The sequence below is a fragment of the Mycobacterium sp. IDUB_9 genome (assembly GCF_055419505.1).
This window is the reverse complement of record NZ_JBVAXU010000011.1, coordinates 1-54980: the sequence shown is the minus strand read 5'-3', so window position 1 is coordinate 54980 and position 54980 is coordinate 1. Positions and strand designations below refer to the sequence as shown.

Sequence of the window (54980 nt, the reverse complement as noted above, 5' to 3'; positions counted from 1 at the left end):
GATGTCGGCGCCATGAGCGCCGATCTTTTTGTGCCGCAGGAACTCCGCTTCGGCCGTCGCTTGCAGGGTGGCGGCATAGCGCAGGGTCATCGCCGGCGAGGCGTGCCCGAGGTAGCGCTGCACCACATGGATGGGCACCCCGTCGTTGAGCAGCTCGGTGGCCCGGGTGTGGCGCAACCGGTGGGTCTGGGAGAACCGCAGCGGGTGGCCGGCGGTGTCGGTGAGGCCGTGGATCGTGTCGAGCCGATTGAGGATCCGGCTGTAGGAGTCATAGCTGCGTGGTCGCTGGCCCTGGTGCTGGTAGCGCACCCCGAGGAACAGGTACTTCGGCTCCAGCTGTGGGTAGCGCGCCCGGATCCAGTCTTGCTGCTCGCTGATCACGTTGACCACGGCCTGCTCGACCAGGATGGTGGGCACCACACCGTCGACTTTGGTCTGCTGGTAGCGCAGTTTGGCCACGAACCCATCGGGATCGTCGGCGGCTCCCACGGGGCGGTCATGACCCGGGATCGGCTGCAGCGGGTCGAAATCGAGCATCAGAATCTCTGAGGCCCGCCGCCCGGTCAACGCTTGCAGCAACCAGATACGGGCCGCTTGCGGATCGCCGAGACCGGACACGACCGAGATCGTGGAATCGAGATGGGTGATGACCACCGGTTTGCCCACATCGGCGGCCAGCACGTCGAGATAGCACAACATCCGCTGCAGCTCGGCGGTCGAAAACCAGGTCAGCTCCCGGCCGCCGCTGCGGCGTCGGCTGCGAAACGCCGCACCCCACAACCGGGTATGGGTGTCGGTCAACCGGCTCCAGCGAGGATCCCCGGTCGCGGCCGCGGCTTCCTCGGCATGATCGACCATGAACGTGTAGAACATCTGAACCTTGGACTGGACGACCGAGATCGCCGCCGCCGACAGCGGACGCTCCGGTTTGGCCCGCGCGGCAGGTGATTTCAGGTACTCGGTGAACTCGGTGAACAACAGCCGCAGCGCCGCCCGGTCGGTGCTGATCACCGGATCATCGATCCCGCGTTCAGCCAGGAACGGGCCCAAGTGGCGGGTGAAGCCGCGGGCGCGCGCGATCACCGACGACCAGCGCAGCAGTTCAGCCGTCAAGCAGGTGCGCAGCCAGAACCGCACCCCTTCCCGCAGCCAGGCCGGTTCGATCCCGCCGAGTCGGGCAACCTGGTCGTGGCAGGGTTCGTGCTCACGCTGCGGGATTCTGGGATCAGCGTCAAGATCCCAGATGTCATGAGCCCACCATGGCCGGTCGGTGCAGCGCACCGACACATACAGGTGCAGGTGCTCGATGAAACTGGCCACGTTGCGCCGAAACCCGGCCGAGGGCAGCCGACCGGTGCGGCGCTCGAACTCGCGCACACCGTGCCGCACGATGGCCTCGGCGTTCAGATCAGCGATACTGACCGGGTGACGCCGGTGCCGCTGGTGGTAGTCGGCGGCGGCGATACTCAGTGCACCGCTGGTCCATTTCAGCAGCGACGGCTCGATCTTGCGACGTTGTTCGTGCCCGCACAGCCACACCCACCACGCGATCTCCTCGCAAAACCGTTGCGGCACACCGTGTGGGGTGAAGTCGTGACCGTCCGGGGTGGGCCGGTAGCGCGGGTTGCGCTGAAAGACCGTGTCGGCGGGGGCGGTATCCAGGTAATAGACCAGCCTGCGCCACTGCGCGGGTACCTGCTGCCACTGCTGTGCCCACCTACCCCCGGCGGCACCGCAGGTCGGTGCGGTGTGCGCCGGTGCAGGACTGTCATTGCCCGTCACGGTTCACCTTCCACCCGGCGACATAGTTCTTCCATTCGGCCAGCGTGCGCATCTGCGCGTCGGCGGTCACCCAGCCGTAGGTCGACAACGTGGTCTGCACGTCGGCGTGCCCGAGACGGCGCATCACCACATGCGCATCCACCCCGGCCAGCAGCAGCGCGGTGGCGTGGGTGTGGCGCAGCCAGTGCGGCGTCCACTGCTCGGGCAACGCATCGGCGCGGCGGGCGGTGATCAGATCGACCTTGTCGTAGACGGTTTCCGGTCGCAGCGGGGCGTAGCGCACGCCGCGCACCAGGTTGACGAACACGAAACACGACGCCAGGTCGCCGACCGTGACATCCGCGCCGGCGGCCACCAACTGCCACACATACTCGCTGTAGAGGGCGACCAGATCGTCGCCGATGTAGATCCGGCGCGGACCCGATTTCGCGCGCACCCCGTGCGGATGATCATCACGGCCCGCCACCAGTATCGACGGGGTGCCGCCACCGGCGATATGAAAATCGCTGTGGCGCAGCGATAGTGCTTCACCGATGCGCATGCCGGTTTCGGCCAGCACGGCGAAGAACAAGCGGTCACGCAGCCCCGCCCCGCCGCCCGACCACTCACCGGAGACTGTCTGGACACTGCAGGCATCCAAGATGGCGTTGACCTGCATGGGCAGCAGCACCGGTGTTTCGGCGCGTTGCAGGCTGCGGATCCGGTGGATCGGCCCGTCCTGTTCGCGTTTCGGGCCGACCCCGGCCAGAAACGGTGCATAGCGGCCCCGCCGGGATGTCCGTGCGTGGCTGGCGTACAACCGCCGGTAGGGGCGTACCAGGTCATGGGCATCGGCGAAATACCGGTACATCGACAACACCGCCGCACTGCGCGGCAACAGCGACGACTCGACCAATCTCTGCTCAGGTTCACCGATACGGGCCACCCCGGGCAGATCCCCGGTGCGCAGATAGGCCAGGAACTGACCGAACAGACTGGTGGGGAAGTCATCCCACGCCGTACCGGTACCTTCCAGCACCGTCCACCACGCCGCCAGCCCATAGGCATAGGCGCGCAGCGTGTTCGGTGAGCCCCCTTGGTCGCGCAGAAACGTCAGGTACTCGCGCGTCGGCGCCACGGGCAACTTGTCGGCGCCGACCACCGTGTAGGTGGGTGGTCGGTCCTCAAAGCGCACCCGCTGCACCTGTGCCACCGTCAGCCGCACCCCACCACATTCACGACGGCCTGCCCTTCCGGAAATCGTCCAACCGGATCACCTGGGAGCCGCCGTCGGCCGGTGGGGCCGCGGTGCGGCCATGGCCGACACTGGCCGCGACCGGGTTATGCTCGGTCGCCGGTGCCGGTCGCTGCGTGGCCAAAAACCAGTCCAGCACATCAGCGGGATAGATCATCGCTTCCCGGGCGCTCAGCATCCGCACCGACGCGCCGCCGTAGCAGCGCTCCACCCACTTACGCAGCAGTCGCGGCCGCTCCGGGACGCGGTCGGCCCACCCAGGTTCCGTCATACCCCACGTGTGCCCTGTGTCCGGGTTGATCCGCGAATGCAGCTGAGTGGTCAACATTTTCGCCCGGTCCGGCGCGATCAGCCCCGAATCCCGCAGATGCATGATCAACGACCCCAACGACAGGCCCCACTTGGCTTTGAGCGGACGCAGATTCAATAGCGACATCACCCGCGGCAACTCACCTGCGATGACCCCTGCCGGGGCCAGCAACTCGGTCGCGAACCGGTTAGCCTCCAACTCGTCGGCGGCACTGACCGAGCAATAGGCGTGGCTGTGCAACACCAAATGACCGAGCTCGTGGGCGACCGTGAACCGGGTCCGCTCCCACGAGTCGCTATCCCTCAACACCAACAGCGGCCGGTCCCGCAACCGGCCCACCCAACTCGAATACCCTAAATGCCGCTCATCACGCGAGCGCCCACCGGTAGCGGCGAATTCGCTTTCCCATTCACCGGCGACCCGGCGCCGGACAATCACCGGGGCGCCCAGACGCTCGGCCTCATACATCAAATCGTCAAGCGGCTCATCGGGTTCCAGCCCCATCGCCTCACGCAGACGCGCCGCGGCTACCGTGATCGAACTGTGTGCCAGCTCATCAGGACTGACCGTCGGAACCTTCACCGGTGGCAGCTTCGATCGGCCGTCGAGCTCACCGAGGAAATCGCCTGCCAACGACGCAAACGTCGCCAAAAACTCCTGCTCACCCACCGTCATCGACTTCGGCGCCCGAAACAGCAGCTCGTTCGCGGTGATCCGCGTCTGCGGAGCCGAGCTGAAAAACGCTGCAGGAAACCGGAACAACCCCGCCAACACCGCAACATCGCCGTCGTCGAGCCGCACCGTCAGCGACTTCTCAATCTGGGACTGCCGCGACGTACTCCAGCCTGTGGCTTCCACCACCGACCGTGCCGTCATCCGCCTCAACAACCGGGCCTGCCGGACCCGAGCACCAAAAACCTCAATCATCGTGCGCTCAATTCAACGTCACCGGGTTGGGAAACCCACATGCACCCAACACTGTGCACGACGGCTACGACGATTTCGGCGGACCGCCCTCCTCGTCCTGCTCGCTCGCAGCGTCCTCGTCGACGTCGACGAAGTCGTCGTCGCGGCGCCGAGTCCCCAACGACCCATCCCGACCGACCTCGCCGAGACCAACATTGAACGAGCGGTCCTCCATGATCGGCGGCGGCAACGGCGTCCGGCCGTACAAAACCTCCACATTGTCGAGCAGCAGACCCGCCGCCAGCACCGCACCACCGAAAAACCCGCGACCGTCCGGCCACCACAACAGATACTCCCGATACGCCTGAGGCTCGGCGATACCCTCCTGCCCGCCGATCGGGTGACCCAGCACCTCCTCGATGCTGTACTGCTCCCCACCCGGCACAAACGGCACAGTGTCGATCAGCTGACCAGTCCGCCGGTTTCGCGGATGCTTTCGTACATAAATCCGTGAGCCCTTCTCGTCGACAAGAAGAACCCCCATCCCGTTGCCCGCCTTGACTTTTAGAGTCGAGTTGGGAGTCTGCCGCCGCAACCGCGACATCAGAAACGTTTCCAAAACCGAGCACGACACCGTGATCGGTCGGACATGGCTGCCCTGATCGATAAAGCGATCCGGGACTTCCGGATGTCGCGCGGCCAGATCGCCGTGCGCCTCGCCCAAAACCTGGGCGTGCTGGCGAACGAGTTCCTCCACGAGCCGCTGCGGATCGTCGTGTAGTTCCATGGGGTAAACATTTACCCCGGCATCCCACAATCCACGTCGCGCCACGCCGCTGACTTTCGCCGAAAATCTGGCCGCCCATGACCTAACAGGTTACATGTGAGTGCAGGTAAAAACGCAGTTCAACACACCTCTATGACGCTATTTGAGAATTTAACCCCTGATAAGAGCAGACACCGGCGCGTACTTCGGTGCTGCCCGCTCGCTGGCGGTCTCGGCTCCGCAGGGATTGATCACGGTTTCCTATGTTCGTGCGACCCTGGGCTCATGGGATCAAAGGGATTACTAGACACGAAGGTTCAGTCGGGGGCGCCGGCTCTTTTCGAGGTGCTACAGGGAATCAACGTCGATGAGTTGAGTAACGCTGAGCGCATCGCGTATGCGCAGGCGCAGGCGCTATCTGTGCTGGCCGCGACAGTGAATGGCGGGTCGATGTTGCCGTAGCAGGTCTCACGAATCGCGTCGTCGCATCGTCGGTTTGCGGAGCGTCATCGATGTGCACGCGATGCTGACTACCGGGCTTCCATGCGAAAACGGGTCGTGACGCAGCAAGTGAGAGCAGCGTTCACGCGGTGTTGATTGGTGGTGTTCCGAGGTCGGTGAGGGCGTCGCCGAGTGCGGCGAATCGGCCGAAGTTTCCGCCGGCGATGGTGGTGCGTCCGCCGAGCCAGATGCCGATGATGTGGACAGTTCCGTCGCCGGCGTCGGTGGTCCATACGGGGCCACCGGAGTCGCCTCCGATGGTGGGGGTCATTCCGACGGTGAGGTATTGGTGGTCGCCGAAGCTGCGGGTGACTTCTCCGCATACGGTGCCGGTGGTGATGCCGGCCCGGCATACTTTCTGTCCGGGCCTGGGCTCGGGGTGGCTGTTGGCGGTGACGGGTTGGTCGTCGACGAACGGCACGGGCAGGGTGCGTAGCCCGAAGTCGATGAGTCCGTAGTCGGCTCCGCCGATGCCGGGTGGGTCGACCAGGGTGTGAATGAATGTTCCTGTGGCGCCGCTATATTGGTCGCGGATGGTTTCGCCGGGGCGGGTGGCGCAGTGCCCGGCTGTGATGGCGTAGGTGTGTTTGTCGGCGCCGATGTAGACCCAGCCGAGGGTGCATGCGTTGCTGGCGGTTTCGAGGCGGTCGCCGGGCTCGACCAGCTGCAGCGCGGCTGCGGCGGGAGCTGCCGGAACGGTGGCCAGGGCCGCGGCCGCGGTGGCGATCGCCGCGATGAGGCCGGGGAGGAGTTTCATGCGGTCCTCCGGCGGCGGCGTAGGTGACGTTCGGCGTGCCGTTGGGCGCGGACACTGAACGTTTCGATCCAGGTGCCGGCGGTCGAGGCGGCCGCGCGGTGGCGGTGGTTGACGGCGACGGCGGCCGCGGTGTTGCGCAGGATCGCAGCGTCGGGCAGCGGGGCGGTCATGGGGTGTCCCATCCGGGTTTGGCGGCGGCTTCGGCGCGGCGCCGCAGGTCGACAAGGTCGTTGCGGGTGTCGATGAACAGCTGGGTGAGCAGCTCGCGTTCGACGTCGCATTCGGCGAGCTCTTGCATCCGGATCGCATGGTCGCGGAAGGCGTTTCGGTAGGCCGCATCCAGAACGTCGCGAGCGTATTGGCCGGCGTTTTCCCGTGGCGCGATGGCGTCCTGGTAGGCGTCGAACAGGTAGATGGCCAGGCCTTTGAGTTGATGCGCGGTCGGCGGCCGATCGGGGCACAGTGCGAATGTGCTGGGCTGGGTTCGTGCCAGGTCGAGCACGGCGACCGGGTCGGGATCGTGGCCGGCATCGATGAGTGCGTGGATGAGCTGGTATGCCCAGCGGGCGCGGGGCCGCCAGATCGCGGTGTCGGGGACCAACTCGAGGATGGCGCGGGCGCGGGTTACGGGCAGCCAGAGCAGTGCGCCGATCAGCTGGTGTTGGGGTTCGGTCTGGTGGACGAAGGCTTCGGCCCGCCAGTCGTCGGTGGGGCGTTCCTCGAGGTTGGTGTCGCTGGGGCACAGCCAGGAGTCATCGCCAGACACTGCGGTCCTCGGTTCGAGGGTCTGCACGGCGCTCGGGCTCATCGCGGGATCTCCTTGTCGATGATGGTGTGCACCACGGCGTAGGCGGCACGGCCGATCCGGATGCCGTCGTCGAGGAACTGCGCGACGTCACGGCCGTCACGGCCTTCGACGAAGTCAGGGTCTTCGACGGGGCCGCGCAGCTGGGCCAGCTGTTGGCAGGCGAGCTGAAACGAAGAGATGCCGGCAGCGATCTCGGTGAGCAGTTTGGCGCGGGTGCGGCCGACCAGTTCGGCGTGCTCGTCGTAGTCGGCCAGGGTGGTCAGTGGGTGAATTGTCATGTCGTTACGGTCCTTTCGCGGGATTGGCCATGTGGAGGCGGGCCGTCAGGCCACTGCCATGGCGAGGGCCTTGATGCGGTCGGGTCGAAATCCGGCCCAGTGCTGGTCGCCGGCGACGACCACGGGGGCCTGGAGGTAACCCAGCGCCATGACGTAGTCGCGGGCTTCGCTGTCGAGGGTGATGTCAACCGTCTCGTAGGCGATGCCCTGCTTGTCGAGGGCTTTGTAGGTCGCGTTGCATTGGACGCACGCGGGCTTGGTGTAGACGGTAATTTGAGACATTTCGGGCCTCCGTTAAATTGGTCGGACGGGGTTTATATTCACTTATTCTACTGGTCAATATAGGGTTATGCCACACCTATGCAAAACAACTTTATTGCTTTTTTCTATCGTTTATCAGCCTCCATTCTGACTTACATGACGTTCGGTCGCCCACTGTCGCCCCGGGTGTCTGCTGCCGTTCTTTTTCCGTTTCTGACAGGCTCTTTATCGCTGGTTGCGGCGTGTAGTGCAAGGTTTCGGGCGGAAAGTTTTCAGTGAGCGCAGCGAGCGTCTTAGGAAAAGTTTTCGCGCCGGAGGCCGCAGCGGATGCGGAGCCGATGGCCTTGCATAGAGTCGCCGAAACCAGCGCATAATCCGGACTGCAGAAAAGGGAAGCTGTTGTTTGTGGAGGTGCGCCGCCGAATTAGTGTTGTTTCGCACGAATCGGTGTGAACTCGTGGTGTAAAGGTCGGTAGCGCCGAAGGCGTTTCCGCCCGGTAGTCAGTCGAGAGTGGCGGGCCCGCCGGCTGCCTGCTCGGCGGGCCCGGCTCTCTTCTGGTCAGAGGGTTTGCAGCATCGCGAAGGCGTTGGACTTGAGCGTTTGGGCGCTGCTACCGATTGTCACCGCACGCAGGGCCCGGACCGCTTCGGGATTGCCGCGGCCGCGAACTTTGGCGTGGTGGTCGACGTACTCGGTAACCGCGTTGTAGGCGCCCCAGCGGGTTCCGGCGACCGGTGCGACAGTGGGGGAGGACACCCACAGTTTGACGATGCCATTGGCCTGGTCACGGCGAGCGTTCTTGGCTGCCAGGCTGGTTGCGCCGTCGACGTCGACCAGGCGGTTGGCGAAGGCGCGGACCTCGTCGGTGTCCATCGGTGCCGCGTACAGTGTGGCGGCCTCGGCCTGGAACACGTCGAGGTAGCGCCAAGCCAGCCTCAGCGCCTCGCGGGCTTGCTGAATCGCGATGCGGGCGCTGCCGGTGTGGCGAATCGCGAAACTGGCCTTGGCTTCTCGAATCGCTGCGGTCTGGGTGTTGGCGCACACCACGCGGATTGGGGTGACGATGCCTCGGAACGCCGCGCTGCCGTCATGTGAATTCAGCGCCGCGATATACAGGTCGGTGCGGTCCTTGGAGCCGTCATTGCCGTCGAACACCATGGTTTCGGGCAGTTTCAGGGTCACGAACGTCTGACGGCCACCATTGAGGGAACCAGCGGTTTCGAACACTGCGCCGCTCTCGTCAATGAGCGCGGTCAGGAAGTCGCACGAGGCCTCGTTCTGCAGGGGCTGGTACTTGCTGCCGACGACACCAAGCACGTCGATCTGCCCGGGGATGATGGGGTTATCGCGCACAGTGGCGTAGTGATCGGGCACAACGAGCGGGTCCGGGGTGATGACACTGCCATCTGCGGTCTCGATGGGATCCTGGGCAACCTGCAGCGGCACCTTACGCACGTTCCATCGCGCAAGGTGCGCGGCCTCCAAAACCTCCTGAGAGGTCATGAGGTGGCCGACCTGCTGGCCGAGCTGGTGCCACGCGTCAGTCTGCGAGTCGGCGAAGCTGACGCGGCCACGGGTGGAATCGAGTTGGTGAGCCATGGTGAGAACCGTTCGAGAGGGGGCGACTCGGGCCGCCCGTTCTGTTTGCCTGTCCGGCAAGGAGATCGAGAACCGGCATCAGGTCCGGGTAAGCAGCAAGGGCCCGGCGGTGCCGGTTTCACCGGCGAGCGCAGCGAGCCGCGAAACCGGTGCCGAGCCGAAGGCCGAAGCGGTGCCCTTGTGCGGCCGGACCGCCGGTTACGATCGAAGGCCGGAAGGCAAACCCACATCGTGGGCCTACGCCGAAAGGCGTAGACGAATCCCGCAGCGCCGCAGGCGCTTCCATTGAGCCCGGGCGGGCTGCAGAGGCTCGCGGCCTCCACAACCCGCTCGGTCACCTAGTCGGCGTCCTCGCCGGATTCGCCGTCCTGATCCTCGGCTTCGGCCTCATCGGCCTGCAGGCTGTCGTCGTACACCTCGTCTGCGGTCCGATCGCCGACGATGACCTGTTCGACCGGGGTCAGCTCGTAGGAATTGGCAACCAGGAAACGCAGGTAGTCGACCGGCTTGACGACGTCGTACCCGCCGTAGCGCCACGAGTCCTTGGGTGTGCGTGCTTCCAGCGCACCCAGTACCAGCCCGAGAGTGACGACCTGTGCGCGACCATCAGCGGTCGGTGCAAGCTCGCTGACCAGCTTCCTGACAGCTGCGGTCGAGTCCACCCCGAGCATCTTGGCCGCCTGCGTCGCGCCGTGGAACTCCTTGATCAGACCGGGGTCACGGACCAGGCAGTCTGCGACGAAGATCGCCGCACCCTTCGGCGGCGTCTTGCGGACGAGCAGCTTGGTGACGAACTCCTGGCGCACGTGCGCGGCGGCCTCGGCCATCCGGTTGAGGGCGATGACTTTGCGGCGTTCACGCCGCAACTCGGCTGCCCGCTGGGCCTCGGAGGCAGCCGCTTCCTCGCGGGCCTGCTGCGCGTCGGCGTCGGTCACATCAGCCTCGTCCTGGACAGTGGTGTCCTGCACCCCACGTCCCGAGACCTGGTGACCGAGCTGCAGGCCAGCGGCTTGGTAGTCCAGGCAGTACCAGTCGGGCGAGTAGACCGTCGCCTGAACCACGCTGTTGAAGTGCCGCAGGCCCTCTTCCGGGGTGGCCTCGTCGTCGTCCCGGGTGGTCCAGTCGATCGAGTCCTCGTCCACGATCTCGCCAGTTTCGGCGTCGGCGTAGCCGTCCTCTTCGTAGAGCATGACTGCCCAGTGAGCGGGATCGGTGACGGCAGCGGTGGTGGCCCGTTCTCCATCTGCGGTGAGCAGGTATTCGATTGCCAAGCAGGTCGTGTCGTCCCACCTGGGTGCGTCGTCGTGCTCGATCACGCGGTAGCCGCGTTCGGTGTAGTCCTGCACGGCGGCGGCATATGCTCGGTCGCGCTCGCGGGCCTGGCGCAGCTCTTCGACGCGCAAGGCGAACCGGGTGGTCCCGGCAACGGCGATGAGCTTTTCGATTGCGTCGTCGTCGCCGTCGAACTCGCTGAGTGCGGCGGCTTCTTCCAGGCTCAGCTGGCCGGTGTCGAGTGCGTTCATGGCGGCGTTCGACTTGGCCGCTGCGGCAGCCGCTTTGACTGTGTCGCGTTTCACCGAGAGCTTTTTGGCCACCTTGGTTTGCGAGACTCCGGCGTTGAGCATCTGCTGGATGCCGCGTGCGCGCTGCGCCTCGGTGATTGCGTGGAATCTATCGTTGGTGACGAGCTGGTGCACGATGCGCTCGATGGTTTCTTCGCTGGCGTCGGCCGCGCTCGACGGCAGCACGTACACCGGCACGCTGGCCAGGCCGAGTTCGCGGGCCGCAAGGGTGCGCATCTGGCCGTTGCGGACCCGGATCACGTCGGGGTTGTCGGCGCTGCGGACGGCGGTGATCGGCGTTAGGACGCCGTTCTCGGCGATGCTGGCCAGGAACGACTTGTCGAGGATCGCCTCGTCACGGACGTTCTCACCGATTTCCAGCGTTGCGGGATCGAGGTGTTCGAGCGTCCCGAACTGCGCGGTCTCCACAACGTCCTGCTGGGTGGTGTCGGTCATCTCAGTACCTTTCAGGTGGGAGCGACCCGGAGGCCGCCCGTTCTTTTTGCCTTTTGGCACTGGAGATTTGGGCGGGTGTGGGGGAGCCGGAGTGCAAGACCCGGGCGCAAAGTCTTTCCCAGCGAAGCCATCGGGAGCGTCAGCGACCGCGGCGAGCGTCAGGAAAGAGTTTGCGAGCCCGCAGGGCCCGGAGCGTCGCGTAGCAGCGGAGGCCGGCGTCTTAGCGCGTAGGCGAGCCACCCGCCACAATCGGAAAGTGCAAAAGGCACAAAAACGTCACGTCACCTGCACGACGCAACCACCACCCGGGCCTGGCCTTGTATTACGACCACCGCATAACCGACGGCCGGCGCTTTGCCTACTCGGGAACAGAGTCAGTCGCGCCAAAGCAGGGCGGCCCCCACAAACCGACACGCAAGTCCTTTGCCTCGTTCTCCGCCGCGGACAGAGCAGCGAACCGCTGGACCGGGCGCTTGCCGTAGGTGACCACCTGGGACATGCCGGCCCGGACCGACTCGACCGAGAAATCGCGCCCATCCGGAAGGTCCAGGTAGGAAAGCGTGCGACCATATCGGTCCGTGCTGCCCTGGGTCGGGTCGGTGACCATCGAAACACGCTGTCCCACTGGGAGAAATGCACTTGCCCATGAGGCGGCTTCTGGGCCGTAGCAGCCGACCGTCCAACCTCGCTTATGGGTCTCGGGAGCGTTGATGCCGAGGATCCGGACCCGGAGCCGCCCACGGTCATCGTGGCGGATGTCGACGGTATCGCCGTCGACCACCCGAACCACCGCGGCGTTACTCCCACCGGTGGGGTCGGCTTTGCCGACAAGGGGCGCGCAGGAGGGCACCGGGAGGCAGCAACCCAGAGCGAACAGGAGGACCGCAGCGCGGCGAATCAGGACCATGTGATCATTGTTTGCGCTGTACCAGGGGTTATTCCACATCGAAACCTCGCCATTCTGGGGGTGTCGACGCACCGCGCGAAAGCTGGGATACTCGAAACTGTGTTCGATAGCGTGTTTGATGACTGGTCGGGTGAGATTTGCGGGTACCGGACCCTGCAGCTGGTGGACCGGCCAGTTCGCATCGACACGGCCAAGGCCTTCCCCGCTCTGGTCGCGGCGCCGCGGCGCGACGAACTTCCGATGTGGGTGAAGGCCGGCGGGTACTCGATCACCGGGCCGTGGATGCCTGGCCACCAAATCGCATGGATCCGGCGCGCCAACGACGGAGCCTGGATTGCCGTTTGCCTACTTCCGATCAAGAGCGGCAATGGGCACTCGCGCACGACGATGCAACTCTGGCTCGAAGCCGACACCATCGCGCCGCTCGAATGAAGACCCAGCGCCGGACAGAGGGTGAGTGGCGACATCTCACGATGCCTCATATGGTCCGCTCATGTCTATTCAGGTTCGACGCACAGGTCCAAGTTCCAACAGCTCCACCCACTCCGACGCGGTGGCACGTTTTCGCAACGATCTCTCGAAACTCGAACGACGTCTCAGCAGAGAGGATTACGACCGATTGAAGGAAGCCGTCGATCAGGCCGAGCGCGCGGGGCGGCGAAGCGTTGAGATGACGAGTCACAGCTACGCCACCGCAGGGCTGTCTCAGTTGCGTGATGAGGTGGCGAAGGTGATTGACCGGCGCGCAGAGAGCGCGCGGCCGGACCCCGTATGAGTTCTGCGGATCGGTCCAGTCGCGAATTAGTGGCTTCCCAAACGTGTCATGGGACCGATCGGGCGGCACTGGTTTCTACGGTCGATCCATGGTTGAAACTTACGGAATCGAGCTCACTCATCGAGCCTCGGTCACAATCCTTGCTGACATCGAATATGCTCCGGCGATCACCTGGCCCGGATTTGTGTGGCTGCTGGTCTTTCCGCTTAGCGTCATCCTCGCCAGCCTGGTGATCTTCACCTTCACCATTGCGGTTGTTGCCACTTTCGGCGATGTTGTTGACCACCGGAAGAGGAAGAGTCCCTTGGAAATCGTTGGGGTGATCGCCATAGGGATAGTCCTAGCGTGGTTGTTCAATTGCGCGCTGCGGGAGATTCTGGGGCACACCGAATCCGGATGGGGCGCACTAGGGTTGGCATTGCTCGTTACTCTGATCGCCAGTTTTCTGGTGATCGGATACGCATGGCTGGCCAACTCGAACTACTATTTCACGGTCCTCGGGATTGTGGTTGTAGCTGCGATCAGTTGGACTGGGTTCCAGCATGATCGGGATATCAGGCCTGCGATGGACGAGCCGCACCGAGCGGAAATCGTGCGCACAAGTCGGTAACAGTTCCGTGATTCCATTGTCACGCAACACTATTCGTCACGGTGACGATTTGTTGCGGTGTGCCTGGATAGGTTAGGTGGGGCGGTAGATGTGCGCCCGATGCTCAACACGACCAATGAGGAGCGCGTGGTCGTCGTCGAGGATCCGGAACGTGACGCGATAGTCGCCTCGCCGTGCCACCCGCCACCCGGCCAGCTCGTGACGCAGCGGCTTGGACATCCGGTATGGATCCGTGGGCAGCGTTGCGGTGACGAACTCGGCGATCGCGGCCGCGACTTTGTGCGGCAGTCGATCGAGCGCCCGGACAGCACTGGGCGCCAGCCGTACCGACCATGGCTGGTCGCCACTCACGACAGGCCGTAGCGTTTGCGCAGATCCTCACCGGTGACGGTGTTGCCGGCGGCGTAGTCGGCGTCGGCCTGATTGAGCTCGTCGACAATTCCCGGGGTCCGTAACGCGTGCAGGGTCTCGTTGAGCGAGTCGAGGTCGTCTGCGGACATCAAGACCGCGGCGGCCCGACCGTGCCGAGTAATACGGATGATCTCGTGCGTGGTGTCTGCCTCGTCGACCAGCGCGGAGAGCTTGTCCTTGGCTTCACTGAGCGGTACGGTTTTCATGGCTCGATACTAGCCTAATGTCTAGCCCATAACTAGCCCAATAATTAGCCGATAATAAGTAATTATGTCAGGTTGAAGGCTGTATGCCGCTATCCAATAGCGGTTTTTCAAGTAGCGGACTACTCGTGTCCGCGGCATGGCCCGATGCGACAGTCAAACCATTCTCGTCATGCCAAAGAAGCGGAGCCTAGGATGCCTGGTCACATTAGAATCGGCGCATCTGTCCTCAAGCGATCCGCCGCCGCTGTCGCAGCCACCTCACTGTGCGGTGGGGCGTCGGCGATGCTCGTCGCTCCCACTGCGAGCACAGATCCGATTCCGCTAGTTCCGCTGAGCAATGGGCTCGTAATCGGGTGCATGCCATGGGACCACGGCACGCGCGTGCACTGCGTGGCGTTTCCTTGGGGCTGCCCTCGGGTGCACGGCGATTACGTCGTCGACGCCCTGCACACGATGATCAGGGGGCACCAAGACGAATACCCCTTCCACTGCGTTAACGATGGTCAGGCTGCCACCTGGAACATCAACACTGACCCGAAGTCGACGTTCACGTTCGGGGTCCAGGCCTGCCGCAAGAAGGACTTCGAAGGCGACTGGTGCACGCGGTATGCGGACGTCACTTACACGCCATCACAGCCGATCACGTGCCCGGCCGGCTCACCCACTCCAACCGTTCCGGACGGTGAAACCTGCGCCCCGAAACCTCCCACGACCCTGACGCCGATCGAGGGCCCGACGCTCGATCTGCCACCGCGTTGACGTACGCACCCACGACGCTTATGTACCGGTTCAGACGCCGGAAAGCGGTTCCGGCGCAGAATAATCCGGCTCTTGAGTGACGTTGTCGTGCACGACAATCCGGCCGTCGGCAGTGCGCCGGGGGCCCGGGCTCGCGCGCGGCCGGCATTTCTCAAATACAGGGCCCGAAGCCGCCGCTGAACAGGATGTGCAGGCCCAGCAGCGGCAGAACCTCGCTGATCTGTCGGGACCTGCGCGCTCATGTGGGCAGGATCGCCGAGGAGAACCGCTGCCGCTCACCGGTTTCCGGATCAACACGATGGTCGTTGATCCACGGCGCCCAACCACCCGTGTCGTCGATAACGAAACGCAACCGAGCTACTAGCTAGCGCGGTACCGCGCTCCGCACCAACGCCAGCCCATGCGGGTGCGTACTACCCCAACGCACACCCACGCGTGCCAGCGAGGAGCCCGCCTACCTCGGGGGCCGGGCCGGTTTCAGATCTCCTTGACCGTCGCCGAAATACCGAGGTCGGTCAGTAGCGGCTGCAGCTGATCGACGACCGATGCGTCGAGGACCAGCTGCAGTGTGCCCTGGAGGTAGCTGATCTGACGCTCGTCGAGCGCCATGTAGAACGCGCGGAACACCGCCGCGAATCCGTCGGAGGCATCGGCGCCGGCCAGCAGGTTGCTTGTGAAGGAGAACGCGATCTGACGCTCGACCGTCGCCGCCGCGGGCCCGGACTGGGCGTCGCTGCCTGCGGGGGCCGCGGTAGAGCCAGACCCCGTTGTGGCCGCTGTCGACCCGCCATACAACCCGCCGATGGCGGCACCGGCCTGTGGGCCCCCCGTGGCGCCGGTTGCGGAGCCCGGTCCGCTGCTGCCGGGGCCATCGGGTTCGTCGCTGGCCGGCGTCGCGGGGGCGGCGATCCGCAATGCGGTGCTGGTGAGGTTCACCTGCCCAGGCGTGGTGACCTCGACGGCGGTCCCGGACGCGTCGATGATGCGTAACGACCCCTCCCCCACGGCATCGTAGATGGCCTGCTGGAGGTCGCGATCACTTTCGTAAAGCAGAGGCAGCCGCGGCGCACTGTAGAACGAGGCGCGGACGTCTGCCAGCGTCTTGCCGTAGTCCTGCTCGCGCAGGTTGTGCATCAACGCCTGCGCGCCGAACTGGCCGGCGTCGAACACCTTGTCCCGGTCCGCAAGCCCCTTCCATACGATAGTGCCGTTGAGCGCGGTGAGCGTGTCGTCGTCGAACGTGAGCTGGTCGAGATAGCGCTCCCCGTCGGGGTCGGGCTGCGCGACGTACGCGACGTGCTGGTACGCCCGCTTCAACGCCTTCTCGAGTTGTTCTTTGGCGCTGGCGAGTTCTTTTGTGCCCGTGGCCTTCAGCTCGTCATCGGCTTGCACCTCGGGGGCGGCCAACGCTTTGCTTCGAGCCAAGTATTCCGCGGCCACGCTACGCGCCAGGCTGCGCCGCTGTGTGTTCACGACGGAGAACACGGCGCTGCTGGCCCACTGCACCGGCAGTTGATCGGGGCCCTGACCCAAGCCCATCGCCGCCTGCAACGCCTCCAAGGTGGCCGCTTCGGCTCCGTTGCGCAGACTGAACTGGGCAGGATCGAGCACGATGAGCCGGGTGGTAAATGCGGTGTCCAGCCCTGCTGTGGACAGCACCTGCGTCGGTGTGCGGGTGGCGTCGGCGGCGACGAACCGCAGCTCACGGAAAGGCCCGGTGCTGGCGAGCCGTTGAGCGAACTCGACGAGCACGGCGTCACGCTCGGCTTCGGTGATCGTGCGCCGAATGTTGTTGACCAACATCCGATGCGTCAGCCGTGTCGACAGGAAGTAGCGCGCGGGCTTGTTGTTGCCCTGCCCCGGAATGATGTCCAGCGCGCTGAGTCCGTGGTCGACGTCGACGAGGTCGGCGACCACAGTGTCGGCGTCGGTGATCGTGTACGCGGTATCGGGAATGCTGTTGGCGGCCTTCACTTCCGGTGCACTGGCGCCGCGACCGCGACCGGGACGCAGCGTCCCGACGATGCTGGCCATGAAGATGAAGGTTGCAGCCCGCTCCGCGGCCCGCGGGTTGGCCTGGCTCCACAGAAGGGGCTCGCGAGTGAGGTCCTGCCGGCGTGCGGTGCCACTGCTGCCGTCGTTGTTGACGACCTCGATCTCGGCGAGGCTGCGGTAGTTGGCAATCGTGCGTTCATCTTCGACCAGACCACTTCCCAGGATCGCTTCACGCACGGCCGAATCCGACAGGGGGAAGTCTCCGGGCCCGATGAGCGTCGGTACCCATTCGCCGGCCTTTCCCCGCTCCTGTTGCGCGTAAACCGTCGCGGCGAAGATTCGGATCGTCGAGCGGACTCGCTGAAATCCGGTGACTTTGCTCCACTCGTCCTTGGCCAGCGCCATCAGCATCGGATGGAAGGGGTAGCAGGCGGCGACCTCATCGGCCCAGCGGTCGCGCCAGGTCGCGCCGATGGCGTCCCAGACGTTCTTGGTCCACCCCTTGTCGGCGAACACCGCAGTGTATTGCGCGGCGGTGGCGCTGAGGACCTCGGCGGCGGGTTCGGCGTCGAACAGACGTCGACGCAGGATGTCGGCGAAGTCGGCGACCTCGGTGACCACAGCGGGAAAGCCGTTGCGTTCGAGGAGACGGTTGAGATCATCGCGGCGTTCCTGGGCGGCCTTCGACAGTGCGGTCTGGTCGGCGTCGGAGGCGATCATGACCATGAGCATCGAGACGTTGGGGACGTCGTTGACGACGTCGAGCAACGCCCGCAGGAACGCCATGTCCTGTGCTGCGAGGTCAGGCTTATTGGCCCCGTCGAGCCCGTTGCCGATGTAGTCGAGCACTTCGTCGACGATGATCAGAACGGGCCGGTTCACGGCCCGAATCGCCTCGGCGATCTTGTGTTTGTCACTCCAAAACGGTTGGTAGCGCTCGAACAGCGCGTAATCCTTGGAGAACAGCCGCCACAGAAAACGCTCGTAGAGGTTGACCGCCGGGCCGTCGTACTCCTGGACCGAGGCGCCCGGTGTCATGTTGTCGCACGGCAACACCACGACGTGGGGACTACGCAGATCCGCCGCCAGGGGCTGACCGATCTTGGCCTTGGCGCGCGCCGCCACCTGCTTGCCCAGCTCGGTGCTGAACAGCGCTTCGGGATTGGCGGCCAGATGGAACGCACCGATGCACGCGTGGGACTTACCGCCGCCCATCCCCTGGTCGAGACGCGTGACTGCTCGCGCCTTCACATAGTCGTCGGCACCGCCGATACGGATGGCGATCTCGGTGAGCAGGTCTACGAGCCGCTCAGTCGGGTGGGTGATGTCGCCGTAGTAGGCGGCGTCGGCGTATAGCGGTCGCGCTACCCCGGCACCGTGCACCGCAGCGAACAGTGACATCTGCACGTCGTCGATCTGCCCGGACGCCGACAAGATCTCCTGCCGGATCTTGAGTGCCTTCCACCATGGCGTCACGGAAGTCGTCATGGCAGGTCCTCCTGGTTCGGTGTTGGCACTTCGATGCGGTGTCCGCCCGCCGGCGACCCCATCACATCAACTTCAGCTGGGCGTCGTCATGACGTTGCTGCGTAGCGGCTTCGACCTTTCCTGCCGCGGCCGTGCTAGCGGCGGCGCCGATGGCGTTCCTGGTGCGCAGCACTCGATTGAACGCGATCGAATCGACGTCGTTATCGGGCAACCTGTCGGCTAGGAACTGCACCGCCGCCCAGAGCTGTACGTCGTCGACGCTGCGTCCGGCGTCCAGTAGCACCTGACCCATCGCATCGAGCCCCTCCTCCGAGGCCCGCGCCAATGTCAGTACAACGTCGATCGTCGCGGACTCTGCGTCGATTCGCGCAGCATGGTCCGACGCAAAGCCGAATCGGACCCCACCACCGGCTTCACCCGCGAGATCTCGGACCTGTGCAATGTCCATCCCGGAGGCAAGGGTCTGCCACCTCAACTCGGACTTGGCCTGAATTTGTCGTCCGTAGAGCCGAATCCACCACAACGCGAAGCGAGTGCGAGCGTCGAAGGCGTCGAGGGGTTGATGGTTGATCTCCACGGCCATTGCATCCTGCACCGCCGCCCGAGCCAGTGGCAGGAACGTGTAGATGTCGACCACGTTGCCGCGAGCATCAAGCACCTCGCTGAACCGCCCCACGACCTCCATTGCAGGACCTGCTGCGGCCATCAGCATGTCGGCAGGGGCCAGGCCCCATCGCTCCCAGTCGACATATCGCCGCTTGATCTCGGCTTTGATTTCGGCCTCGACAGTGCCCTTGCGACCAGCGGGCCGCGCAGCGGGAGCAGGTCGACAGGCCATCGTGAGCGTCGTTTCGATGTTGGCTTTGCCCTGCTGACCGCCGGACTCCGTGTTCGCCGGCCACGACCCGGTCATGACCAGACCTGCGCGCTCGATCGAGCCCAGCAGCCGCTGCCACACCTCGGGCTCGCCATGCCCGAAGACGATCGTTACCACGCCGTCGTCGCGCACGACGCGGCGCATCTCTGCGAAGGCCTGGGAGATCATCGCGTCGTAGTGTTCGCGGGTCCTGTGCTCGTCGGGCGCTTCCCCACGAACCCGCTTGACGATGATCTCGCTGGTTTTCTCCTGACATCCGTAAACATCTGCGGTAACGGCTAATTCGGGCCAAGTCGTATGAAGGCAACGCTTCATCCAGCTGTAGAACAGGTCTGACGCGTCGGCGTAAGCGATCATCTGGTCGTACGGAGGGTCGGTCACCACCGCGCTGAACTTGCTCGGGCCGTAGGGAAGGGCGGTGGCGCTGCCACGCTGCACGTTCGTGGGCACACCGCGCATATCGGCGAATAAGTTGCGGCAGGCCGCCAGTACGTTGTCCGAGATCGACGACCACGTTCCGGGACCGTCGCCGATGCCGGCCTCGAAGTAGTCGTGCGAGAAGGTGATCGATCCCTCGTTAACGAACAGGTCTCCAATTTGTGCGCCACCCTTGGATTGGAACCGCGCGCCTCGGGTTGATCGGCGAAGTTTTTTGACCACGACCGCCGTGGCGTACCCGGTGATGGTCTTGGTGTACTGGCGCGACAACCCGGCTGTAAGCAGCTCGGCGCTAAGGTCGTTGATCAGCCGGGCCAGCTTGACGTAGGACAGGGTTTGGCGGTCGACCATGAAGTCGCCGTAAGTGCGCGCACCGTAGATGCTGGGCCCGATGATGTTGTTGTTGCCCGGCGCGATTCGTTCGTTGGGCACGGTGGGCAAGAACGGACTGAAGGCCGGTTCGTCGCGCAGTGCCTCGGAGGCGCTGCGCACCGCCTCGATTTCCTCGGCTGTGGGTGGGCGGAAGCTCTTCAGGCCACGAGCGTCGATGTCGGCGGCCAAGACGAGAGCGTCGACGCCCTGTCCTTCTTGTAGCAGTCGGCGGTGCACCGCAAGCGGGTGTGGATGGCCGCAGAAGACGCAGACTGCGCTTTTGCCGGCGACCTTGCGGCCATTGACGACCGCGTTGGCCAGCGTGGGTGTGTGAGTGGGCGAGCCTTCGGCGACGACGGCCTCCCACTCGCCTGATGAGCGGTCGGCGGCGATGTGGAACGACGTGGCGACCCGGTCTCCGCGGGCGAGATTTAGTTCATAGGACCCGATCAGGGGGAAGCGGCGGCCGCAGTCCTGGCACGGAATGGTGACGGCCCATAGGTACCCCCATGGCAACGCGCCGTGATGACGCGGGTACCACTGGCTCATCGCTTCGGCGTGGCGTGAGCCAAGCTCACCGAACACCGTCTGCAGATCGCTCAGCAGACGGTCGGCAGGTGACGTGGGTAAGGCCTCGCTGTCCTCGCCGAACGGCAATATCGGTTCGGCAGTCCAGTCGGTGAACGGAGCCGACGTCAGCAGGTAGCTGGCCAGAACCGCGACGGGGCTGTAGTCGATGGCGTATGCGTTCACGCCGAGACGTGCGGATTCGAGCGGAATCATGCCGCGGCCGGAGAACGGATCAAGAGTGCTCGCCCCGTCTGGATTGGAAGCCGCGATCTCCTTTCGCAATTCACTCCACTCGGCGTATCGGCCAGTCATCGCCTTGCGCACCAAGTTTTGAAGACGTACTTGCTCCTCAACGTCGTCGGGCCATTTCAGCAACGAACAAATGGTGGCTGCCTTGGCCTGTGCGGTGGGGCGCTTGGCGAACCACATGAACAGCGAAATCTCGCTGTTGCCGGATCCCCATCCACGGTCGCTGTTGGCCGATACCTCTGCGCTAGGAAACCAGCGCTCGATCATCCGGGTCATACGTTGCTTCCCGGTGCGTTCTTGAGACTGCTCCCAGGGACGCGGAAGATCGCGTCGCCGATCATGTCGGTGGAGAACAACGTGGCGGGATCCTCGTAGGCGCCGAAGAATCGGCCGACCCCGTCGGCGCACTGGTCGACGACGTACAGCCAGTAGCTCCGACGGTGCTGGGTGGCGATGAGGACCTCGTTGCCGGTCATCCGGATGCCGTTGCTGGCCGCGCTGTCGAGTACTCCCTTGACTTCCACGTGCCGGATCTGGCTGTTGCGGCGGGCTTCCAAGTCGTAGCCGCGGCCCTCGTTGTGCACGTCTTCGACCGTCCAGCCGTCGTCGACGAGCAGCTGCCGGACGTGACTCATCGACACCATCTCGGCGTCGATCTCGGCCTGGGTGCCGGCGTCGGCGGCCGCCACCACTCGGATCCGGCCCACCAGCTTCGGCTCGGTCAGTTGCACGTCGGTCAGACGTTCCAGCTCCGCGATCCGCGCCGCGGTCTGCACCTGGAACTGGCGCCGCAGCGCCACACGGGTGTCGCGGTCCTCGATGCCTTCAGTCAGGTTCAACGGCAAGTTGTTCAGGTCGCGTTTGGCCTGACTGAACCAGTCCGTGCGGACCTTGCGATGCTCGGTGACCGTGGTGTCGGCGACCGCCCGCGCGACCTCCAGGGCGCGGCCCTCACGCGCCGGATGGGCCGCCGTACCGGCCGCGTCGGTGGGCACCAGATTGGCCAACGTTTCCCAACGCACCGCGCGAGCGCTGCCGCTGTCGTCGACCTTCACCAGCGTCGCCCACACGCTGGCACGTTTGCCGTCGCTCTCGGTCATCGTCGCCTCGTAGGCGTAAAGGTCATATGGCGTCAGGCTGCTGGGATCGGCGGCGGCACCCGACTGATAGAGATCTTCGGCCAGGGCGCTATCAGCCAAGGCGATCATGTCGGTGAATGCCTCTTCTCCTGGTCCCAGGGTGACCGTGTCGCCGACGTCGATACTCTCCTCGGCCGCGCGAACGGCTTCCCCGCTCGTGGCGATGAGCGCGTCCGTGCCGCCCCCGAGCGACGCCGGCAGTGCCTTGCCGCCCAAGGTCAAGCGTCGGAAACCCGGCCCCGCGGCTGTCGGCGCGGACTGCAGCACCCTGGCTGCCGACAGCCGGTCCAGGTAGGCCTCGACGATGGCAGGGTTGATGCGCGCGAACAGGTCGCGTTGCAGGAGGGTCAGCGCGGCCACCGCGTCGACCTGGCTGGCGAGCCGGCGTTCGTTGTCGCGGACCTGGCGAGCGACGCGCGTCAACTCCTGGGCCTGCACAGCGCGGGCGGCGTCGATCGCGGTCTGCTTCTTGGCCTCGTCGTTGCCGTACAGGTCGGTCAGCCATCGGTCATAGTCCACGCCGGTGATTTCGGCGACGGCCGAGAGGCTGTCGAACATCTGCCCGTGCAGCTCGTTGGCCGCAGTGACGAAGTTGTCGAGCAGCCGAAGCAACGTCTCACCCTCGCGGGTGTCGGTGGCGACGAGGTTGTACAGGTGGACCTCACGCTTCTGGCCCACCCGGTGGATGCGGCCCATCCGCTGTTCCAGACGCACCAGTGACCACGGGATGTCGTAGTTGACCAGCACATGCGCTGCCTGCAGGTCGATACCCTCGTTGCCCGCGTCGGTGGTGACGATGACCTGAAAGTCGCCGCGCATGAACGCTTTTCGGACTTCGTCGCGATCCGGTTTATTCTGCCGGCCCGAATACATCTTCGCGGTGTACCCCTCGGCGTTGAGCCGATCGGCGATCCACTGTGCGGAGTCGGCGTACTCGGTGAATACCACCGCCTGCTCACCGTTGCCCGGCAAGATCGAGTGTTTGGCCAAACAGTCCTCGGTCAGGCGCCGCCACTTCGACGGCAGCCACGCCGCATCGGCGAGGGTGGCGTCGATCCGATCTACCAGTCCTTTGATCGCCGTGCGCTCCGCCCGCGTCGATGTCGACCCGGTGTGGATGACCTTGGCCTCGTCGACCGCATTCTCGTCGCCGTCACCGCTACTCTCGGCGATCAGCGCCGCCTCGGCCTCACTCATCTCGCCCATGTGGGTGGAACGCCGCCGCAATGTCTCGGCCAGCGCGTACAGACTCGATGCGGCCCGCTTGCCGTACACCATCCGCGCCAACGGTTGCGCGGTCTGCGGGAAGAACTGCTCCACCATGTCGAGTGCGGCCTGGTAGTAGGCGTACTCGACCTGCGAGAGGGCCACGTTGTGGTTATGCGCTGATCGACCCTTGAACAGCCGCGTCTTGCCGTCGTAGTCGACCAGATCCTCTTTCATCCGGCGAAGGAAGTGGATCGGACCGGGGCGCAACGCCGATAGCGCGACGTTCGGATCGCTGCCCGGATCGGGATAGATCGCGGGGTCGACCAGGTGCAGCAGGTGTCTGAACAGCCATTCCTTGCCGCGATGCGGAGTGGCGGTCATCAACAGGGCCCGCGGGGTGTTCTTCGCCAGCAGTCGGCCCACCTGGTGGAACCCTGCCGCCGTCGGAGTCAACCGGTGCGCCTCGTCGAACACCACCAGATCCCAGCCGGCCTTGTCTGGGCGCAGCGCGTCTTGGACGGCGGGGTTGACCGCAGCCAGTTCGAGCGAGACGACCCACAGGTCGTTTGAGTTCAGCGCATCCTCGCGCACCGTCGCCGCGGTGATCTGTCGCAGACCGCCGCCGAGCAGACGGGAGAAGTCGTCGACCCATTTCGATGCCAGGTTGGCGGGGCACACGATCAAGGCACGTTTGACCAGTCCGAGGCGTTGCATTTCGCGCAGGTACAGGCCGGCCATGATCGTCTTGCCGGTGCCTGGTTCGTCGGCGAGCAGGAACCGGAGTTGGGGCTGCGGAAGCATCGCTCCGTACACCGCGGTGGTTTGGTGGGCGTACGGCTTGAGCGGCATCGAGGCCATGGCGCTGGATTCCGCGTTGGTCGCGGCCGCGTCCATCCACTGCGTCCACATCGCCGCTAGAACCCGCGCCGAATCGCCGTGGCCGTCGCTGACGAGTTTGCGCACGGTCTGGGTGTCGCCGGCCGCCAGATTGATCTCATGACGACGGTCGTCATCGTCGACGAGGATCAGGTCCCAAGACCCGTCGGAATCCCCCGGAAGCGCATAGCGGATGGTCGCGAATTCGGGCACCCCGGCAGCCTGGACACGGACTCGTTGACCGCGGTCGAACGTCACAGTCAACCCCCCTTGGATGCCGCCTCCCTCGCTGGAGAACCACCCTGAACCATAGTTGCTGATCACGTCCGCCACGGAGTGCACGCGCCAACCTGCCGACCGCGAGGGTTCACGGCTACTCCTCGGCGAGGTCCTATCTAGCGGCCTTGCTGTCAGTTCAGCGAGGGCCCGCCACGTTCACGATTGCGCCGTATCCCCTGCAGTACCTCAAGCAGAGCTTGCAGCTCATCGTCGTTCATCTCTGCCAGGATCTCGTCACGGTGCTCAAACAACTCGACCACTTGTGCCCGAAGATCGGCGGCATGGGCCATTAGGCGGTCCCCCTCGTCCATGCCGTCCACGCTAACGGAGGCTGCCTGGTCAGACTGGTTGAAGTGCATTTTTGGACTGCGTCAAATGTACTTGACGCAAACATGTTTAATATCAAGGAATCCTGATGCCACCTCGGTATGGTGTTGCACATGGGATGGGAGTACTCCACCGGGGATCGCGGCAGCGAGTGGCACGAGGGATATCTTGCGGCCGAGTTCGAGGACGGCCGGCGGGCCTTGGGCATCGGTGGCACCAGCATTCCGCCGGGGCACCTGGCCGTCGATCGGTACGGCGATGGATCGTTCGGGCAGGAAGCGGCACGGCGCCACGGCGGCACATCCGAGTTTGAGATACGGCCGGCTGGCGAAGTGATCGGTTGGCGGGTCGTCTGCAACTGCTATCCCCCCGGATCTTCGACGCCCTCGCAACGCTGGGTCAGCCAGCAATTCTGGACTCGCGTGCCGTCACCGATTCGGCACGACCCCAACATGTTTCGGATCTACGCGGCCGATGAGGACGTTCTGGATGTCGTCGGCGACGCTTATACGGCCACCCATGACGTGTGGCAGCACGAGCACATCGACGACATTGATGCCGAGGCAGCCATCAAGGCTGCCTTGTCGGCGATCCGTGCCGGCGAAGAACAGCTCGACCAGGCAGTGGTGCGTGCCCGGCAGAACCGGCTGTCATGGGCCAAAATTGGTGCCGCAGCACAGATGTCAGGGCAAGCCGCCCACGAACGCTGGGCCAAACGCACCCGGGAGGGATCCAGGTAGTGGCGGGATACTGGGTTATCAGCGTGGACCGTGAGAGCGGCACGGCCACCACTTCTCCCCTATTTTCCGACGCCGACGAAGCATGGCAACACAGCCTCGAGATCGAGAACCCGGCTACCTACACCACGGTGGTTCCTCAACGTATTCGACCAGGAAGACTGAAGGAGGGCGTCTCCGATGCTCAGTAGGGATGGAATGAGCGCGCCGGGCGATCACCAGGACGAGGAATGATGGGGCAGGTAGCGGCATTTCGATCGAGACTGACTCCGCGGCAGCGTGAACTACTCCGCACGTATCTGTGGGTGCATGCCGACGACTGCTATGACGACATCGAGGAGCGCGGCGAGCTGCCAGTGGAGGAATCGTCGGGTTGGTGGGCGATGTTCGATCGCTTACCTGAAGCGGCGTGGGGATGCCCGGTTTCGTGGAGGCGACAATTCGCTCGGGTCTTCGACGACCTCGCCCTGGACCTGGATGCCGGCCGCCTGCCCTACCCGCGTTGTGTGGCCGAGGAGGTCGCACTGGCGCTGTCGGTGGCGACGGCACAAGCCATCTGGATGGATGAGGAGTATGGGGACGACGTCGCCGAGCTGCCGGCGGCCGCCGGTGACGGCGACTGGGATCTGGCAACCAACGCGCTCGTCGGGAACCGGCACATCGGCTGGCACCTCTCCCCCGGCGACGCACCCGTGTGGCTCGGTGATGTTCCGGATCCGGAGACCTGGTTCGACCTCTTCGACGGGTTCGAGGCCCGCCCCGACGGCCGCGGGTTTCGGCGCTGACGCGGAGCCCTCGCCCGCGTATCAGGCCGCTGGGACGCCGGCTGGCGTCACACTCCAGCGCTGCGGTCCGCGCTGGAGCAATCCCCCACATAAGCGCCGTGTAGATCGGTTAACGCACAAGGTTATGACGTGTTCCGCTGGTCCGATGTCGTGGAATGTTAGTCCGGGGAGCGAAGATGTACCCCATGGGCAGAACATCGACCGCGGTGCCGGAACTGTGAGCAGTGAACCCACCGGCGGCGACCCGCGGATCCGAGTCGCGCCGAAGCGCCGCGACGTCAGACTAGACGAATTGACGATCCTCGTTCGTGTTCCTGGCAACCCCACTGCGACAGTGACTTTCACCGCCGACGAGGAAGCTGAAGCGCAAATGTACGCCGATGAGCATGCCGCCGCCGGCGCGACGGTTGTACCACTTCCACCCTCGATTTCGGATCCGGTGTGGGACTGGGAAACCAAGACATGGATTCGCGCGACCGGCGAATGATCCAAGGCGGCGCGCTATGAGCGATCAGACTGCGGTGATCACCCATCATGAGGCTGGTCACGCCGTCGCTGCGCTGATGACTGTGCTCGGCGATTTGGATGGCCCGGTGACCGTTTCGATGGTGGCCGGCCAAGGCACTGGCAATACCAAGATCGCGCGCTGGGTAGCCGGTGAGCCGGCGCAGGCCGCATTCGTCTTCTACGCGGGCCCGTGGGCGGAGGCTCGCGTCCAATGGGCACATCCAGCACTTGAGCGCCTCGACCACACCGACACGAATGGAAGATCGTTTCGCGAGACGGTTACCGCGGCATTCAGGGGTGGCGTACATTTCGGCGGGACAAGCGATCTCGCCATCTACGACAAACTGTCGGCGATCGATTCCAGCATCTCGACTAGGGAGCCGGAGTGGTCGAACGTGTTGGAACGCGCATGGCCAGTCATTGAAACCTTGGCGAGCGCGCTGCGGGACGGCCTGGCCACCGTTGAGCCAGGGCCGCACCCGTACCCGACATTGCCGGGCAACGAGCATCTCACAACGACGTGCTACGGAATCGCTGGCGACGATGTCGTGGCGTTGGTGCGGCCCCTACTCGAAACGCGCGGGATTTGGCGCTACGTCACGTAGTTCTTTCGCCGCAGTCAAGCGATTTCCGGCACGCAGGGCCCCGGTAGGGACGGACCTGGAGCGCGATCACGCGAGGCCCCACTCCCCTACCCAAGTGGTTTCTGCCTTTCGGGTCTGAGCCGTTTATATCGGACCATACCTACAGCCAATCTAAACTCTGAACTTGCAGCAGTTCCAGTCGCGCTCGAACTGTCGGGGTTGGGTGGCGGCCTGTCCGAGCAGCCCGATTCGGCCGGGGAACGGAGGGTCGGGAAAGTGGTAACGCTGAGCACAGTCCGGGTCAGTCTAGTTGTGCAAGCCCTGATGATCGCCACTCTCGCGCTTGCGCCAAAGCCTCAACCGGAGAAATACGCGGTCGTGTTGGGGGCCATCTTCGCCATTCTTCCTATTCTGGCCACCTTGTTTGAAAAGCCCCTGTTCCCAGCTGCGTGGAACCTGTCCTGGTGCAAGACCGGGATTGCCCTGGCCTTCCTGGGTATTCTGCCTCCCCTAGCCGGCCCATTTGAAGCGGGGTTGCGAGGCGATCCGCAGATCTTCCAGTGGGATCGGTTCGTCCTACATTTGATCTCCAACCTATTTGCCGTTGCGGCCGCGACGGCGCTACTCGGACTAATCAGAAGTATCAGTGGCTTCAGCGAATTCACCGAAAGCTTCACCGACAAGGCCGCTCTCAACTGTGTCCTCCCGATGGCGACGTTGTCGGCGTTTGCCTACGTTCGATGGCAACAGCGCGAGGGACTGACAGGTTACTCGCTCGCGCACTTCCACCAGCTCGCCAATTTCGTCTTCCTCACAGTGGTCTGGTTCGCCGCGGCGACGACCGTGCTGTACATGTTCGCCTTCGCGATCAGACAAGCCCAACGTGGTAAACCACTTCCCTACTCGTGGCCCATCGGCGTCGCCATGGTGTTGTCGGTTGGCTTTTTCTACATTTCCGGCCTCGTCGAATGGTCACCTCCGGACCGGGCCATGAATCTGACGTTCCTGACCGGGACACCCGCCGCGCTGGCCGCTGTCCTTGTGTGGCTCTCGCTGCTGGAGCCAGGCACCGGCCGAAAGTGGTTCGCGATCGCATTCGCCACCGTGGGCTACGTTCTCTACACCGTCGAGGTCATCTTCGCCAGCCGCGGTGCCCGCGAGGGGATTAATCTGTACTACTTTGCGCCGGCTGTCTTCGCGCTCCTACTGGCGCTACTGGCCGGAACGCTCTATTGGTCGCCCGACACCGCGCAGCCGGAGGAAGAGTCGTCGACCTGACCATTGCGTGGCTGCAGATCCAACCCACTCCCCTATCTGCGGGTGTCACAGCCCTCGGGCCACCTGGTAAAACACCCTGGCGGGCCCGTACAGGCCCAAACGTCGCGGCGGGCGATAGCTGATGCCCGGTGTGCTGTTCGGCGGGACTGAGGGCGTGCCAGGCCCTTTTCCGTGCGTTACAGGGGATGGAGGGGTGCCCGGTCCCGGCAAAAGGCCTGGTGGGAGTGGTCAGTGCCGTGCGGAGTGCTGGCCACTCCCCTAGCCCAGCAGGCGGTCCGTACAACGGGTTGTTGTGCGCGGTCACCCATTGTGACGCACGCGGCGGTCCTCGTCTCGGATCGCGTTTTGTGCCGGGCGGCTCTACGCACGGACCGTGATATGGCTGCATTGATGTCTACCGGAATGCGTTGCGGGACTGCGCGGCATGTAGGTAGACGGGCGTGGTGCCCAACATGTGTCCGGACCAGCCGTCGCATTGCGCGTTCACTGCGATGCGTGACATGACGCTGCGTCAGGCACGCTGCGGATGAGCGCGTATCGCGTGCCATCGGCAGCCGAACCGTGTCGCATGTCGGGACACTTATAGCGCCATATGCCTTTGTGCAGGTGCCAGTCGGTATGTGCGGCGTGGTCGGGTCGATTATCGACTGCGCGATTCGTTGGCAAGGCTGAATGCGGATGGGAATCGATATCGCTAGACGGATGACGCGCAGTGCACCGCTCACGGCATCAGTCGGCGTTGCAACACACGCGACACGCCGCGTCGCAATAAATATTTTTCGGCACACCCGGTGCACTGTCGGATCAACGACTGTGGCCACTGTGCGGTGGCCTATCTGATAGCTGTTATCCATCACAGCACCTCGCATCGGGTGCCGCCAAACGTGAAGCCGGGTCGATACTCGACCGGCGTGCACGGTATTCCCAGACATATGTGAGCATACCTGAACCTTGGTATGTCCACTGGTATCGAGTCAGGTATCGGTTCAGGTATGGATCGGCATACGGTGCAGGGTTGCGCATGCGGCCTGACATGGGGGTTTGTCGGCGATATGGCCGCACACGACGCGCCGCACTGCACTGCGTGTGTGCCTGTGAGTGGGTGCAAATGCTCGCGAGATGGCGTGAGCGTGGGCCTGATGACGGGTGCTGATCCGGGCGGGCGTGGTTACGTTGGCCGCGATGGGTGACCACACGTGTGGGCGCATGCGCGAGCTGACGCGGGTCGTCGCCTCGTTTGCTGCAGCGCGACGTGGGCGATGTGATGGTCAGGCGCTGATGGGCGGTCTGGTCCGGTGTCATGCGCTCACGCCTGCGTGGCATTGGCTGGCGTGTCGCATTGGCCGCCTTAGACTTTGTGAACCATGAGCGTGCATGGTGTGCGGCACCTTCGGCGGTGCGGTTCAGCAGGCGCGCGGAACTCCCGATACTCGCAGAGTGAGGCGCCCACATGACTAGCAGCGTAGCCGCTTGGGATGATTCTGGGACCGCAGAACCCGCGGTCAATTGGAGCAGGCTCGGCAACGTTTATCTGTTCGCGAACGGTAAGGGTGGGGTAGGTAAGACGACATGCTCGACGCACGGTGCGGCGCTTCTAGCCTCCGACGGTGCTCGGGTTCTCCTGGTCGATCTCAATGGGCAGGGCAATGTCGCGACGATGTTGGGCTTCGCCAACACCGAGGCCGATGACAAGGGCCGAAACCTCTACAGCGCGATCACCGCTGGTGCTGCGCTCAGCCCGGTGCGTGATGTTCGGCCCGGGCTGGATGTAGTGCCAGGTGGGCCCTACATCCGCCGCATCGCACCCGTCATGGCGGCAGAGATGGGCAATTCCCAATCAGCCAAACAGGTGCTGATGTCGCTGGCCGTGGCTCTTCAGGAGATCAGTCATCAGTACGGAGTGATCTTTATCGACTCGCCACCGGAGAACCAGCTATTGCTGCAGGCAGCTCTATGTGCGGCACGTTTCGTGGTAATTCCGATGAAGACCGACGACCTGTCGAGGATCGGACTGCGTGAGGTGGCCGGTGACTTGCGGGCGATGCGCGAACACAACCCGTACGTGATGTTGTTGGGCTGCTGCGTGTTCGCGTCAGGGATCGCGTCGAAGAAAATCCGCGAGGAACACGGTAGGAATGTCGCGTCCGACCTGGGGCAGAACGAGGACGTGATGTTCAAGGCGTTCATTCGTCATTCGGAAGCCGTCGGCCGGGACGTGCCGAAATTTGGCCGGCTGGCCCACGAACTCGAATTGGAAGTCGCGAACAATCCATCGCGGTCGGCCATCCGAAAAGGGAAGGCCGATGCCAATGCCGTCGTGAGTAAGACATCCGCCGGAGTTGCCGAGGACTTCGCAGAGCTGACAGGCGAGATTCTCAGACGTGGGTCGCAGATCCGCGCCGAAATGATTGAAGAAGGAGTTTGGCCATGAGCAAGTTGACCCGGCAGGAGCTTCCCGCAGAGGATCTCGGCGACATCACCAAACCGAAGAGCCGCGGCGCCGGTCTGGCCGACCTTGTCGGTGACGTCTCAGCGGCTCCGCTTGCACCTGTGCCGGAGCGTCCGGAGCGCAGCCAGCCTGTTCCTGAGCTTGATCCGCAACCGGTTTCGACGCCGCCGACGGCCGTGGCGCCGGTTCGGTTGGCGCCCGAAGCTCCGACCACCCGCAAGCCTGGTCGACCTCGGACACGGACCAAGCCGGCCTCCGCCGTGTACGTCACCGCAGGTGTGAAGAAGCGGTTCGAGAAGTACCGGCACGACAACAAATCCACCAACCTGCAAGTGGTCTTGGAGGCGATCAGCGCCATGCACAAGGCCGACAAGCTCGATCAGATCATCCAGGAGTCGCGGTACAGCACGGCTCCGGTGAACGACCTGTTCCCAGCTGACCCGTCGGCGGTGCGGTATCTGGGTGGCGGGAGTTCACAGATCTCGTTCAGCCCGACGCCGGAGCAGGAGGCGGTGATCGACCAAATCGGGAAGAAGTTGGGGTTTGATACCCGGTCGACGTGGATCGCCCCGGTCCTCAACGCTTTCCTTCCGGGCAAGAAGGACGCGACAGCTCAGTGAGCGCTGCGGATCCAGCCTTATCCGTCCAGATGTCGGGGCTGGATCCGCATGCTCTCACCAGGTCGTCGAGGTCCGCAAAGGGGCGACAGTTTCGCACCGATACGCCCCGGCGTGGTGGTGTATCAGTTCTCGACGGTCTGTGAGCCGATGTCGACGGCGAGGGCTTGGCCGAGCAATTCGATGGCGGCGTCCCAGAGTGTGTGCGGGTTTCGCCGGTAGTAGACGCGGCCCATTCCGTCTTGGCGGGTGATCAGGCTGGCGGCGGTGAGGTCTTTGAGTGGCTGCTGGATGGCGCTTTGTGCTCCGAATCCGAGTTGCATCGCGAGGTCGCTGGGGTTGACCAGGCCGTCGCTCTGCGCGATCGCCGCCATGACAGCGAGTCGGTGTTTCTGGCCGAACACCACCCGGGAGAGTTCTTGGACTCTCTCGGATTGGGCGTACGACGACACGCCTGACATGCTATTACAGGATTTCTGTTACAGGTTTCCTGTTACTGATATTCTGTTACACAGATCCTGTAATACCTGGTCAGAGTGGGTATGCCACCAAGGTACCGTGAGTTTGAACGGAGCGCGCATATGCCGGACACACCGGACGTCGCCAAGGCGCCGCGTCGCCGGAGGAACTGGCGGCACAACGAGACTCGTGCCAGCGAGAAGATGGTGGCCAAGCGGGTCAGTGCCCTGGACCACGAGGCGCTCACCAAGTTCGCAGAAGCCCAGGGCGTCAAGGTTGCCGTGCTGCTCGAACCGTTCGTCACTGAGCTGATCAAGCAGGCTCACGAGTATTGCGAAAAGAACGGCGAAATCTTGGAGCCGGCCCAGGCGTCCTGAGGGATACCGGGTCACCCAGTCTTCTACGCGGCGAGGATCCTCCCGCCCAGCAGGTCGGCGATCATGTCGATCGCTTCCCGCTCGATGTCGATGTCGTCCATCGGTGGGGGACCGGTCGACATCGTGAGGTCCAGGTAAGCGTGTTCGGTCGGTTCGTCGAGACCTCGTGAGGGCCCGGCGACGATGAGTGCTTCTTGGGATGATCCGGCCTGCGGTGTCCCGTTGCGGGCTTGTTGGCGTTGGTCGAGCCATTCTTTCCAGGCGGCTCTTTCGGCCTGATGACGTTGCAGCCGAGCAGTGCGATAGTCGCCCAACTGATGGCTGTTGGCGATGGTGTCGAGCTCGACGGGCCCCCGACCAACGGTGCCTCGGCCGGTGCGTGTGAGTAGGCCGGCTACTTCGAGGTCGAGCACCATGGCGTCGCCGGTGGCTCTGGGCACCGCGGCCGCCGCATAAATGTCGGCCTTGTTGGTCAGCCCATGGTGGGCGACCAGTTCGTAGATTCGGCGCAGGTGGTGGCCCAGGACGATCCAGGCGTCGTGCACTGGTTCGATTCGGACGCGTTCAGCGGCGGCCGGGTCGTTGGTCACGCGGTTCTGGGTGGTCAGGGCGTAGACGTCGGCCTCGGTTCCGATGTGGTGTCTGACCAGGACGAGGGGCGCGCCGGCTCTTTCCCGAAGGTCTGCGAGTACCCGCCAGATGGTGTCTTCGCTCAGGAGCCCGCAGCTCAGCGAGAGTGCTCGGCCGCCGACACCTACCAGCCAGGTTCCTGATCGTTGTTCTCCGGCCATCACAGCGTAGAAAGCGATGCTCTGTAGAACGGCGTGCACTGTCCAGCGGTATCGCTTACCGGCGAACTCTTTGTCGGCCCAGGCGGTTGCGTTGGCGAGCCAGTCCCGAAGATCCTTCGGTCCGCGTGGTCCTGGGGTGTATCCCCCCGGTGAGTTCTTCTTCTTGTGCCGTGGGGGAGAGGACTTCAAGACGTTGTTGATCAACCAGTCGAATGCTTTGGTGACATCGCGTGCGAGGGCCTGGTCGCCGCGGTGGTCGTAGCGGCGGTAGGCGGATCCGAGTCCTTGGTGCCAGGGGCCGTTCGGCTCGATCATTTGGCGCAGGGTGGCCAGGCTGTGGCCCCGGGCGATCGCATTGACGACGACGGATTGGCGGGCCTCGTGGTTGGACTGCCATGTGAGGCGCGCTGGGTTGAGTGTTCCGTGCGTGGCGTAGGCGGCGACGTCGGCCGGCAGCGGGTCGTGGCGGACGTAGGGTGCGCTGATGCGTTGGTCGTCGCCGGCGCCCACGGTGTATTCGTCTGCGGCGCTGGGCGTCTCTGGTGCGGTGGTGGGGCGCTGACGGTCTGGTGGATTGAGAGCACCGAGGAGCATGAGCAACCGGGGTAGCAGGCTGGGATCGGATCGTGTGGTGAAGGCCTCGACGGCGGCGTCCAGGGTTCCGTCGAGCTGGCGGTAGCCACCTTCGCGGCATGGTGATCCCGGCGGCGTCATGCAACCTGTGTCGGGGTTGGTGTTCGGGGTGATGTCGAGGGTGGGCAGCCGGGCTGCGAGAAGCCGCACCAGGTGGTTCATTTCGTCAAGTGACGCTGAGGTGCCGATGGCCAGTGGGCAGATCAAGTGTCGGCCACCGCTGGTGGATCGATCGGTGACGACCACTCCGCCGCATTCGGTGATCAATTCGGCGGCCCTGGACAGGTCTGCGGCAACGGCTGCGGGGCCGTGCAGCTTGGCATCGAAGTCCAACCACAACGTCTGGGTACGGCGATGTGAGTAGAGATAGACGGCGGCGGGCCGGCTCGGAAGTCGCTCGCAGTGTTTGGCGGTGTCGCTGAACTTCCCGGTGTCGGGGTTCCACAGGCGCATGCGGCTGCGCCCGGGCGCAGCCACCAGTCGTGCCAGCCGTTTCCACACGAGCTCCGGCGGGCAGGCTGGGGCCCTGGGATCGGCTGGGAGGACCGCCGTTGTCACGGGCTGGTCACGGAAAACGGTTGCGGGCCGGGCTGATTGGGCCGAACTGCCCGCGCCAATATCACAATGGAGTGTCGTTCATTGCGGCTCACAAGGGCGTCCTTTATCCTGGAGCCAGCCTTACGTGGTTGGCCCCAAAATCGGTGTCAGAGAATTCGGTTGTTACGGGTCGCCTGAACGGAAGTTGGCGCTTCGGTTTAGGTTTCGGATCTCCCCGCTTCGGCGGGGATTTCTGGTTTTTGACCCGGTGGCGTCCTACGCTGGGTGCAGCGTCCGACGCGTCGGCAAAGTGATAGGTGTGCCTCCTGGTGCTCGTGTTGACGCCGAGTTTGGCACGGAAAGCCGGTTAAACCGGTCAGACACGCTGGTCATGCCCCTTGATTGTCGATGGCTGGTCGGTACGTAGCGGCCGATGCGGCCCTTCCGCCGGCTCCATGAGCCTGTCGCACGTGGTGCCCCAGCACGTTCAACAGGTGCGGAAGGCGATACCCCAGCCCCGAACCACGCACCGGCCACCATCGGAATGCTTCGAATCTGCTTTGGCTGTCGCGTAAGGCTGGGGTTGCCGCTGACACTTCGAGTCGAGATCCGAGCTATGCAAAGGAAGCCCGAATGACCCTCCTCGATGAGCGGCCCCCAATGGCACCTGAGGCTTCGGCCGAACCAGCGCCGTCAGCTCAGCCGACAAGTCCAGAGCCGCCGCCCGCGGTGGGAGAGCCTGGGGCGACAAGCCGCGCAGACGAGAAGCTGCGGATGCTGCGCCGCGCCCGACGCAGCGCGGTTGGCGTCACGGTGTTCATCGCTCTCGGCTCATTCGGACTCTCGTTCTATTCGCTATGGGATATGGCGTCGCAGCTGGCGTGGCCGGGATACATCGCGTGGATGTGGCCGCTGATCGTCGACGGCATGATCATCGTGGCCACAATGTCGTTGGTGGCGTTCGGTGGCTACTCCGGGCAGAAGTCGAACCAGATCTACTCGTGGTGCGTTCTGGCCTTCGGGGCCGTTGTGAGTATGAGCGCCAACTTCATTCACCCTCTGCTGCCACATCTCACGGGCCAGGACCAGGGCCCCGTCACGGCCGGCTCCTGGCTGGGGGCCGGCATATCCTGCATCCCTCCAATCGCTCTCTTGGCCTGTACCCATCTGCTGGCTCGACTTTGGGCATTCACACCCGAGGACGAGCTCACCGCACCGGCGACCGCAGAGGTCGGCAACTACGTCGGGGGAGTGGCTGAGCTGTCGTTGGCAGTGGCCGCCGGCATCCAGGCGCGCGGCAAGCTGACGGGCCATCCGCAGGAGGTGATCGCCGAGACGGTACAGCTGTTGTTCCACAGTCAGCCGCCGCTGAAGCTGCGAGAGATCGGCCGACGCGTCGATCGGCATCACGACGTCGTGGCGAAGGTGCGTGACGAGACAGCCGTGCTTCTCGGGATCGGAGTGGACGCTCAGTGCGGTACTGCCAGCTGATTGCCACCTGCCCCTGTTGCAGTGGCGCGATTTCGGTGTCGCGTAACCGGCAAACGGTCCATAGCGTTCAGATCAATAGAACTGCGGCGGCTGGCGCCCCCGAATGAAAGGACGGGTCTACGGTGACGATTCCGTTTGACCAGATCTTGGCGGACTCCGTGTTCCACGTGGGCAAGTTGATCGGCGCCGCTGGCAACCTGTTCGGACCGCCGCCACAGTCACCGGCTGTCTCGCCCACGATCGATGGCGGCGGCGGCAGCGGTGGTGGTGGAGGGACGTCGACTGATCCGACCTATCCGCTACCTCCGGGTCATGACCCGATCGGGCCACCTCCGCCGGCCGCACCACCCCCGCCCGCGCCGCCGGCGCCCGGTGCACAGAATGGTGGACTTCCAGGTGGTGCGAACCAGGCTGGCAGCGACTACGGCACGGGTACTGCGGGTGTGTCGGCGATCGACGAGAAGCTTGCGGCCAAGCTCAAGGAGATTTTCGCGGCCAACAAGGCATCGTATGACCGGGTAATGGCCATCCTCAAGGAGATCGAGGACAAAAAGGCCCAGATGGGGCCGGAGGCGTTGAACAACCCGGCCGGCCTGTTGACGTTCCAGAAGTTCCTTGACGAGAAGCTCGCGGAGGTCCAGAAGATCCTCGCCGATGCCCACGTCGATTCCGCCACCCAGGCGCAGATCCTCAAGGAGCTGGGCGACGAGTACCACACGACGGGTCCGAAGGGCGACGAGCACGACGAGGCCGGCGGCGGTGGCGAGGGCGGCGGCTCTTCCGGCAGCGGCGGTGATGGTAGCGGCACTGGTGGTGCAGGTGGCGACCCAGCGGCGGTCGGCGGCGGCCCGGCGACGGGAGGTGGCGACCCCTTGGAGGATCCGCTGGCGGGCCTGGGCCCGCTGGGCGGCGGCATGATGGATCCGCTGTCAGCGTTGAGTCCGGCGCTGGCGGGGCTGAGCTCGTTGCCGCAGATGATGTCAGGCATGGGCGGTGGAGGCCTGCCGATCGGAGATCTCGGCTCCATGCTCGGGTCATTGGGTGGTGGTTTGGCCGGCATGGCCAAGGACGGTTTCACCGACAAACCGGCCGATGATGCGCCGAAGTCACCTGAGGACGGCTTCAAAGACGAGGAAGCCAAGAAGCCCGAAGAACCCAAAGAGGAGTTCAAGGACGACAAGCCGCAACCAACCCCGCCGACCAACCCGGCTGACCCGCTCGCCGGCGACCCGAACGCCAAGAACGACGGTGCGCCGGAAGCCGCTGCTCCGGAAGCCGGCAAGGCGCAGCCGGGGGAGTCCGACCTGACGGTCAAGGCCGGCGACGAAGAGTTCAAGGCTCCCGACCCGACCACCAAAGCGGTCATGGATGACGTGATCAACAAGGGCATGGGCGTGACCGCGGCCTATTCCGCGCACAACATCCAGCTGCCACCGCCGGGCACCGCGGTGACCGCACCGGTTGATCCGAACATGATGAAGGGCGGCGAGCTGGGCTATTTTGACGCTCAGGAGCCGATCCTGGCCCTTGGGAACCGAAAAATCTGGCTGGATGGGCAGGTGCAACCACTTAGTGCACTCGGCAGCCGTACAGACTTTCTAGGCTGGACACAGGCGCCGGGCGCATCCGCGCGATCCACCGGTGTCGGAGCCGTGTAGGAGAACGCCGATGCAGCCTGAAGCAACGACCACCGAGCACACCTATGTGGAGTCGTCGCGCGACGGAGCGCTGATGGTCGAACTCGACGCCAACGAGGTACCTCGTGTGCAGATCGAGCCCGAAGTCAACGCCACATGGACGGCCGAAGAGCTGTCCGAACGCGTCCTGCACTTGTACAAGGTGGCGTTGATGCGGGTGCGGTGTGACTCTTTGGCGGCGATGAACGAGCGCGGCGCCAACATCGCCCCGGGCACAGCCGCCTACCCGATGGCCTCAGAGATCGACGAGTACCGACGCCGCAACATCAATTTCTGATACGGCATAACCAGAAAACCGTGGTTACGGTGGGGAAATGCAGCCACTAGGTACAGCAGGAGGAAACCGATGAGCAGATCGTTGAACCTCGATCCCGACGAGTGGAACAACCACGCCTCGTGGTGGGACTCTGAAGCAGACGCCGCCCGTGAGCGGTTGCGCGTCGACGATGCCACGCTCACCGAAGCCAAGGGAGCGTTCGGCAAGCTGGGCTCGTCCTCGATCGGACAGGAATACGCCGCAGCGCTCAAGGCCCGCAGTGAGGCTGGCGAGCGTTTCGGCGCCTTCGCTTCGGGTGTGGCCTCACACATCCGTCGTGACCTGCAAAGCTACGGCGATACCGAGGACGCCAACACCAAGGCGTTGTCGACCTAGATCGGCACACGATATGGGGAAAAACGTCGACATCGATCCGGACGGGGTGCGCGGTGCCAGCGCGGTTCTGAACGCGGCACCGACTGCCCCGTCCGGGGCGTCGGTCACGCCTCCGGCCGCGGACGCGACCTCGGTGCAGGTCACCACCCAGCTGGCCACTCTGATGGGTGGCCTGGACATCGACACGACGTCGTCGAACGTGCGGACCAGCGACACGTCGGCGCGGCTGAACACCACGGCCGCCACCTACGAAGAGCAGGAGACCGAGTCCTCGCGCAGCCTGGCCTACAGCGACACGGCTGCCTCGACCGCCCCTGTTTCGGTCAACATGCCAACGTTCACCGCTCCCGACGTGCCGGCCCCGCCGGCAGTACCCGCACCGGCCGGCGTCATCCCCACCACCGGGCACGAGATCGCCCAACTGATCCACGGCGGCCCGGGCGCCGACAGCCTCGATGCGGCCGCGACCACCCTCGACAACAGGGCGACCGCGCTCGACAACGCGGCCAACACCGTGCAATCGGCACGCACCGACACCACCAACAGCTGGACGTCGACCGCCGCAGACCAGGCCGACACCCACATCTCGAGCCTGCAAACCCGCTACACCGAACACGCCGAACAGGCACGCTCACTGGCCTCGCACGCACGCACTCAGGCCGCGAACTTCCGCCAGGCCAAAGCCACCATTCCGGCACCGGAAGTGTTCAGTGACCTGGAGCGCCGCCTGCACGCGGCCAACGTCGCCAACTCGCAACCGGGCAGCATGGGCCGCTATTCGGCCACCATCACCGACCTGCAATTCAAGCTCGCCGAAGCCAACGAGAAAGCGACCCGGGGATTCGCCGAGTACACCGCGGCCGCCAACACCGGCCCGATGGGCACACTGCAACCACCCGAAAACCGGCCTGGCGGACCTCATGGGACACCAAACGCGACCCACGACGGCACAGACCCCGCCGACCTGCCCGGCACCGACACAGACACCGCTGACCCGCTCTCCGCGGCGGATCCGCTGTCCGATCCCGCGCTCGACGGCGCGACCGATACCGCATCCGAAATGATGCAAACCGTTCTGCCAGCCGTGCTCGGCGGCGTGTCCGGCGCCCTGGGCGGAGGACTCGGCGCAGTGAGCGGTGCAGGACAGAAACTGCAGGAGGTCGGCAACCAAGCGGTCCAAGGTGCCACGCAAGGCGCCAGCGCGTTGACGTCGGCCATGTCAGCCGCAGCGCCGGAATTGGGCGGCGGCGACGAAGCCGGCGGCGGCACACCAGATTTCGGCGGCTTCGACGGCGGAGGCGGCGGGGGAATGCCCGGCGACACCGAACCGGCATCGTCACCGGCGGGCCCGCTGACAGCGCCGGCCACCACCGCCAGCACATCGGCACCGATCGCCGCGGCGCCGGCGACGGTCAGCGCACCGGCACCGGCCGGCCCACCGATGGGCGGGGCGCCGATGGGTGGCGGCATGATGCCACCGATGATGGGTGCACCGATGGGCGGCCGCGGCGGCGGCTCAGAAGACGACCGCCGGCTCTATCCGGAGCGACGGCTGCACATCGAGGAGCAGCCGAACACCGAACCGGTCAAAGGCCGCCGCGAGGCACGCAGTGTCAAACAGGCTGAGGGGGACAAGAAATGACGCAGCTGTCCGACGACGAGTACGTGGCGCGGGTCGAAGGCGGGATCGCGCACTGGCGCGCCCGCAACCGCGCCTGGATGGATGCGTGCGAGAAGATCGCCCTCGACCAGGCTCACCCCGACGTAACGGTCCGGTTCGACGAGAACGGCGACCTGACGGTGTTCGAGGTTGACGACGACGCCCTGCACAAATACACCAACACCGAGCTCGAACAGATCATGACCGACGCCCTCCGCCAGACCCGCGCACAGTTCGCCGAACAGGTCCGCAACCTCTACGCGGAATACCTCTCACCGGGCGACCCACGGTTCAAACCCGACGTGCTCGGCGTCCCTTACGTCGAACTACCCGACTGACTCTGCGCAGCGACCCGCACGGTAGGACGAATCCTCCCACTGTTAGTACGATGCCTGGTATGCCGAAAGAAAAGGTGTCCGTCACACTCGACGGCGCAGTGCTGGCAGCCGCAGACAGCGACGCCAAAGCCGCAGGCCTCAACCGATCAGAGCTCATCGAGCAAGCCCTACGCCACGAGCATCTTCGAATTGCCTTGAAGAACTACACAACTCACACAGTGCCCGCACTGAACATCGACGACTACGCCCAGCAGATCTACCAAGCAAACCGAGCGGCCGGCCTGTGATACGACCAGGCGACATCGTGCCGCGCCGCGACACCAAGAACGAAATGTTCGTGATCGTCCTGTCCAACCCAATCCACCTGGCCGCCGAAACAGGCCGCGTGATCACCTGCCCCTACATTCCGGGCGAAATCCCCAATGCCACAATGGCAATGGTCGTCCCGGTGACGGATCCGGCCGGCGTCGCACTCCCCGAACTCGTCCAATGGCTCCCGGCCGCTGCACTCGACGAACCGATCGGCAACATCGGCCCCACCGCACTACACCAGACGACAAGCATGGTGACCGCTCTCATCTCCTAACCCCCGCACAAGCAGACTGTTCCCCACAACCCCAAGGCATCTCACCACTCACACCTACTCCGGACCGCGGGCCCGGCGTACCGCATCCTGCAACTGCGCGGCCTGACGTGCTGCCTCCGCGGTCCGCTTCCGGGCAGCATTGCGCGCAGCCTCCAGCGCCGCCTCACGCGCGGCGACGCGACCATCGCCACCGCCATCCGGACCGTTCGGCGGCGTGAGCTCGGTGGCCTGCCTCGCAACCCGGGCCGCAGCAGCGGCCAGTTCCTCGGCCGCGCGGGCTTCGTCGGCGGCGGCCGGCCGATCGTCGAGGTTCTCGGCACCGTGCCAAGCCAGAATCGCGCCCAACAATCCGATCGGCTTGTGCGGCGCGTCAGGGATACGACGTCCGGTGATGCCGATCCAGTCGGTGATCAGCTGGTTGAGATCACGTGCCGTCCAGCCGTGGCGAGCCGGCGCGGCCAGCATCGCAGCCCAAGCGTCCGCCGAGTAGCGCCTCGACCACGGTGGGGCCCCAGGATGGGCCCTCCAAGCCCGGGCCAGGGCCGAACCGTCCTTGTCCGGGCAACTGCGGCGCCCCGCGCCGCGACCGCGGGCGCCGGCAGGCGTCCGCTTGGTGGTAGTGAGTTCTCGTAAAAGCGAGCTTTTATAAGTAAAAAGAGACCCTACGAGGTGGGGTGACAAGCTGTTAATAAGTGGGGCCAACCAGGCACTATCGTGAAGCACCCACACCGATGCCCAACCCCGGCCACGATCACCGACACGCCACGACGCCAACCGCTCCGTCAGCGTCCGTTGCCGACCGCGCAAGATCTCGGTGGCCACCGACAACAACCGCAGCGCCTCGTTGGCCCGCTGCACCTGGCGCACGGAGAAACCCGTGGCTTCGGCGAGCTGGTCGTTGGTGGGACGGCAGTTACGGCCGGTGTCGTGGTCGGCGTAGCGCGCCCGCCCCGCGGCGATCGCCAGCAGTGCAGACTTGCTGATGCCACCGTTGCCCATCTGCGGCCGGATCTCGTCATAGTGCAAGTCATAGGCGATCGCCACGGTGAAATGCACCCAGCGGGCAGCCTTGCCAGTCCAGCACGGCACGCCTTTGTGGACACCCTCGGGGAGTTCCAGGTAGACGAGCTCGCCGTCCAGCCACACATGGCCCCGTGGCACCGGTTTACGGGCAGCGCGTCGTCGACGTTGCGCCGTTGGAAGCGGCCGGGTGCGGATTACACCGCGGCGACGTTTCGTGCGGCTTGTCCCCTGGTAGGGGCGCCGCAGATGCTCGGCCGCACCGGGCGGCCGAGCAGGATGGTGAGACGGTTGCGCGTCCTCTGGACCTTGCCGGAGGTGTGCGCTACCGTGAGATCTGTCCAGCAAGACAGTCCCTTCGGGGATAGGTGCGCGAGTCGCCTACGAGAAGTACCGAGCCGGCAAACTTGGCACTTCGTACTCGCAACGAACGTTTACCCTCGGCCCGCCAGCCGGGGGTGTTCGTCGTTATGGGGTGGTTATCGCGCGCTATTCAGATGTGCTGGGGCAGCGGGGAATTCACCCGCAGGTCCTATGCGCTGATCTGCAACACCTCCTGATTGAGTTCGCGGGCGAGTTCGGGCATTCCGGCCCACACTGCGAGGACGTCACTCATGTACTGGGACATGGAGCTGACGCCGGCCTCGATGCGCATTTCTTCCAGCTTTCGGTAAACGCGGTCGACCGGACGCACTGGAATTTTGTGACGGTCGCCTTTGTGCGGCTGTGGCATGAGTGTGACCTTGTCATTGCTAAGTGGATGCCGATTCGAGACACGCCGACAACGCGGCGCATTCAGCGCGAAAGTAACTACAGATCAACATGATTCGGTATCGAACGAGATCGACCGTCATCGCCGATCAGAAGCCGGCGACCACGGCGTCGAACTCCGGATCCGAACGCGGCCCGCAGTAGCGCCAACTCACCCACGCGTGATTCGCCTGCCGCACAAAGACGTCCTCAAGCTGCTTACCTATGCCGGGACCGCCGACGCGGGCGATGACACCGGCAGTCTCCAGATCGACCAGGAGAGGATGAATCAGACCAGGCAGCGGCGGCACCGCCACCGTATGGACACAGCCGCGGCATTCGAGGACCGCACCATAGCGATGCCCGGCGAAGGCCTGCGCCCACGAACAACTCGCGTCGACGAGCCGGACAGTGTGCCACGGAATCCCACACCGAGCAGCCAATTGCATCGTCGACAACGGCCGGCCCGCCTCACGGAGCTCGGCGGCCAGCTGGTCACGAGTGGCGGTCACGACCGCACTAGAATTCATGGCCATCATGCACTACATGTCCTTTCGATATTCAGGTATCGCGCTCTGTTGCAATGCACTTCGACCGAGCACGTGGAGGCCTCTGCCGAACGAGTCGTGATTCGCCTGCCGCACAAGACGCGCCATCGAAGGCACTGCCAATAGGCCACTGGCCGTTGAAGCTTTCCGTTGAGCGCAGAAAGCCTCAGCCGCGTGATTGCTCATGCGGCGTTGTCCTCGTGGGACTTCCCGTGGCGGTACCTGCTGCCAGCGGTGCTGGTCTTGTGCTGGTTTCCATCGGGCTCGTTTTCCGTCGCCCCGCAACTCGGGGAGGACGTAGCTGTAGCGCTGGCTGCGAGGGCGGCCAGGTTTGCAGCGGCGTTGCGGTCACGATCGATGCTGATCGAGCATGACTCGCAGTGATAGATCCGTTGGGAGAGGCTCAGTTTGGCTTTCACTGAGCCACAATTGGAGCAAGTTTTGGAGCTGGCGTAGAAGCGATCGGCCACGACGAGCGTGCCGCTACGGTCAGCGGTCTTGTAGGTGAGTTGGCGCCGGAGTTCACCCCACCGGGTCCCGCTGATTCTGCGTGCTAACCGGTGGTTGGCGAGCATTCCCGCAACGTTGAGATCCTCGATGACGACAGTCTCAAAGCGGTCAACCAGGATAGTCGTCATTTTGTGAAGGCCATCGGCACGGGCGTTGGCGATACGTGCGTGTCGCCGGTTGATCTGGGTCTGGGTACGCAGCCAGCGTGCTGACGGTGTCACGCCGGTTCGCTTGTCTCGGCCGCGGCGGCGGGCAGCTTGTCGTTGAAGCCGGCGGAGTTGCTTCTGAGCCTTCTCCAGGTGATTGGGATTGGGGACCATGCCATTTTCATCCGATACGCCTTGCACTGGCGTGGAAAGGACAGCGAGGTGGGTGATGCCGAGATCCACACCCACGACCGCGCCCGGCCGACTGTGCGGCCCACCGTGGCCAGCTGGGAGTTCGACGCTGAATGCCACGTGCCAGCGGCCGCGGTCGAAGTTGATGGTGGCGGACCTGATCCGCGCGGTACCCGCTTCGACACGACGCGCGAGTTTTCGTGTCGACTCGTGAGTCCGAATGACACCTATTTTCGGCAGCCGTATGTGCCGGCGATCGCGCTCGAAGAGGCCGAGCCCGCCCGTGGTGAATCGACAGGAGGGGCGGGCGCCTTTGCTCTTGAACCTGGGAAATCGGACAGTTCGGCCGCGGCGTCGACCTGCACGTGACGTTGACCAGTTGGAGAGGGCGGTGGCAAGGTTGGCGATGCCGTTTGCGTATGGCTCTTTGGAGTTTTCCGACCACCACGGCGCGATGTCGCTCTTGATTTGGTTCCACTGGTTGCGCAGCGAGTAGAAGGACCAGTTGAGCGCTGGGGTCAGGTCGGTGTCTGGGATGTCGTATGTGCGTTCGGCGGCACGCTGTTCGAGGTTGGCTTTCACCAGTGCGAGCATGTGGTTGTAGGCGAATCGTGCGGCGCCGCAGTGTGATCGCAGCTGTTGTTCCTGGGCGGGTGTGGGATCGAGAGCGAACCGGTAGGCCCGCACGGTCGGTGCGGCGTCGATCGCAGCGGCGGTCGGTGTGCTCACGCTCGGTATCTCCGGGTCCAGGTGCTGCGGGCCTGGTGCACGATCCACTGTCCGAAGCTCGGGGTCATGATGCGGCCGGAACCGTGATCGGCTGGCGGGCGGGTGTTCCGGTGAGATTGCGGATCGCGGTGTTGAACAGGCCGATGGCGCCGGCGTGGTCGGAGTTGTCGTTGTAGTCGGTGAGTGTGGTGTTCGGTGGCAGGGCTTCGCGGAGTGCGCGTTGGAGCCAGGCGAACGGGGTGCTCATTTCGTGGTCTAGCCAGGCTTGCTTGGTGCAGGTGTAGATGTCGTTGCGGCGCGGGTGCCAGTGTTGGTCGGCGATGTCGCGGGCGGCCTGGAGTACCTGGATGAGCGGACGCAGTTGGGGTCGCCGGTCGGGTACGGCTGCAACGATGTGGGGAGCTGGTGTGGGAGCGGCCGCGGCCTTATCGGCGCGGGCGGCCGCCGCGGCGGCCTTGGCTTCAGCCGCGTTTTTCGCGGAGATGGTGCGGGCGGCGTCGAGGCAGGCGGCGAGATCCTCGGCGAGCCCGGTGACGGTTTGGCGGGGCATGGCGACGGCACCGGCCTTGTCGATGTCGACGATCCAGCCGCGGTACCGCACTCGTGTCACGGCACCACTGTTGTAGGGGCGCACGTCGACGCCGTTGGGGTCTGCTGATTGGTGTGTATTCATATCGCCTCCAAGACTTTTGGCGTACCCAACGCATCAGTGATGGTGGGATGCGTCAGTGGTGTGAGGGTGCGCGCGATCGCGTCGACGACGAGGCGCGGCGCGTCGTGCAGGAGCATGTGTCCGCCGGCGGCTGCGTGCATGTGGACTGCCCCCGGGATGCCGGCGACCAGGTCGTGAGCATGGGCGACAGGGGTGACGGTGTCGGTGCCGCCGCTGACCACCACGGTGCGAGCAGCGATGGCGGCGAGCTCGTTATAGCGGTCGTAGGTTTGCAGGCTGGGCAGGAAGCCGACAGCGGTGGCCAGCGGCGTGCGTTGCATTGCGTCGGCCGCGGTCTCGACGAACGCGGCCCGTTCAGCACTGCCGAGACCGGCAAGGCGGCTGAATGTTCGGCATGCCGGCCGGATGAGTGACCGTACGGTCTGGTCGGCCCCGCGGTGCGGGGCGTGGTCTACGACGGTGCCGAGCATCCCGACAGCGGGGAGGCCGAGGAGTCGGCCAATGCCGCGCTGTGCGAGTCGGCCGGCGGCGGTGGCCACCAGGACGAGACCGACCGGGGTGACGGGCCGCCGCAGGGCCGGCAGCGTGAGGTAGGTGAGGGCGGTCATGCCGCCCATGCTGTGGCCGGCCAGTGTGACGGGCCCGGCGACGTTGAGGACGGTGAGTACTTGGGCGAGGTCGTCGGCGAGCTGCTCGATGCTGTAGGTGCGCAGCGGTGCTGCGGCGGATCGGCCGTGGCCGCGGTAGTCGAAGCTGACGATCCGCAGGTCCGGCCGCGCGCGGCGCAGAAGCCGGATCTGGATGCTCCAGCTGATCTGAGAAAGACAGAATCCGTGCAGGAGCACGACGGTGTGCCGGGTCGGTACGGAGCTCGGGTAGTCGGACACGGCCAGCGCGGTTCCATCCGCGCTGAGCACGTGCCGCTCGATCACGGGCGGGACGACGGCTACGTCACTGGTGCTGCCGGTTGCGGGGGCCATGATCTGTCACAACCGGGCTCAGGACGCTGCGGCCAAGGATGAGGGCCGGCGGACGCCGGCTTGCGGTGAGCGCTTCGTAAAGTCTTTGGGCTTATCGAGTTTGGGCCCTTTGGTGCGGTTGTAGGTGTTCACGATCACCAGGGCCGCAAGTTTCGGCAGGCTGCCGCGTTCGTATTCGCGGAGCGCGACGGCCTTGGCTTTGAATTGCCGTGGTGAGACGTCAACCATGGCGTCAGCCAGGCGCTCGACGTTGATTGTCTTGCCGTAGTGCCACAGCACCAACGCGGTGCCATGCACGAGGGGTGAGTCGAAGGCCTCGACCTCGACACCCCAGACCTCGGTGATCAGGCCGAGCGTCTCACGCAGGAGCGGCTGGCCACCGAGCTTGAAGACTTTCTCGCAGGTCGATACGCAGCGGACCGAACCGTTGGTCGGAGAATCCTCGACGCGCAGGCCGGCGTCTTCGACGATCGATTCGACTGCGAGAACGGCGGGGTCGCCGGCGCCGCGGCGAGCATTCCAGCGGTCCCATCCGGTGAGGCGGGTTCGTTTGGCGTCGATCTCGTAGAACAGGTGCGCCTCATCACGCGCGGTGAGTCCAGCGTGGATGTTGGCTACCAGTACGGCTTTTGGGTCGCGCAGCTTGGCCGCCGCGTAGCGGTGCTGACCGTCGACGATCGCGTACCGGGGCTGTTGGTCGGATCCGCGGTCGGAGACCTCGATGACCCCGATCAGTGGCGGCTCCCAGGATTCGGCAAGTCGCCGGGCCCGGGGCAGATCGAGTGGCCGCTGGTAGCTGTGGTCGACGAACAGTTCGGTGACGGTAAGCGCGGCGATGTAGGGCGCGGGACGGGTCGTAGCAGTGGTGGTCATGGCGTGGTTTCTCCTTGGCGCGGTTGGTTGACACGCAGGCCGGAGTCACCGGCCAGAAACTGGGGGAGTGGCTTGCCGAAGAATTCGGCGACAGAGATGACGGCGGTGTTGATTTCGACGCCGGCAAGGCTCAACAGCAGATCGCGTTTGAGCGTGGATGGGAGGCGATCCCAACAGGTATCGCACGGATTGCGTGGGTCGGAGACGGGCGTTCCGCATCCGCCTGTGCAGGTGTGGTGGAGGTTGGTGTCCACGGCGCTGTCTGCTCTTCAGGCGGCGGTGGCTGATCGGCGCCGGCGATGCGCGGTCGCGGCCGGCAGTTCGGGAGCCGGAGCGTGACCCAACTCGATCGACCGACGCTGCTCGAACTGGTCCAGGAGCTGCGCGTAGATCTTTTCGAGTGCTGCGGCCTTATCGCCCGGGAAAACGACTCCGCCCCACACACCGTGGGTCGCGCGACTGGCGACAGCGTTGTAGCCGCAGCGCCCGATGAACGGGCACGCCTTGCACATCCGCGCAGCCCGTTCACGGCTGCGGTCGTTGGAAAACCAGGGATCGTTGCCGGGCCCCGGCTTGGTGGCCGTGCATGGCCGAGGCTCCGAGGTCTCGAAAAGCCTCGTGGCCGGCACCTGACCGAAATCATCGGCAAGCCGAGCCGTAGGAGTGTGGCCGGTGTCAGAGTTCGTCGTCATGGTTCCCTCGATTCCGTGTGACGTCTCAACATTGCCCGGTATCAACCGGTATATACCGGGAACATACCAGACATACCGGTATCAAGCGGTATTTTGCAAAGGAGGTTTCCCGGAAGCCTTGGGGTAGAAATCAGCTTGATCACGCATACATGCAGTTAAGACGGGTCAGGCGATGGGCGCTGCAGGGTCGTCACAACTTTCAAACTGGGCGGTATTTTTCCCAGTTTTCGTGTCGGAGTGGCAGGGAATACCGGTCCTCTACCACAGAATCACCGGGAGATACCGGTCTATCAGGCATGATGTGGAGATCATGTCCTGGGAGAAGCTGGCGGTTGAGCTGCGGAGTCGCCGTCGCGCGCTCAATCTCACTCAGGCGGAAGTGCATCAACGAGGCGGACCTGCCGTCGAGACCCTGAGAAAGCTTGAGAACAATCGCTACGGCCGACTCAGTCAACGCATGCGCCTCGCGCTCGAGATCGCCCTCGAGTGGGAGCCGGGCAGCATCGACGAAACCTTGCGAGGAGGAACGCCGACCGAGGCGACCAACTCCCGAGTGCCGGAACCCACATCCAACGGCCCAGAAGGGTCCGCTGCAGCAGCCGGCGACCGTTTTGCGCTCGCTCGCCAAGTTCTGGCGATGAAGTCGACCTTTTCCAAACACCGCGATCAGATCGAACCCGGGGCCCGCGCGGACCTCATAAACGAAGTCACGCGATCAGCACGAGAAGCAGAGCAGGCAATCATCGCGTTATTGCCGTGGCTCGACGACTCGGAACGAGGTGAGGCGATCTCATTGCTCGCGGAGCTGCGGGCCGAGGTCTGATCTAGTGCCGACGGACCATGCGGCGGTCGGCGATGTTGATTACCTGGGCGAGTGGCCCTTCGGGCGCGGAATGGGCCACAACATTGTCGAGATCCTGGATGTGCGCGTCGAGCTCGGCGAGTACGTCTGCATCGGATCGGTTCGCTTCCGTATTTGCGATTTCGGCGAGTCTCATAAGGTCGTTGTCGATTTGGTCCAACAGGTCTTGGTCGATTTCGTTAAGTAACTCGTCGTCGAGATCGCTGCACTTGTCGTTGTCCATGGTTGTCGATGACACGTCGCCGCTCGCGGATGCGCCACATTCATAACGAATTGAGCTACGAGGTACGGCGTCTTCCAGCAGACGAAGCTCACCTCCGATAGCTGTCGCGCATGTCGGTAGCACGGTTGATAATCCAGAGCATGTTGGACGGATGGTGGCAGGAGCAAGTTGCCGGCGGCGATGCCCGGCCGCTTCCGGCTGTCTACGATCCGAACCTTCCCGAGCGGAGAGGTTCCGCGCCCGAGCAGCGTCAGCACCATTCGGTGGCCTCGCCGCGGAACGAGTGGGAGCAGTGGTGGCTCTACGCGCGAGGTGCCGCACGCCGGTTCGCGCAAGGCGTCAGTCCACCTGAGATCGAGGTTTTCGGGCCGGTTCTCGCGGCGGATGAGTTCGGTCTCCTGGAGGCCGATTTGTCGTACAGCCGGTTGTACGCGGCCGGTGATGGCGCCTATCAGAAGACCGGCATGTTGGTGGTTGGCCGGCCGGCGGTGATGGTTGGTGCGTTGGCGGTGAGTGCAGCGGTCAACCACCGTCGCAAGGTGGCAGCTCGTCGGGATGCGGAACAGCGGTGGCGCGATCACCAGCAAATCCAGGTGACCATGACGAACCACCGGCTACTGTGCAACACGCTCGATGCCGGCTTTGAGAGCTACTACTACGGCGGGATCACTGAGTTCTACCCGGATCTCGACGGTTGGCAGCTGACGCTGGCTTTTGATGGACAGGTCGCGCCCTTGCGGTTGGCAGGGCCTGCGGCGCCGGCGTTGTGTTTGTGGACGGCCACGGCGGTGCTGGGTGATCGGTGGACCAGAGACAGTCGTCTGGCAAAGCTCTTCGCTTGAGAGATTGGCGCTACTTGACTGCTGTGAGCGGCGGAAGTCGGCGGTAGCATCGGCCTATGGCGTCATCCATGCATATGTCAGCTTCGGATGCTGCTGGTGGTCTTGCTGCCGCTGCGGCCGCGCGAGGGTGCACAGCGGGTGCGGGGCTGCCTGCGCTGCCGTTCGGCACATACATCGCTCCTTACACCGCGGAGTTGGGGTTGCTCTTGGCGTCGGCGTCGGCGAATCTGGCAGCAAAGGTGGCATTCGGGTCTGTTACATCGGTAGCGAGTGTGACCTCGGTGGAAACGACCGAGGAACTCAGCGCAGGCGTGCTGACGACGTAGCGAGAGAGGCTTCTGGAGGGGGCGAAACAATGACCACGACATCGCCGTGGGCACCGCAGACCGGATCGGGGCCGGTTCAAGGTACGGCCGATCCGCGGCCCCTGTCGCCACCGCCTCCTAGCCAGAGCGTTCCACCGCAACCACCGGCTGCACCGCCGCCTTCCGTCACCCGACGCGACCGACGTCCCAGCCTGTGGGTGATCGTGCTCGCCATGGCCGTCCTGATGGTCGTCGCCGTGGCCGCCACGGCGGCCGTCACCTACGCGATCGCCCGGAACAGCGCCGCAGCCGAACCTCTACCAGCCTCAACGACCGCGACTCCCAGCGAGCCTCAATTCACCGCAGCCGAGCAGAATGCGGCGAAGGCAAGACTGTGCGGAGCTTTCGACAAGACAGCTCGGGGCCAACGAGGCCAGGGAGGTGTTGTGGTGAATGGCGAAGTCAACGTGCCGCTCGTCTTGCGGACTGTGAATAGCGTTGCGGCCGTTCAAAACACCCTGACTCCTGCACTATCAGATGAGCTATCCCGGGCTGCGCACCGTTATATCGATTCATCGCTCGACCTGACCGCCGCTGCGACGGGAAACGGGAGCGTCGATGACGTTAACCGGCTGACATCAGAATCGAACGATGCAACGTACGCGCTGGCCGATGCCTGCGGGCTTCGCTGATGGCGGCCGTCACTCCGAAGCCTCCGGCGCCGGATACTGTCGCTCCTAAGCAGTATTCGGACACTGCGCAGGAGCAGATGGGCCAGCTACTGAAGCGGTTCATTGCTGCGAAGCCTCCGAAGCCTGACTCTTTCGTGCCAGGTTGCGGGATGGCGAGCGGCGGTGACGTTCAGCTCCAGCCTGGTTTGTACACAGCGTCTCTGGTAGGTCCGGACGTATGGCCGACCGAATCAGAGACTGAGCTCGCTGCGTCCGCTGATCAGCTCGCGCAGCTCGCCAGTGACCACACGACTGCATCGGCTGAGGCGAAAAACCAATCAGATCAGGTCTTTTCGAACAGTTGGACTGCGGGCGACGGGGCAGAAGCTGCGCAGGCGCATTACTGGAGTGAACATCAAGCTCACGAGCATCTGATTGACGTTCTCACCACAGGCTCGGCCGGCATGCGTCGACTGGGCGAGGATGTCGGCCGCACAAAGCGACTCATCCGCGAAGCGCACGACACCGCGCACCGTGAGATCGAGGCTGTGCTGAAGTCGAACAACTTGGTGGTAGGAATCGCGGCCGTCGCACCAATCCTCACGACCTACCGCACTCAAATCAACGCACACGCAGCCGAACTACGAGGCTTCGTGACAACCGAAACGCAAAGCCTCTCAAATAAGTTCGGAACTCCAGAGACTCCGCCGAAGGGTGACGGCGGATTTGGTACCGACCCGTCGAGCGGCGGCGACCACCACCCTAGTAAGCCCGACTCGCCAGGCGGCGACTACGGCAAGGAGATGAGCAGCGGCGGGGGAAGCGGGCACGGCGCAAATGGTGCTGCGGGCTCTCCTTCTTCGTTCGGCAAAGACCTATCGACTCCAAGTCTTCTGCCAACACAACCATCTTCGCCGGCGTCTCCGAAGATGCCGTCGTTGCCGTCGGCACCGTCTGCGCCTGGTGGTGGCGCGTCACCGTTGAGTGGTGCGGCCAGTGGCGGGATGGGTCCGATGTCGGGATTGCTTGGTGGGGCGAATCCGGCTGGTATGGCGAGCAATGTGGGAAGTCCGGCGTCTTCTGTGCAGGGTCAGTCGTCGCAAGCTATGCGGGCCGCGTTTGGTGGTGATTTCGGGCGAGGTCTAGCTGCGGGGGCTAATGCTGCGGGTTCGATGCCTGTTACGCCGGCTCAGCCTGTTCCTCAGACTCCGGCATCGCCGTTGGCCGCGCCGATGGGTTCTGCGTCGCCGGCGGCCGCGCCTGCGACGATGAGTGCTCCTGCGGCGCCGGCGGTGTCGTCGGCTCCGGTGGCAGCTGGTGGTCCGATGGGCGTTCCGGCTGCTGGTGGTGGTCCAGGTGCGCAGATGACGTCGTATGGGTCGGTGTTGCCGCCTGCTGCGGGGGCTGGTGCGCCGGCGATGGGCGGTGGTGCGGTGCCTCCTCCGCCGCCGGGTGCGGTGCCTCCGCCTCCAGCGGGAGCTCCTGGCGCGACGGGCCTTCTGCCAGTGGGTGGGGGCATTGGTGGCGGTGGCCGGTTGGGTCGCGACATTTCGATGACGGATCTTGAGAGTGCGCGCAAGGTTGTCGCTGATTTGGCGGCGGCGTCGAGCGCGGTGTATCCGGGTCTGGAGTGGGCTGTGGGTGTGGCGCGCGGTGTGTCCGGTCAGCCCGAGTTGTGGATTGCGACGAACGAGGGTGCTGGTTATGTTCCGGCCGGCGTGTTTGTGCCGAGGTCGATGCCGTTGGCGGCGCGGTTCGATTCGACGTTCGATGCTCGGTGGTTTGGGTGGTTCAATCCGGCTGAGACTGTGTTGAGAGCGATCCAGGCCCGCGGTGATGCGGTGTCGGCGGTGGCGTCGACGTTTATGTCGCGGTCGGATCTGGTTGATGAGAGTGTCGCGGATGTGGCGGTCGGTGTGCCGGCTGCTGGTGGTCCGGATGAGGCTGAGGCGTCGCGGCTGGTGCGGAGTCGGTCGCATCGGTTGGAAACCGTTGCGCCAGGTCTGTATCTGGATTTGACGGGTGGGGATCCGGGTGCGGTGGATGCGTATGTGCGTCATGTGACTCAGCAGGCGGTGTTCAATTGTGGGCCGGAGTTGTCGCCGGCGGCTCAGGCTGTGGCGAGGGCTGTGGTGGCGGGTCGGTGGCCGGCGTCTGGTGAGTGGTCGGCGTTGCGTGATGAGTATTCGTCGGCACGGTTGATGGCGGGTTCGCAGCGGCCCGGTGTGATCGGTATTGAGGATCCGCAGCAGTCGGTGGCGTATCAGCGTGATTTCGCCGAGTGCCGGCGGCTGGAAGTGCTGAGCTGTTGGGAGAGTGGAACTCCGGCGGACGTGGTGTATGCGGCGTGGTGTGCTGGTGTGCCTACGCCGTCGTTCGCTCCGGTGAACGTGTAGTCGTTTATATTCGCGAGTCGCGGGAGATGGTCATTGGGTATTTCTGGTCGCCGCGGGTGTTGTACACCAGATGGCGAATTCGCTCCGGATTTTGGAATCCTTCTTTGATCAGCATTTCGGCCAGTTCGCCAGGCGTGCCGCCCTCGTAGCCGTAGGTGATGCCGTGGAGTTCGAGGATGTTGCCGGCGTCGTCGACGAACTTCACCATTTTCTCGCCATCGCCGGATTCGTTTTCGAATGTGAGGAGGGCGTGGTTCCAGGCGAGGAACTGGGGGCGTACGCGGTTGTAGAAGCGCCAGGACGCCCAAGTGTCGACGACGGCACCGCGATTGGTCAGCATCACGAGACATATTTTACGGAGGCGATTCGCCAGCAAGGGGTTTCACGGCGGCGTGGGCGTGTTTCGTATAGCGAGAAACAACAAGCCTGCATTGGTATCCGGCCAGGCATAAGTGAGGCCCCGGCGACGAGGGGTTTCGCCGGGGCCTCGGGAGCTGCGGCAAAGGGGACCAGCCGCTGCACCTCCAAAAAGTATGTGGAGGCCCGGCGTTACACAACAGTCAAGGCAAAGCAGTTTGGAAGTGGCTGGCACTATCACAGTCGGGGGAAGGTAGGGGACATGGTGAACAGTGGCAGTGAGGGCGCAGAGTCGGCCAGGCCGGGGATAGGCGCCGAGGCGGATAAGGCGTTGCGGGCATTGGTCGACGCGGTGGCCACCACGTACTTGGGGCAGCTTGCCGACTATCCAGCGGACACGGTGATTGCCGAGCAGCTCTGCGAGCGCGAGGATTTGGTGAGCATCGCTGAGCAGACGGGATGTTCAACGGTCGGCGAACTTAGTCAGTACTTGTTGCTGATGGCTGTCCGGCCTGTTGCAGTCTCTGCGTTGGGCGATGATGCACTGGGCCGAGTGACCGCGATGTTTTCGGCCGCGGTTGAGGGCATGGGCGATGGCCACGAATTCGCCGGCGCCGCTCGGGCCGCTTACGAGACCATCGCGATCGCAGGCGCAGAACGCGACCTGTCCGGTTCGGCGTAGCTGCTGGATACCTCGAGCGATATCTCATGAGATATTGCGATTGCGGGCCTTGGTCTTGGTCCTCATTACCCGTGGGTTGCTTCGCTGAGGGCCTCGGCGATGCTCAGGCGCTGCCGGTGATCGAACCCAGCGGGGACGAGCCATTCGGTGAGCAGAGGGTTAACTCGGCGCATGCGTCGGTGGCTGCATTCCACCCGTCTGGGTGGCGCAGGGAAGCTGCGGTAGAGCGGACCCAGGGCATTGCGCCGGCGTTGCCTGCGGGGGATGCGGTGTAGAGCAGCGCGGCCAGTGGCCGGCACGCCATGTTGGACCACAGTGCGACGGCGACGCTGCGGGAGCAGGCGTTGTTGAGGAGCTGGGCGGCGGCGTCGAGCGCCTCGGTGGGTGTGGCTAAGGCCAGGGTCGGGTCTGGCTGTGGTGAGCGGCGGAAGCGGCGCCAGATGCGGTCGATGACAGTACTTTTCATGATTTTCCCCCCGGATGTTCGATGAAATGTCGGTCATGCTCATTGACTCAGAGCGCGTCGGGTTGTGCGACAGCCATCGGCAAGTGGTTCGGACCAGGTTGTTTTGGGTGTGGTTGGGGGGTTGGTGTGGTGGTTAGTTTTGGTGGGTGAGTGGCGGGTCGGTTGGTGCGTATGTGG

Annotated in this window: 60 protein-coding genes and 2 pseudogenes (1 of these 62 running past the window's edge); 27 read left to right on the top strand and 35 right to left on the bottom strand. The window is 64.5% G+C overall.

Features of this window, described 5'->3' with window-relative positions; genetic code table 11:
- The 4 genes from ACZY08_RS29375 to ACZY08_RS29360 all read right to left on the bottom strand — a co-directional run.
- A protein-coding gene (locus ACZY08_RS29375; RefSeq protein ID WP_079632868.1) for a tyrosine-type recombinase/integrase crosses the window boundary here: on the bottom strand, positions 1–1782 show its 5' portion. Its footprint begins 459 nt before the window's first position; 1782 of the gene's 2241 nt are visible here — the first part of the coding sequence; its start codon is at positions 1780–1782; its stop codon lies beyond the left edge, outside the window.
- A complete protein-coding gene (locus ACZY08_RS29370) occupies positions 1769–2974 on the bottom strand; it encodes a tyrosine-type recombinase/integrase (protein WP_463748163.1) in 1206 nt (401 codons plus the stop codon). The genes ACZY08_RS29375 and ACZY08_RS29370 overlap by 14 nt, the downstream gene beginning before the upstream one ends.
- Before the next feature lie 22 nt (positions 2975–2996).
- A complete protein-coding gene (locus ACZY08_RS29365) occupies positions 2997–4253 on the bottom strand; it encodes a helix-turn-helix domain-containing protein (protein ID WP_079632869.1) in 1257 nt (418 codons plus the stop codon).
- A 64-nt stretch (positions 4254–4317) separates the two neighbouring features.
- Positions 4318–4677, bottom strand: a complete 360-nt coding sequence (locus ACZY08_RS29360) for a hypothetical protein (RefSeq protein WP_463748128.1) — start codon at positions 4675–4677, stop codon at positions 4318–4320.
- A gap of 204 nt (positions 4678–4881) precedes the next feature.
- On the opposite strand from ACZY08_RS29360, the gene ACZY08_RS29355 reads away from it, so the two are divergent.
- Entirely contained in the window at positions 4882–5013 is a 132-nt protein-coding gene (locus ACZY08_RS29355; protein ID WP_317159438.1) for a hypothetical protein, read from the top strand.
- Positions 5014–5581: 568 nt separating this feature from the next.
- Here ACZY08_RS29355 and ACZY08_RS29350 read toward each other — a convergent pair.
- From ACZY08_RS29350 to ACZY08_RS29315, 8 genes and pseudogenes are all read right to left on the bottom strand, one after another.
- On the bottom strand, positions 5582–6256 hold the full coding sequence (locus ACZY08_RS29350; RefSeq protein WP_463748127.1) for a trypsin-like peptidase domain-containing protein: 675 nt from the start codon (positions 6254–6256) through the stop codon (positions 5582–5584).
- Positions 6253–6426: an amidohydrolase gene (locus ACZY08_RS29345; RefSeq protein WP_110777580.1), complete on the bottom strand. Its 174-nt coding sequence runs from the start codon at positions 6424–6426 to the stop codon at positions 6253–6255. Before ACZY08_RS29345 ends, ACZY08_RS29350 begins: the two co-directional genes overlap by 4 nt.
- Entirely contained in the window at positions 6423–7064 is a 642-nt protein-coding gene (locus tag ACZY08_RS29340) for a hypothetical protein (RefSeq protein ID WP_463748126.1), read from the bottom strand. Before ACZY08_RS29340 ends, ACZY08_RS29345 begins: the two co-directional genes overlap by 4 nt.
- Positions 7061–7342, bottom strand: coding sequence for a hypothetical protein (locus ACZY08_RS29335; protein WP_463748125.1), 282 nt, complete (start codon positions 7340–7342; stop codon positions 7061–7063). Before ACZY08_RS29335 ends, ACZY08_RS29340 begins: the two co-directional genes overlap by 4 nt.
- 4 nt (positions 7343–7346) lie before the next feature.
- Positions 7347–7624, bottom strand: a pseudogene (locus tag ACZY08_RS29330) (redoxin NrdH).
- A 538-nt stretch (positions 7625–8162) separates the two neighbouring features.
- Complete coding sequence (locus ACZY08_RS29325; protein WP_463748124.1) at positions 8163–9203, bottom strand: DUF932 domain-containing protein; 1041 nt, start codon at positions 9201–9203, stop codon at positions 8163–8165.
- Positions 9204–9541: 338 nt separating this feature from the next.
- Positions 9542–11221, bottom strand: a complete 1680-nt coding sequence (locus ACZY08_RS29320) for a ParB/RepB/Spo0J family partition protein (protein WP_463748123.1) — start codon at positions 11219–11221, stop codon at positions 9542–9544.
- Positions 11222–11579: 358 nt separating this feature from the next.
- The gene (locus tag ACZY08_RS29315; RefSeq protein ID WP_463748122.1) at positions 11580–12002 is read right to left on the bottom strand and encodes a thermonuclease family protein; all 423 of its coding nucleotides are present in this window, start codon (positions 12000–12002) and stop codon (positions 11580–11582) included.
- Between ACZY08_RS29315 and ACZY08_RS29310 the strand changes: the two genes are divergently transcribed.
- The 3 genes from ACZY08_RS29310 to ACZY08_RS29300 all read left to right on the top strand — a co-directional run bounded on the left by ACZY08_RS29310 (position 11913) and on the right by ACZY08_RS29300 (position 13513).
- The gene (locus ACZY08_RS29310) at positions 11913–12560 is read left to right on the top strand and encodes a hypothetical protein (RefSeq protein ID WP_463748164.1); all 648 of its coding nucleotides are present in this window, start codon (positions 11913–11915) and stop codon (positions 12558–12560) included. The genes ACZY08_RS29315 and ACZY08_RS29310 overlap by 90 nt on opposite strands.
- A 61-nt stretch (positions 12561–12621) precedes the next feature.
- Positions 12622–12903, top strand: coding sequence for a hypothetical protein (locus ACZY08_RS29305; protein WP_463748121.1), 282 nt, complete (start codon positions 12622–12624; stop codon positions 12901–12903).
- A gap of 88 nt (positions 12904–12991) precedes the next feature.
- On the top strand, positions 12992–13513 hold the full coding sequence (locus tag ACZY08_RS29300) for a hypothetical protein (RefSeq protein ID WP_463748120.1): 522 nt from the start codon (positions 12992–12994) through the stop codon (positions 13511–13513).
- 72 nt (positions 13514–13585) lie between these two features.
- On the opposite strand, the gene ACZY08_RS29295 is transcribed toward ACZY08_RS29300, so the two are convergent.
- Both ACZY08_RS29295 and ACZY08_RS29290 read right to left on the bottom strand, forming a co-directional pair.
- Positions 13586–13864 (bottom strand): type II toxin-antitoxin system RelE family toxin, encoded by a 279-nt coding sequence (locus ACZY08_RS29295; RefSeq protein ID WP_463748119.1) that lies wholly within the window; start codon positions 13862–13864, stop codon positions 13586–13588.
- A complete protein-coding gene (locus tag ACZY08_RS29290) occupies positions 13861–14130 on the bottom strand; it encodes a type II toxin-antitoxin system Phd/YefM family antitoxin (RefSeq protein ID WP_463748118.1) in 270 nt (89 codons plus the stop codon). The genes ACZY08_RS29295 and ACZY08_RS29290 overlap by 4 nt, the downstream gene beginning before the upstream one ends.
- 390 nt (positions 14131–14520) lie before the next feature.
- On the opposite strand from ACZY08_RS29290, the gene ACZY08_RS29285 reads away from it, so the two are divergent.
- Positions 14521–14889 (top strand): hypothetical protein, encoded by a 369-nt coding sequence (locus ACZY08_RS29285; protein WP_463748117.1) that lies wholly within the window; start codon positions 14521–14523, stop codon positions 14887–14889.
- 154 nt (positions 14890–15043) lie between these two features.
- Here the strand turns inward: ACZY08_RS29285 and ACZY08_RS29280 are convergent.
- The 5 genes and pseudogenes from ACZY08_RS29280 to ACZY08_RS29260 all read right to left on the bottom strand — a co-directional run.
- Positions 15044–15208, bottom strand: a pseudogene (locus ACZY08_RS29280) (IS256 family transposase); the annotation flags it as partial.
- Between the two features lie 158 nt (positions 15209–15366).
- The gene (locus tag ACZY08_RS29275) at positions 15367–18372 is read right to left on the bottom strand and encodes a DUF499 domain-containing protein (RefSeq protein WP_463748116.1); all 3006 of its coding nucleotides are present in this window, start codon (positions 18370–18372) and stop codon (positions 15367–15369) included.
- A 61-nt stretch (positions 18373–18433) separates the two neighbouring features.
- Positions 18434–21154 carry a DUF1156 domain-containing protein gene (locus tag ACZY08_RS29270; RefSeq protein ID WP_463748115.1) on the bottom strand — a complete coding sequence of 907 codons (2721 nt, stop codon included), beginning with the start codon at positions 21152–21154 and terminating at the stop codon, positions 18434–18436.
- Positions 21151–24360, bottom strand: coding sequence for a helicase-related protein (locus ACZY08_RS29265; protein WP_463781878.1), 3210 nt, complete (start codon positions 24358–24360; stop codon positions 21151–21153). Before ACZY08_RS29265 ends, ACZY08_RS29270 begins: the two co-directional genes overlap by 4 nt.
- A 152-nt stretch (positions 24361–24512) precedes the next feature.
- Positions 24513–24692 carry a hypothetical protein gene (locus ACZY08_RS29260; protein WP_463748113.1) on the bottom strand — a complete coding sequence of 60 codons (180 nt, stop codon included), beginning with the start codon at positions 24690–24692 and terminating at the stop codon, positions 24513–24515.
- A 129-nt stretch (positions 24693–24821) separates the two neighbouring features.
- On the opposite strand from ACZY08_RS29260, the gene ACZY08_RS29255 reads away from it, so the two are divergent.
- The 7 genes from ACZY08_RS29255 (at position 24822) to ACZY08_RS29225 (ending at position 31668) form a co-directional block, all read left to right on the top strand.
- Positions 24822–25448 (top strand): hypothetical protein, encoded by a 627-nt coding sequence (locus ACZY08_RS29255; protein WP_463748112.1) that lies wholly within the window; start codon positions 24822–24824, stop codon positions 25446–25448.
- A gap of 227 nt (positions 25449–25675) precedes the next feature.
- Complete coding sequence (locus tag ACZY08_RS29250) at positions 25676–26230, top strand: hypothetical protein (RefSeq protein WP_463748111.1); 555 nt, start codon at positions 25676–25678, stop codon at positions 26228–26230.
- A gap of 292 nt (positions 26231–26522) precedes the next feature.
- Positions 26523–26717 carry a hypothetical protein gene (locus ACZY08_RS29245; protein ID WP_463748110.1) on the top strand — a complete coding sequence of 65 codons (195 nt, stop codon included), beginning with the start codon at positions 26523–26525 and terminating at the stop codon, positions 26715–26717.
- A 16-nt stretch (positions 26718–26733) separates the two neighbouring features.
- A complete protein-coding gene (locus ACZY08_RS29240; RefSeq protein WP_463748109.1) occupies positions 26734–27342 on the top strand; it encodes a hypothetical protein in 609 nt (202 codons plus the stop codon).
- 303 nt (positions 27343–27645) lie between these two features.
- The gene (locus ACZY08_RS29235) at positions 27646–28599 is read left to right on the top strand and encodes a hypothetical protein (RefSeq protein ID WP_463748108.1); all 954 of its coding nucleotides are present in this window, start codon (positions 27646–27648) and stop codon (positions 28597–28599) included.
- A gap of 1450 nt (positions 28600–30049) precedes the next feature.
- Positions 30050–31030: a ParA family protein gene (locus tag ACZY08_RS29230; RefSeq protein WP_463748107.1), complete on the top strand. Its 981-nt coding sequence runs from the start codon at positions 30050–30052 to the stop codon at positions 31028–31030.
- On the top strand, positions 31027–31668 hold the full coding sequence (locus ACZY08_RS29225) for a hypothetical protein (protein ID WP_463748106.1): 642 nt from the start codon (positions 31027–31029) through the stop codon (positions 31666–31668). The genes ACZY08_RS29230 and ACZY08_RS29225 overlap by 4 nt, the downstream gene beginning before the upstream one ends.
- A gap of 122 nt (positions 31669–31790) precedes the next feature.
- On the opposite strand, the gene ACZY08_RS29220 is transcribed toward ACZY08_RS29225, so the two are convergent.
- Complete coding sequence (locus tag ACZY08_RS29220) at positions 31791–32117, bottom strand: ArsR family transcriptional regulator (RefSeq protein WP_463748105.1); 327 nt, start codon at positions 32115–32117, stop codon at positions 31791–31793.
- Between the two features lie 129 nt (positions 32118–32246).
- On the opposite strand from ACZY08_RS29220, the gene ACZY08_RS29215 reads away from it, so the two are divergent.
- Positions 32247–32501, top strand: a complete 255-nt coding sequence (locus tag ACZY08_RS29215; RefSeq protein WP_463748104.1) for a hypothetical protein — start codon at positions 32247–32249, stop codon at positions 32499–32501.
- Between the two features lie 23 nt (positions 32502–32524).
- Here the strand turns inward: ACZY08_RS29215 and ACZY08_RS29210 are convergent, their stop codons facing one another.
- Complete coding sequence (locus ACZY08_RS29210; RefSeq protein ID WP_463748103.1) at positions 32525–34402, bottom strand: hypothetical protein; 1878 nt, start codon at positions 34400–34402, stop codon at positions 32525–32527.
- Between the two features lie 693 nt (positions 34403–35095).
- Between ACZY08_RS29210 and ACZY08_RS29205 the strand changes: the two genes are divergently transcribed.
- The 8 genes from ACZY08_RS29205 to ACZY08_RS29170 all read left to right on the top strand — a co-directional run bounded on the left by ACZY08_RS29205 (position 35096) and on the right by ACZY08_RS29170 (position 40886).
- Entirely contained in the window at positions 35096–35953 is an 858-nt protein-coding gene (locus ACZY08_RS29205) for a DUF2637 domain-containing protein (RefSeq protein ID WP_463748102.1), read from the top strand.
- 122 nt (positions 35954–36075) lie between these two features.
- Positions 36076–37611, top strand: a complete 1536-nt coding sequence (locus ACZY08_RS29200) for a DUF4226 domain-containing protein (protein WP_463748101.1) — start codon at positions 36076–36078, stop codon at positions 37609–37611.
- Positions 37612–37621: 10 nt separating this feature from the next.
- A complete protein-coding gene (locus ACZY08_RS29195) occupies positions 37622–37927 on the top strand; it encodes a hypothetical protein (RefSeq protein WP_064880202.1) in 306 nt (101 codons plus the stop codon).
- Between the two features lie 69 nt (positions 37928–37996).
- Entirely contained in the window at positions 37997–38302 is a 306-nt protein-coding gene (locus ACZY08_RS29190; RefSeq protein ID WP_131811592.1) for a type VII secretion target, read from the top strand.
- A 13-nt stretch (positions 38303–38315) separates the two neighbouring features.
- The gene (locus tag ACZY08_RS29185; RefSeq protein ID WP_463748100.1) at positions 38316–39944 is read left to right on the top strand and encodes a PPE domain-containing protein; all 1629 of its coding nucleotides are present in this window, start codon (positions 38316–38318) and stop codon (positions 39942–39944) included.
- Entirely contained in the window at positions 39941–40300 is a 360-nt protein-coding gene (locus tag ACZY08_RS29180) for a type I secretion protein TolC (RefSeq protein WP_082941561.1), read from the top strand. Before ACZY08_RS29185 ends, ACZY08_RS29180 begins: the two co-directional genes overlap by 4 nt.
- Positions 40301–40359: 59 nt before the next feature.
- On the top strand, positions 40360–40587 hold the full coding sequence (locus ACZY08_RS29175; RefSeq protein ID WP_463748099.1) for a ribbon-helix-helix protein, CopG family: 228 nt from the start codon (positions 40360–40362) through the stop codon (positions 40585–40587).
- Positions 40584–40886 carry a toxin gene (locus tag ACZY08_RS29170; protein WP_463748098.1) on the top strand — a complete coding sequence of 101 codons (303 nt, stop codon included), beginning with the start codon at positions 40584–40586 and terminating at the stop codon, positions 40884–40886. Before ACZY08_RS29175 ends, ACZY08_RS29170 begins: the two co-directional genes overlap by 4 nt.
- A gap of 54 nt (positions 40887–40940) precedes the next feature.
- Here the strand turns inward: ACZY08_RS29170 and ACZY08_RS29165 are convergent, their stop codons facing one another.
- From ACZY08_RS29165 to ACZY08_RS29125, 9 genes are all read right to left on the bottom strand, one after another.
- Positions 40941–42047, bottom strand: a complete 1107-nt coding sequence (locus tag ACZY08_RS29165; protein ID WP_463748097.1) for a helix-turn-helix domain-containing protein — start codon at positions 42045–42047, stop codon at positions 40941–40943.
- Between the two features lie 391 nt (positions 42048–42438).
- A complete protein-coding gene (locus tag ACZY08_RS29160) occupies positions 42439–42561 on the bottom strand; it encodes a hypothetical protein (RefSeq protein ID WP_272937799.1) in 123 nt (40 codons plus the stop codon).
- A 205-nt stretch (positions 42562–42766) separates the two neighbouring features.
- Positions 42767–43168, bottom strand: a complete 402-nt coding sequence (locus ACZY08_RS29155; protein ID WP_463748096.1) for a hypothetical protein — start codon at positions 43166–43168, stop codon at positions 42767–42769.
- Between the two features lie 218 nt (positions 43169–43386).
- On the bottom strand, positions 43387–44781 hold the full coding sequence (gene tnpB, locus ACZY08_RS29150) for an IS607 family element RNA-guided endonuclease TnpB (RefSeq protein ID WP_463748095.1): 1395 nt from the start codon (positions 44779–44781) through the stop codon (positions 43387–43389).
- Between the two features lie 64 nt (positions 44782–44845).
- Entirely contained in the window at positions 44846–45454 is a 609-nt protein-coding gene (locus ACZY08_RS29145) for a hypothetical protein (protein WP_463748094.1), read from the bottom strand.
- The gene (locus ACZY08_RS29140) at positions 45451–46434 is read right to left on the bottom strand and encodes an alpha/beta fold hydrolase (RefSeq protein ID WP_463748093.1); all 984 of its coding nucleotides are present in this window, start codon (positions 46432–46434) and stop codon (positions 45451–45453) included. The genes ACZY08_RS29145 and ACZY08_RS29140 overlap by 4 nt, the downstream gene beginning before the upstream one ends.
- An 18-nt stretch (positions 46435–46452) precedes the next feature.
- Positions 46453–47307: a DUF6551 family protein gene (locus ACZY08_RS29135; RefSeq protein WP_463748092.1), complete on the bottom strand. Its 855-nt coding sequence runs from the start codon at positions 47305–47307 to the stop codon at positions 46453–46455.
- A complete protein-coding gene (locus tag ACZY08_RS29130; RefSeq protein ID WP_463748091.1) occupies positions 47304–47561 on the bottom strand; it encodes a hypothetical protein in 258 nt (85 codons plus the stop codon). Before ACZY08_RS29130 ends, ACZY08_RS29135 begins: the two co-directional genes overlap by 4 nt.
- A 15-nt stretch (positions 47562–47576) precedes the next feature.
- The gene (locus ACZY08_RS29125) at positions 47577–47999 is read right to left on the bottom strand and encodes a WhiB family transcriptional regulator (protein WP_463748090.1); all 423 of its coding nucleotides are present in this window, start codon (positions 47997–47999) and stop codon (positions 47577–47579) included.
- A 310-nt stretch (positions 48000–48309) separates the two neighbouring features.
- Between ACZY08_RS29125 and ACZY08_RS29120 the strand changes: the two genes are divergently transcribed.
- Positions 48310–48822, top strand: coding sequence for a helix-turn-helix domain-containing protein (locus ACZY08_RS29120; RefSeq protein ID WP_463748089.1), 513 nt, complete (start codon positions 48310–48312; stop codon positions 48820–48822).
- Position 48823: 1 nt separating this feature from the next.
- Here the strand turns inward: ACZY08_RS29120 and ACZY08_RS29115 are convergent, their stop codons facing one another.
- Positions 48824–49084 carry a hypothetical protein gene (locus tag ACZY08_RS29115; protein WP_463748088.1) on the bottom strand — a complete coding sequence of 87 codons (261 nt, stop codon included), beginning with the start codon at positions 49082–49084 and terminating at the stop codon, positions 48824–48826.
- Positions 49085–49224: 140 nt separating this feature from the next.
- Here ACZY08_RS29115 and ACZY08_RS29110 point away from each other — a divergent pair, with 140 nt between their 5' ends.
- The 3 genes from ACZY08_RS29110 to ACZY08_RS29100 all read left to right on the top strand — a co-directional run bounded on the left by ACZY08_RS29110 (position 49225) and on the right by ACZY08_RS29100 (position 50923).
- Positions 49225–49926, top strand: coding sequence for a hypothetical protein (locus ACZY08_RS29110; RefSeq protein WP_463748087.1), 702 nt, complete (start codon positions 49225–49227; stop codon positions 49924–49926).
- Between the two features lie 56 nt (positions 49927–49982).
- Positions 49983–50252: a hypothetical protein gene (locus tag ACZY08_RS29105; protein ID WP_463748086.1), complete on the top strand. Its 270-nt coding sequence runs from the start codon at positions 49983–49985 to the stop codon at positions 50250–50252.
- Between the two features lie 212 nt (positions 50253–50464).
- The gene (locus ACZY08_RS29100; RefSeq protein WP_463748085.1) at positions 50465–50923 is read left to right on the top strand and encodes a hypothetical protein; all 459 of its coding nucleotides are present in this window, start codon (positions 50465–50467) and stop codon (positions 50921–50923) included.
- A gap of 317 nt (positions 50924–51240) precedes the next feature.
- Here the strand turns inward: ACZY08_RS29100 and ACZY08_RS29095 are convergent, their stop codons facing one another.
- Both ACZY08_RS29095 and ACZY08_RS29090 read right to left on the bottom strand, forming a co-directional pair.
- Positions 51241–51534 carry a hypothetical protein gene (locus ACZY08_RS29095; RefSeq protein WP_463748084.1) on the bottom strand — a complete coding sequence of 98 codons (294 nt, stop codon included), beginning with the start codon at positions 51532–51534 and terminating at the stop codon, positions 51241–51243.
- Between the two features lie 569 nt (positions 51535–52103).
- A complete protein-coding gene (locus tag ACZY08_RS29090) occupies positions 52104–52421 on the bottom strand; it encodes a hypothetical protein (protein WP_463781876.1) in 318 nt (105 codons plus the stop codon).
- Between the two features lie 34 nt (positions 52422–52455).
- On the opposite strand from ACZY08_RS29090, the gene ACZY08_RS29085 reads away from it, so the two are divergent.
- A complete protein-coding gene (locus ACZY08_RS29085; protein WP_463781874.1) occupies positions 52456–53298 on the top strand; it encodes a chemotaxis protein in 843 nt (280 codons plus the stop codon).
- 4 nt (positions 53299–53302) lie between these two features.
- Here ACZY08_RS29085 and ACZY08_RS29080 read toward each other — a convergent pair whose 3' ends face one another.
- Entirely contained in the window at positions 53303–53641 is a 339-nt protein-coding gene (locus ACZY08_RS29080; protein WP_463748082.1) for a hypothetical protein, read from the bottom strand.
- Between the two features lie 276 nt (positions 53642–53917).
- Between ACZY08_RS29080 and ACZY08_RS29075 the strand changes: the two genes are divergently transcribed.
- A complete protein-coding gene (locus ACZY08_RS29075; RefSeq protein ID WP_463748081.1) occupies positions 53918–54337 on the top strand; it encodes a hypothetical protein in 420 nt (139 codons plus the stop codon).
- A gap of 103 nt (positions 54338–54440) precedes the next feature.
- On the opposite strand, the gene ACZY08_RS29070 is transcribed toward ACZY08_RS29075, so the two are convergent.
- On the bottom strand, positions 54441–54803 hold the full coding sequence (locus ACZY08_RS29070) for a hypothetical protein (RefSeq protein WP_463748080.1): 363 nt from the start codon (positions 54801–54803) through the stop codon (positions 54441–54443).
- Positions 54804–54980: the final 177 nt, after the last annotated feature.

What these genes read in the sequence shown, in the direction of transcription:
- ACZY08_RS29110 (WP_463748087.1), top strand. Translation starts at nt 49,225, where the DNA reads ATGTTGGACGGATGGTGGCAGGAGCAAGTTGCCGGCGGCGATGCCCGG.
- ACZY08_RS29250 (WP_463748111.1), top strand. Translation starts at nt 25,676, where the DNA reads ATGATGGGGCAGGTAGCGGCATTTCGATCGAGACTGACTCCGCGGCAG.
- ACZY08_RS29100 (WP_463748085.1), top strand. Translation starts at nt 50,465, where the DNA reads ATGGCCGTCCTGATGGTCGTCGCCGTGGCCGCCACGGCGGCCGTCACC.
- ACZY08_RS29255 (WP_463748112.1), top strand. Translation starts at nt 24,822, where the DNA reads ATGGGATGGGAGTACTCCACCGGGGATCGCGGCAGCGAGTGGCACGAG.
- ACZY08_RS29120 (WP_463748089.1), top strand. Translation starts at nt 48,310, where the DNA reads ATGTCCTGGGAGAAGCTGGCGGTTGAGCTGCGGAGTCGCCGTCGCGCG.
- ACZY08_RS29090 (WP_463781876.1), bottom strand. Translation starts at nt 52,421, where the DNA reads ATGCCCCCACCCACTGGCAGAAGGCCCGTCGCGCCAGGAGCTCCCGCT.
- ACZY08_RS29135 (WP_463748092.1), bottom strand. Translation starts at nt 47,307, where the DNA reads ATGACCACCACTGCTACGACCCGTCCCGCGCCCTACATCGCCGCGCTT.
- ACZY08_RS29215 (WP_463748104.1), top strand. Translation starts at nt 32,247, where the DNA reads ATGCCGGACACACCGGACGTCGCCAAGGCGCCGCGTCGCCGGAGGAAC.
- ACZY08_RS29325 (WP_463748124.1), bottom strand. Translation starts at nt 9,203, where the DNA reads ATGGCTCACCAACTCGATTCCACCCGTGGCCGCGTCAGCTTCGCCGAC.
- ACZY08_RS29310 (WP_463748164.1), top strand. Translation starts at nt 11,913, where the DNA reads ATGGGTCTCGGGAGCGTTGATGCCGAGGATCCGGACCCGGAGCCGCCC.
- ACZY08_RS29235 (WP_463748108.1), top strand. Translation starts at nt 27,646, where the DNA reads ATGATCGCCACTCTCGCGCTTGCGCCAAAGCCTCAACCGGAGAAATAC.
- ACZY08_RS29300 (WP_463748120.1), top strand. Translation starts at nt 12,992, where the DNA reads ATGGTTGAAACTTACGGAATCGAGCTCACTCATCGAGCCTCGGTCACA.
- ACZY08_RS29070 (WP_463748080.1), bottom strand. Translation starts at nt 54,803, where the DNA reads ATGAAAAGTACTGTCATCGACCGCATCTGGCGCCGCTTCCGCCGCTCA.
- ACZY08_RS29145 (WP_463748094.1), bottom strand. Translation starts at nt 45,454, where the DNA reads ATGAATACACACCAATCAGCAGACCCCAACGGCGTCGACGTGCGCCCC.
- ACZY08_RS29205 (WP_463748102.1), top strand. Translation starts at nt 35,096, where the DNA reads ATGACCCTCCTCGATGAGCGGCCCCCAATGGCACCTGAGGCTTCGGCC.
- ACZY08_RS29175 (WP_463748099.1), top strand. Translation starts at nt 40,360, where the DNA reads ATGCCGAAAGAAAAGGTGTCCGTCACACTCGACGGCGCAGTGCTGGCA.
- ACZY08_RS29275 (WP_463748116.1), bottom strand. Translation starts at nt 18,372, where the DNA reads ATGACGACTTCCGTGACGCCATGGTGGAAGGCACTCAAGATCCGGCAG.
- ACZY08_RS29240 (WP_463748109.1), top strand. Translation starts at nt 26,734, where the DNA reads ATGAGCGATCAGACTGCGGTGATCACCCATCATGAGGCTGGTCACGCC.
- ACZY08_RS29125 (WP_463748090.1), bottom strand. Translation starts at nt 47,999, where the DNA reads ATGACGACGAACTCTGACACCGGCCACACTCCTACGGCTCGGCTTGCC.
- ACZY08_RS29345 (WP_110777580.1), bottom strand. Translation starts at nt 6,426, where the DNA reads ATGACCGCCCCGCTGCCCGACGCTGCGATCCTGCGCAACACCGCGGCC.
- ACZY08_RS29335 (WP_463748125.1), bottom strand. Translation starts at nt 7,342, where the DNA reads ATGACAATTCACCCACTGACCACCCTGGCCGACTACGACGAGCACGCC.
- ACZY08_RS29340 (WP_463748126.1), bottom strand. Translation starts at nt 7,064, where the DNA reads ATGAGCCCGAGCGCCGTGCAGACCCTCGAACCGAGGACCGCAGTGTCT.
- ACZY08_RS29190 (WP_131811592.1), top strand. Translation starts at nt 37,997, where the DNA reads ATGAGCAGATCGTTGAACCTCGATCCCGACGAGTGGAACAACCACGCC.
- ACZY08_RS29355 (WP_317159438.1), top strand. Translation starts at nt 4,882, where the DNA reads ATGGCTGCCCTGATCGATAAAGCGATCCGGGACTTCCGGATGTCGCGC.
- ACZY08_RS29350 (WP_463748127.1), bottom strand. Translation starts at nt 6,256, where the DNA reads ATGAAACTCCTCCCCGGCCTCATCGCGGCGATCGCCACCGCGGCCGCG.
- ACZY08_RS29320 (WP_463748123.1), bottom strand. Translation starts at nt 11,221, where the DNA reads ATGACCGACACCACCCAGCAGGACGTTGTGGAGACCGCGCAGTTCGGG.
- ACZY08_RS29075 (WP_463748081.1), top strand. Translation starts at nt 53,918, where the DNA reads ATGGTGAACAGTGGCAGTGAGGGCGCAGAGTCGGCCAGGCCGGGGATA.
- ACZY08_RS29365 (WP_079632869.1), bottom strand. Translation starts at nt 4,253, where the DNA reads ATGATTGAGGTTTTTGGTGCTCGGGTCCGGCAGGCCCGGTTGTTGAGG.
- ACZY08_RS29230 (WP_463748107.1), top strand. Translation starts at nt 30,050, where the DNA reads ATGACTAGCAGCGTAGCCGCTTGGGATGATTCTGGGACCGCAGAACCC.
- ACZY08_RS29270 (WP_463748115.1), bottom strand. Translation starts at nt 21,154, where the DNA reads ATGACCCGGATGATCGAGCGCTGGTTTCCTAGCGCAGAGGTATCGGCC.
- ACZY08_RS29260 (WP_463748113.1), bottom strand. Translation starts at nt 24,692, where the DNA reads ATGGACGAGGGGGACCGCCTAATGGCCCATGCCGCCGATCTTCGGGCA.
- ACZY08_RS29185 (WP_463748100.1), top strand. Translation starts at nt 38,316, where the DNA reads ATGGGGAAAAACGTCGACATCGATCCGGACGGGGTGCGCGGTGCCAGC.
- ACZY08_RS29115 (WP_463748088.1), bottom strand. Translation starts at nt 49,084, where the DNA reads ATGGACAACGACAAGTGCAGCGATCTCGACGACGAGTTACTTAACGAA.
- ACZY08_RS29305 (WP_463748121.1), top strand. Translation starts at nt 12,622, where the DNA reads ATGTCTATTCAGGTTCGACGCACAGGTCCAAGTTCCAACAGCTCCACC.
- ACZY08_RS29085 (WP_463781874.1), top strand. Translation starts at nt 52,456, where the DNA reads ATGACGGATCTTGAGAGTGCGCGCAAGGTTGTCGCTGATTTGGCGGCG.
- ACZY08_RS29225 (WP_463748106.1), top strand. Translation starts at nt 31,027, where the DNA reads ATGAGCAAGTTGACCCGGCAGGAGCTTCCCGCAGAGGATCTCGGCGAC.
- ACZY08_RS29195 (WP_064880202.1), top strand. Translation starts at nt 37,622, where the DNA reads ATGCAGCCTGAAGCAACGACCACCGAGCACACCTATGTGGAGTCGTCG.
- ACZY08_RS29180 (WP_082941561.1), top strand. Translation starts at nt 39,941, where the DNA reads ATGACGCAGCTGTCCGACGACGAGTACGTGGCGCGGGTCGAAGGCGGG.
- ACZY08_RS29105 (WP_463748086.1), top strand. Translation starts at nt 49,983, where the DNA reads ATGGCGTCATCCATGCATATGTCAGCTTCGGATGCTGCTGGTGGTCTT.
- ACZY08_RS29140 (WP_463748093.1), bottom strand. Translation starts at nt 46,434, where the DNA reads ATGGCCCCCGCAACCGGCAGCACCAGTGACGTAGCCGTCGTCCCGCCC.
- ACZY08_RS29290 (WP_463748118.1), bottom strand. Translation starts at nt 14,130, where the DNA reads ATGAAAACCGTACCGCTCAGTGAAGCCAAGGACAAGCTCTCCGCGCTG.
- ACZY08_RS29160 (WP_272937799.1), bottom strand. Translation starts at nt 42,561, where the DNA reads ATGCGCATCGAGGCCGGCGTCAGCTCCATGTCCCAGTACATGAGTGAC.